The following is a 57,671-nucleotide window of genomic DNA, read 5'->3' as shown; positions in this document are numbered from 1 at the left end:
CCGTACAGGAAAGCTCGCTGATCGCCGAGAAGATCGACAACCCGTTCTCAGGCATGGAAGAACACTGCAAGGTATTCGATGTATTCACCCGCCTGTTCGCCATGCTTGAAGCCAACATGCGCCTGGACCTTGGCACTATCACCGCAGACCAACTGTTCGTTGCCTTCGAAAAGCCGCAGGAAAATGTCAGGCAGGCCTAAGACCTTAGGGCGCAATGCTCGGGGCCTTCATCAGCGCAGCAGCTGGGCGCTTATCGCTCCCGCGCTCGATTGATATACACCACAGCACTGGATTTCATGAGGACCTGATTGACATCAGGATCCTCATAAAACCAATCAACGACAGCAACTCCTCAAGCCTTGGATGCAGGGGTCTGTTCCGCCAGTGCCACGGCACGGAACATTGCGCGACGCTTGTTCAGCGTCTCTTCCCACTCCAGGGTCGGCACCGAGTCGGCAACAATCCCGCCGCCGGCCTGTACATGCAGCTCGCCGTTCTTGATCACCGCCGTGCGAATGGCAATGGCGGTGTCCATGTTGCCGTTCCAGGCGAAGTAACCCACGGCGCCGCCATAGATCCCACGCTTGACCGGTTCCAGCTCGTCGATGATTTCCATCGCACGGATTTTCGGTGCGCCGGACAGAGTGCCCGCCGGCAGGATCGCCCGCAGCGCATCCATGGCCGTCAGCCCGGCCTTGAGCTGGCCGGTGACGTTGGAAACGATGTGCATCACGTTGGAATAGCGCTCGATGACCATCTTTTCGGTGAGTTTCACCGAACCGATTTCCGAGACCCGACCGGTGTCGTTGCGTCCCAGGTCGATCAGCATCAGGTGCTCGGCGATCTCCTTGGCGTCCGACAGCAGGTCCTGCTCCAGGGCCAGGTCGGCTTCCTCGGAGGCGCCCCGCGGGCGGGTGCCGGCGATCGGCCGCACAGTGATCAGGTTGTCTTCGACCCGCACCAGCACTTCCGGCGAGCTGCCCACTACGTGGAAATCACCGAAGTTGAAGAAGTACATGTAAGGGGTCGGGTTGAAGCAGCGCAGCGCCCGGTACAGGTCGATGGGCGCCGCCGAAAAATCGATGGACATGCGCTGGGACGGCACCACCTGCATGCAGTCACCGGCCAGGATGTATTCCTTGATGGTGTCCACGGCCCGCTCATAGTCAGCCTGGGTAAAGCTGGAGCGGAACAGCGGATCGGCGGCCAGCTGCTTGCTGAAATCCAGGCCCGGACGCGGAGTGATCGGCTGGCGCAGTTGCGCCAGCAATTCCTGCAAACGTGCCTGGCCGGCTTCGAAGGCGTTGTCCTGGCCAGGGTCGGCCAGCACGATGGCGTGCACCTTGCCCGCCAGGTTGTCGAACACCACTACCGCGTCGGAGACCATCAACAGGATATCCGGCACACCGATCGGATCCGGGTTCGGGCACGGGCCCAGGCGCGGCTCGACATAACGCACGCAGTCATAGCCGAAATAGCCCACCAGGCCACCGTTGAAACGCGGCAGGCCGGCAATGGTCGGGACGTTGTAGCGGGCTTTGAATTCCTCGACGAAGGCCAGCGGGTCGGCCACTTCGTGACTTTCGATCTCCACGCCATCATGGGTCACGCTGACCTGGAAGCCGTGCACCCGCAGCACAGTGCGGCACGGCAGGCCGATGATCGAGTAACGCCCCCACTTCTCACCGCCCTGCACCGACTCCAGCAGATAGGAGTTGGGCTGGTCGGCCAGTTTCAGGTAGATCGACAGCGGGGTGTCGAAGTCGGCAAGGGTTTCGCAGGCCAGCGGGATACGGTTGTAACCGGCTGCGGCCAAACGCAGGAATTCTTCGCGAATCATGGGGTGCCTCGTGGCTTGAGGGTCTAACAGTCAGGTATGCAAACGTGCCGGCGGGGCCGGCCAGACAAAAATCAGGCGCGCCAACGCCAGCGGGCCAGGGCCTTGATGACTTTCATCCAGAGTTTGCGAGTGACCACCACGATGGAGTTTCCAGAATGGGATGGAACAGCGTCGGGCAACGTTATCTCAGCGGCAGGTTCTAAGCAACCGGGGATCAGCGCCCGCAGGTTGTCGATCACCAGCGCCGGCGACTCCTCGGCAATCGGCCGGCCGTGGTTGTAGCCGTAGCTCAGGGCGACGCACTTGACCCCCGCCGCCTTGGCTGCCAGCACGTCACTGCGCGAATCGCCGACGAACAGTGATTGCGAGGCCGGCACGCTGGCCATCTTCATCACAAAGAACAGCGCCGCCGGGTCGGGTTTCTTCTGCGGCAGGGTATCGCCGCCGATGATCCAGCGGAAATACCGACCGATTTTCATCTGGTCCAGCAAGGGGGCCACGAAACGCTCGGGCTTGTTGGTAATCAGGGCCATTTCCACGCCCTGCTTGTGCAGCCACTTGAGAGTCTCGCGCGCACCGGGATAGACCACGGTCAACTCGTGGCTGTCCTCGTAGGCGGTATTGAACAGCTCCAGCGCATACTCGGCCTCGACATCGTCGACACCCTGGGCCTCCAGGCTGTTGGCCAGGGCCCGGCGCACCAGCATGGGCGCACCGTTGCCAACCCACTCACGCACCGCCTCGACACCGGCAGGCTTGCGCCCCAGCTTGAGCAGCATCTGATCCACGGCGGCCGCAAGGTCCGGTACCGAATCGACCAGGGTGCCATCCAGGTCGAACATCACCAGCCGTGGCAGGCGCCCCTGGAACAGCTGCTCAAAGGCGCTCATGGTCGCGCCAACGCCAGTTCGGCACGCATCTTCTCGATGACTTCCTGATAGTTCGGCGCATTGAAGATCGCCGAGCCTGCCACAAAGGTATCGGCGCCTGCGGCAGCGATTTCGCGGATGTTGCCCACGTTCACCCCACCGTCGATTTCCAGGCGGATATCCCGCCCGGAGGCATCGATCAAGGCACGAGCCTCACGCAGCTTGTCGAGGGTGCCCGGAATGAACTTCTGCCCGCCAAAGCCCGGGTTGACACTCATCAGCAGCACCATGTCGACCTTGTCCATCACGTACTTGAGCACGTCCAGCGGAGTTGCCGGGTTGAACACCAGGCCGGCCTTGCAACCGCCTTCGCGGATCATCTGCAGGGAACGGTCCACATGCAGCGTGGCTTCCGGGTGGAAGGTGATATAGGTGGCGCCCGCTTCGATGAAGTCACCGATGATGCGGTCCACCGGAGTGACCATCAGGTGTGCATCGATCGGCGCGGTGATCCCGTACTTGCGCAGCGCAGCGCAGACCATCGGGCCGATGGTCAGGTTCGGCACATAGTGGTTGTCCATGACATCGAAATGCACGATGTCGGCGCCGGCGGCCAGGACATTGTCCACTTCCTCGCCCAGACGGGCGAAGTCGGCGGAGAGAATCGACGGAGCAATAGCGAAGGGCTGCATGACGCACCTTTTTTGAGCAGAATCACGATGGCGCGCATTGTATACCTCATGCTTTGGAGCGCACACCGTAACCGCGATGATCAGTAGGCCGCGCGATAGATCTTCTCGATATCGGCGGGGCTCAGCCGGCGCGGGTTGTTGCGCATCAAGCGCTCGATACCCGCGGCCTCGACGGCCATGGCCGGGATCGCATCCTCGGGCACGCCGAAGCTGCGCAAGCCGCTGGGAATTTCCACCGCCGCACACAACGCTGCCATGGCCTCCACTGCCCGGTCGGCCGCCTCGCTGGCGCTCAGGTGCGCGGTCTGTACCCCCATGGCCTCGGCGATATCCTGCATACGCTCGACGCAGGCCATCTTGTTCCAGGTCATGACATAGGGCAGCAGCAAGGCATTGCTGACCCCGTGGGACATATGAAAGCGTCCGCCCAGGGGATAGGCCATCGCATGCACCGCACCGACCCCGGCATTGCCGAAGGCCATGCCGGCCATCAGGCTGGCGGTGGCCATGTCCTCCCGGGCCTGCAGGTGGGCCGGGTTGGCAAAGGCCTTGGGTAAAGCCTTGACGATCAGCTTGATGGCGCCGATGGCCAGGGAGTCGGTGATCGCGGAAGCATTGAGGGACAGGTAGGCCTCGATGGCATGCGCCAGGGCATCGACGCCGCTGGCCGCGGTGACATGCGGCGGACAGGTCAGGGTCATCTGCGGGCTGACCAGGGCCACGTCCGGCAGCAGGTAGTCGCTGATGATGCCTTTCTTCAATTGCGCGACCCGGTCCGAGAGGATCGCCACATTGGTCACTTCCGAACCAGTGCCTGCGGTGGTGGGAATGGCGATCAGCGGCGGCCCCTTGCGCGGCACCTGGTCGATGCCGAACAGGTCCTCCAGGGCGCCGTGATAGCCGGCATAGGCCCCGACACTCTTGGCGATATCGATGGCGCTGCCGCCGCCCAGGCCGATCAGCCCGTCATGCCCACCCTCGCGGTACACCTGCATGCAGTCCTCGACGATGGCGATTTCCGGATCGGGCTGCACCCGGTCGAAGACTTCGTAACTGCGCTCCCCCAGGTGGGCCAGCGCCAGCTCCACCGTGCCGGACCTGAGCAGGGCAGTATCGGTGACGATCAGCGGGTTATCGACATCCAGGCGGGTCAGCTCGGCAGCCAGTTGCTCGATGGCGGTGCTGCCGGTCAGCAATTTATGGGCGATCTTGAAAGAGGAAATACTCATGTGCGCAGCCTCTTATATAAAGGTGGGAGCCGGCACAAGCGTAGCTGGGGATTGCGCAACCGGGCTGTCGCGATGCCCGATCGGCATCACGACAGTGCTCACGTTACCCGCGAAAGCTCATGCCACCTCGCTTTCCACCGCCCGGGCGGGCTTGGCCTGGGGCCCTGGCTGGGCACCCGGGACGGGAGTTGCGTCCGCGGCGCCCAGGTCCTTGCTGAAAGTCCGGTCGTTCTCGCCCTTGAAGAAGTTCTTGCCGTAGATCAGCAGGCACAGCACCACGCCAATGGCAAAGCCCCAACTGGCGCCCTTGATCGCCAGCACTGCACCGATCACCCCTGCGATGCCCAGGTCACGCTGGCTACGGGCCTCGAGAATGCCCAGGCGCACGCTGACGTAGCCCTGGATCAGCAAGGTCAGCGCCAGCGCGACCCCGAGAATCGGCTGCACCAGGGTCACTACCGGCAACAGCAGCAAGCCGGTGTTGGTGCCCCAACGGAACGAGCCCATGCCGCCATAGATCGACTTCATGGCCTTGGGCCCGCCCTTGAAGCGCTCGATCACCACCACCAGCATCGCCGCCCATTTCGGCCCGCACATGGCAATGTCCGGACCGAAGATGCTCATGAACGCGTTGCGCCCGCCGAAGATCAGGTGCGAGCGGTCCGGGTCGTAGTCGACCTTTTCGTCGGTGCGGATCTGCTCGGCCTCGTCCAGCAGCACCTTGGCGCTGAGCACATCGCCAAAGACGATGATGTACACCGCGAGCATGGTCGGCAGCGCGCTGATGAACATCGACAGCGGCGGCATGCCCAGGCCGAACACCGTGTAGTTGTTCCACAGGCCGATGAAGTCCGGCTTGCTCAGGCCCCACTGGATGGTCGGCCACGGCGCTTCACCGAACAGCGGCGCCAGCACCACCGCCAGCAGGATGATCGGCAGGATGCCCAGCTTGGCGAAGTTCCACCAGAAGCGGTTACGCAGCTTGAGCTGGGCAAAATGCTGGGAAAAGATCAGGTAGAAGGCAATGCCGATGGCGATGGAAATGGTCCAGGGAAAGCTGTCGAACTTGCCGCCCACCTGGAACACCGCGGTCACCGCACTGAGCCCGGCGCCGACAATGATTCCCGACTTGATCGCCGAGGGCACGAAGCCCACCACCTTGCGCGCCATGCCGGTGGCCCCCAGGGCGATGGAGAACACCCCGAGCATCAGCTGGAAGGCAATCAGCGCGTGGACACGCTCCGGGCCCACGGGAAACTGCGCGCAATAGGCCATCAGCAGCGGCACTGCCGGGGTGATCCAGCCGGGCACCACGGGGTCGCCCAGCAGGTGGTGGGCCAGGTACAACAGGCCGTTGAGCATGACCACGGCCAGGGCCATCTCGAAGGGCATGCCGAGGAACTCGGTCATCAGTGGAATGGCCGCCAGGTCGACGGCGCACATCAGCAAGCCTTGCAGGTAGTCCGGCAGCTCGAATTTGTAGTGGATAAAGGGCAAACGCACCTTGAACGGGCCAAGGGCGATGTACGGCGTTTCGTGCCGAGTGTCGGAAGGCGTTGGCATCAACTGCACCTGTCTTATTGGTATTGGTGGCGGTGTAAAGCGGCCCGCGCCAGTTGGCACGGGCAAGGATCGATCAATAGGCAGCCCGGTAGATCTGCTCGATATCGCCGGGGCTCAGTTGGCGCGGGTTGTTGCGCATCAGCCGCTGGATACCCGCCGCTTCCACGGCCATGGCCGGGATCGCGTCCTCGGGCACACCGAAGCTGCGCATGCCCGCGGGGATGTCCACCGCAGCGCACAGCGCAGCCATGGCCTGGACCGCCTGCTCTGCGGCCTGGCCATCACTGAGCCCGGCGATCGGCAGGTCCATGGCCTGGGCGATATCGCGAAAGCGCTCGACACAGGCCATCTTGTTCCAGGCCATGACGTAGGGCAGTAGCAGCGCGTTGCTCACCCCGTGGGCGATATTGAAGCGCCCGCCCAAGGGATAGGCCAGGGCATGCACCGCACCGACTCCGGCATTGCCGAAGGCCATGCCGGCCATCAGGCTGGCGGTGGCCATGTCTTCCCGGGCCTGCAGGTTGGCCGGGTTGGCGTAGGCCTTGGGCAGCGCCCTGACGATCAGGCGGATCGCGCCCAGGGCCAGGGAGTCGGTGATCGGCGAACCGTTGAGCGACAGGTAGGACTCCACCGCATGCACCAGCGCGTCGACGCCACTGGCGGCGGTAACGCTGCGCGGGCAGGTCAGGGTCATCACCGGGCTCACCAGCGCTACGTCCGGCAGCAGGTAATCGCTGACGATGCCCTTTTTCAACTGGGCCACCTTGTCCGAGAGGATCGCCACGTTGGTCACCTCCGAACCGGTGCCCGCAGTGGTAGGAATGGCAATCAGCGGCGGCCCCTTGCGCTGCACCTGATCCACCCCGAACAGCTCTTCCAGCGCGCCTTCATGGCCGGCGAACGCGGCCACCGCCTTGGCGATATCAATGGCGCTGCCGCCGCCCAGGCCGATCAGGCCATCGTGGCCACCGGCCCGGTAAGCCTGGGTGCAGGCCTGGACTATGGCGATTTCCGGCTCCGGCTGGACCTCGTCGAAGATCCGGTAGGCGCGCCCGCCCAGGTGGGCCAGGGCCAGATCGACGGTGCCGGACTTGACCAGGATCGCATCGGTGACGATCAGCGGGTTGCTGATCTGCAGGCGCGCCAGTTCGGCGTCCAGCTGTTCGATGGCGCCCTGGCCGGTAATCAGTTTGTTGGCAATCTTGAACGCAGAGATACTCATCAGCTCGGCCTTGTTTAATTGTTGTGGCAAGAGCGCCGTCAGGCGGCCACTCTCGAATGGGCTCGCAGGCTGTAGAGCGAAAGCTGTGCCAAGATACGCAAAGCCTTGATCTACAAGGCTCTGGAAGGAAATCCAGGGGAATGACCGGGCCGTCGCGATTGAATTGCTGATCGCTGCAGGCAGCTCTGATCAGAATCCTAATCAGAGTGTTCCCAGCGCTTCATCTTCTGCACCACCGTGGCCTGGCTCACCCCCAGCGCCTTGGCGGCCAGGCGGGTGGTCTTGTGCAGTTGCAGGGCCGCGCGAATCGCCTGGCGCTCGGCGTTCTCCAGCACCTTGCGCAGCGGCAGGCGGCTGTCATCGGTGTTGCGGGCCTGTTGCTCGATCAGGTCCTCCGGCAGGTCCAGGGCCTCTATCACCTGGCCGGAGCAGGTCACCACCAGGCGCTCCACCACGTTGATCAGCTCGCGGATGTTCCCCGGCCAGGCATACTCGCCCAGCAGTTCCAGGGCCTCCAGGCTCCACTGCACCTCACGCTGATAGCGCTGGTTGAAGTGCTCCAGGTAGTACTCCAGCAAGGGGCCGATTTCCTCGCTGCGCTCGCGCAGGGCCGGGATCGCGATGGGCACCACATTCAGGCGGTAATACAGGTCGGCGCGGAACTTGCCCTCGGCCACCCGCTGCTTGAGGTCGTGATGGGTGGCGCTGATGATGCGCACATCCACCTCCTTGAGCTCCAGGCCGCCCACCGGAATGAAGCGGTTCTCTTCGATGACCTTGAGCAGCTTGACCTGCACCGCCAGGGGCAGATCGCCGATCTCGTCGAGAAACAGCGTACCGTTGTGTGCCAGTTCCAGCAGCCCGCGCTTGCCCTTGCTGCCGGCACCGGTGAAGGCACCCGGGGCATAGCCAAACAGCTCGGCCTCGATCAGGTTCTCCGGCAGCGCCCCGCAGTTGAGGGCCAGGAACGGTTCGCGGGCACGAGCACTGGCGTTGTGGATAAATTGCGCCACTAGGGTTTTACCCACACCCGTCTCCCCCTGCAACAGCACCTTCACGTCGCAGTCGGCCACTTGCCGGGCCTGGGCAAAGACCCGCCCGGAAACCTCCTGGTCGGCCATCAGCGGTGATTGCAACAGGTCGTCACGCTGGCCCGCATGCAGCCGCGCAGTGCTGGTGCGCAGCTGCTTGAGCTGCTGCAACTCGTCGCGCTCGCGCTTGATGCGCAGCAGCTCGGTCATGTCGCGCACGGTGCTGACCACATAGCGAATGCTCTGGTCGGCGGCGAGGATCGGCGTGGCACTGACCAGCAACTTCTTGCCGTGGCTGAGGCTCTGCATCACCGACACCGGCCGACCGTCCTGCAGTACCCGTAGTGAAGCGGACTGGGAAATCACCCCGCTCTTCACCAGCTCCTGCATCGGCCGCCCCAGCAGCTCGGCGCCGTTCAGGCCGGTGAGGCGCTCGTAGGCCTGGTTGACCTTGAGGGTCTGGCCCTGGCCATCGGTGATGTAGACGCCGTCATGCAGCGCATTGAGCAGCTCTTCGAAACTGGCATCGTTGAAGTTCACCCGCGACTCCACAGTAAGCATGGGAAGCGCGCAGTTTACGGGTGAACGACAAGCAGAGGGGACGGGGCGGCCCAGACCTTAGTACAAGGCCGCCCGAGGGGCTCAGGCCTGAGCCGTGCGCAGTTTCTCGCTGCGCCCGCGCAGCCATTCCAGGGTCAGCAGCAGGATCACCGAGAAGGCGATCAGCAACGTGGCCGCAGCGGCGATGGTCGGGCTGAGGTTCTCGCGGATGCCGCTGAACATCTGCCGCGGCAGGGTGGCCTGCTCCGGGCCGGCGAGGAACAGGGTCACTACCACTTCATCGAACGAGGTGGCGAAGGCGAACAGCGCGCCACTGATGACCCCGGGGGCGATCAACGGCAAGGTCACCCGGCGGAATGTGGTCAGCGGCGAGGCGCCCAGGCTGGCCGCGGCCCGCACCAGGTTGTGGTTGAAGCCCTGCAGGGTTGCCGACACGGTGATGATCACGAAAGGCACGCCGAGCACCGCGTGCACGATGATCAGCGAAAAGAAACTGTTGCCCATGCCCAGCGGGGCGAAGAACAGGTAGCTGGCCACACCGATGATCACTACCGGTACCACCATCGGCGAAATCACCAGGGCCATCACCAGCGCCTTGCCGGGGAAATCACCGCGGGTCAGGCCGATGGCCGCCAGGGTGCCGAAGACCATGGCCAGCAAGGTTGCGGCCGGCGCCACGATGACGCTGTTCTTCAGCGCGCGCATCCACTCGGCAGAGGCGAAGAAGTCCTGGTACCAGTGCAGCGAAAAGCCCTGCAGCGGGTACACCAGGAAACTGCCGGAGTTGAACGACAGCGGGATGATCACCAGCACCGGCAACACCAGGAACAACAGGATCAAGCCGCAGAGAATCCGCAAGCTGTAGAACCAGACCCGTTCGACGGGCGACATGTAGGGGCTCAGCATTTCGATTCTCTCCTTAGCTCAGGCGCAGGCGGCTTGCGCCCACCAGCCAGCTGTAAATCAGATAGAGCACGATGGTCGCCAGCAACAGCAGGCCGCCCAGGGCCGTGGCCATGCCCCAGTTGATGCTGGTGTTGGTATAGAAGGCGACGAAGTAGCTGACCATCTGGTCGTTCGGGCTGCCCAGCAATGCCGGGGTGATGTAGTAACCAATCGCCAGGATGAACACCAGCAGGCAACCAGCGCCGACCCCGGCGTAGGTCTGCGGGAAATACACCCGCCAGAAGCTGGCGAACGGATGGCAGCCCAGGGAGATCGCCGCACGCATGTAGGTCGGCGAGATGCCTTTCATCACGCTGTAGATCGGCAGGATCATGAACGGCAACAGGATGTGCACCATGGAGATGTAGACCCCGGTACGGTTGAACACCAGTTCCAGGGGCTTGTCGATCACCCCCATGGCCAGCAGCGCGCTGTTGATCAGGCCACCCGATTGCAGCAGCACGATCCACGCCGCCACTCGCACCAGGATCGAGGTCCAGAACGGCAGCAGCACCAGGATCATCAGCAGATTGCTTTTACGCGCCGGCAGGTTGGCCAGCAGGTAAGCCAGGGGATAGGCCAGCGCCAGGCAGATGGCGGTGATCACCAGGCCCATCCAGAAGGTGCGGGCGAAGATGTCCAGGTAGATGGACTGGTCCGGGGTGGCCGGCGCCAGTTCGCCCAGGTCGTCGATGCGATGGTCCACCGCCGCCAGCAGGTAGTACGGGGTCAGGCTGCTGGTGTTGCGGCGGATCGCCTGCCAGTAGGCCGGGTCGCCCCAGCGCTCATCCAGGCTTTCCATGGCTTCTTTATAGGATTCGGGCTCGGCCTTGAACGGCAGGGCGCGAGCGGTCTTGGTCAGCAGGCTGCGGTAGCCGGCCAACTCCATGTTCAGACGCTTGGACAGGTCGCCCAGGGTCTGATTCTTGCGGGCGTCCGCCAGGTCTTCGCTCAACGCCTTGTAGGCCCCTTCGGCGGGCAACCCACGACCATCCCAGGCACTCACGGCCGCCACAGTGCGCGGCATGCCGCCGACCACTTCCGGGTTGCCGACGCTCTTGTACAGCAGCGCCACGATCGGTACCAGGAACACCAGCAGCAGAAACAGCACCAGGGGCGCGATCAGCGCCTGGGCCTTCCAGCGGTTGACCCGCTCGGCACGGGCCAGCCGCTGCTTGAGGGTTGGGCCGGTGACCGCGTTCAGGGGAACGGTGATGGTCATGACAAACTCCGCGAATCGATCTTTCGAATACAAACCACCAGGCGGCAGGAGCGGGCTTGGCCGCGCATCGAAGGCTGTGCTTCACCATCAAGGTTGATGCTGATGACGCCTTCGCGAGCAAGCTCGCTCCTACAACGGCAGGGGGTGGTTACTTGGCTGCCCAGGCGTTGAAGCGCTGTTCCAGTTGCTCACCGTTGTCAGCCCAGAAGCTGACGTCGATCTGCACCTGGTTGGCGATGTTTTCCGGAGTGGTCGGCATGTCCTTGAGGATGTCCTTGGCCAGCAGCGGCACGGCCTGAGTGTTGGCCGGGCCGTAGGCGATATTCTCCGAATAGGTCTTCTGCTGCTGCGGTTGCACCGAGTAGGCGATGAACTTCTTCGCCGCTTCGGCGCGAGCCTTGTCCAGGCCTTTTGGAATGGCCCAGGCGTCGAAGTCGTAGATGCCGCCGTTCCACACCACTTTCAGGTTGCTTTCCTTCTGCACCGCGGCGATCCGGCCGTTGTAGGCCGAGCTCATGACCACGTCGCCGGAAGCCAGGTACTGCGGTGGCTGGGCGCCGGCTTCCCACCACTGAATGTAGGGCTTGAGCTCATCGAGTTTCTTGAAGGCACGGTCCTGGCCATCCTTGCCGGCCAGGACCTTGTACACGTCCTTGGGCGCGACGCCGTCGGCCATCAGGGCGAACTCCAGGGTGTACTTGGCGCCCTTGCGCAGGCCGCGCTTGCCCGGGAACTGTTTGACGTCCCAGAAATCAGCCCAACTGCTCGGAGCGGTTTTCAGCTTGTCGGCGTTGTAGGCCAGTACCGTGGACCAGACGAAAAAGCCCACGCCGCACGGCTGGATCGCGCCCTTGACGTAGTCTTCGCTGTTACCGAACAGCGCCGGGTCCAGTTGCTCGAACATGTCCTCGTCGCAACCGCGGGACAGTTCCGGGGACTCCACTTCTACCAGGTCCCAGGACACGCTCTTGGTGTCGACCATGGCCTTGATCTTGGCCATTTCGCCGTTGTATTCGCCGGCGATGATCTTGCCCTTGCCCGCCGCTTCCCAAGGGGCATAGAAGGCCTTGACCTGGGCCGCCTTGTTCGCCCCGCCAAAGGACACCACGGTCAGGTCCGGGCCCGCCGCCATGGCGTGCGCCGCACCCATCATGCCCAGTGCCAGGGCGGTGAATTTCAGGGATCTCAACATTTATTGTGTTCTCCACGTGCAGGTTGGTGTTGCAGGGGGCGATCAATTCGCCTCTAGAAGCGGGTCGAGCGCGCGAACGTGCTCGACTTGCCAGCCAAGCGGCACCACGTCACCCACTGCCAGCGCAGGATCGAGCTCGGCAATCGGCTGTTTCACGAAGAAGTCGCTCTTGCCGCAGACTTCCAGGCGCACCCGGACGTGGTCGCCCAGATAGATGAATTCCGCCACCCGGCCGGAGAAGCGGTTGACGCAGCTTTCGCTGGAACCGTTGAGGCTCACCCGCTCCGGGCGGATGGACAAGGTCACCGGGCCGCCGACCTGGCCGACATTCACCGCCAGCGCCTCGACCTTCTCGCCACGCCCCAGCTCCACCACGCAACGCTCGCCGTTGTGGCTGTGCAGGCGGCCGTTGAGGCGGTTGTTCTCGCCGATGAAGTTGGCGACGAAGGTGTTCTTCGGCTCTTCGTAGAGAGTGCGCGGCGGCGCGATCTGCTGGATCTCGCCCTGGTGGAACACCGCCACCCGGTCGGACATGGTCAGGGCTTCGCCCTGGTCGTGGGTCACATAGACCACGGTCACGCCCAGGCGCTGGTGCAGGTGCTTGATCTCCATCTGCATGTGTTCGCGCAGTTGCTTGTCGAGGGCACCAAGGGGTTCGTCCATCAGCACCAGCTGTGGCTCGAACACCAGGGCCCGGGCCAGGGCCACCCGCTGCTGCTGGCCACCGGACAGCTGGGCCGGGTAGCGCTGGGCGAAAGCGTCGAGCTGGACCATGCTCAGCACCCGCTTGACCCGCTCGCTGATGTCGGTCTTGCTCAAGCCGCGTACCGACAGCGGAAAGGCCAGGTTCTCGGCCACGGTCATGTGGGGGAACAGCGCGTAGTTCTGGAACACCATGCCGATGTCGCGCTTGTGCGGCGGCACATTGTTGATCGAGCGCCCGGCCAGCTGGATCTCGCCGGCGGTCGGGGTTTCGAAACCGGCCAGCATCATCAGGCTGGTGGTCTTGCCGGAACCGGACGGCCCCAGCAGGGTGAGGAACTCGCCTTTGCGAATTTCCAGGTTGAGGTCTTTGACGATCAGGTTCTCGCCGTCGTAGCTCTTCTGCACACCACGAAAGCTGACCAGAACATCGTTGGCCCCAGCACTTGAAACGACCTCGCTCATACCCGCACCTTTTGTTTTAGACGGCTGTGGAACAAGCCTAGAGGAGCCTGCAGAGCGCGCAAATCGGGGGCCAGGAGAGATTCGCCTCAGCCCTCTGGAAGGTTGCGTGTAGGGATTGCCCTACAAGAATGGCGCGATTGGATAAGGGCGGAGGCAAACGGCAGGCTGCAAGCGGCAAGAAACGGCGAAAGCCTGAAAGCGCGGAATGTCGCAAATGGATAAGTGCCCTCCCCCAAGGGGCGGGAGAGCACCGCAGAGGGTGTCAGAGCAGCTTGTGTTCCATGGCGTATTTCACCAGTTCGGCCAGGGAGGTGATGTTGAGTTTCTGCATCAGCCGCGCCTTGTGGGTACTGATGGTCTTGCTGCTCAGGGCCAGTTGCTGGGCAATGTCGTTGACATTGGCACCCTGGGCCAGGCGCTCGAAAACCGAGAATTCACGCTCGGAAAGCAGCGAATGCAAGGGCCGGGTATCGGTCAGGCCGACCTCGAAGACCATGCGGTCAGCCAGGTCCGGGTCGATATAGCGGCCGCCGGATGCCACCTTGCGAATGGCCGTCAGCAGCAGCGACGGATCACTGTCCTTGGTGGCGTAGCCGGCAGCGCCGATCTTCAGCGCCCGGGCGGCCATCTGCGCCTCGTCGTGCATCGACAGCACCAGGATCGCCGGCGGATTGCTCAGGGCACGGATCCGCGGAATGGCCTCCAGGCCGTTCACCCCGGGCATGGAGATATCCAGCAGCACCACTTCGCAGGGCACCTGACGCAGGGTCTCCAGCAACTGCTCGCCGTTGCTCGCCTCGCCCACCACGACCAGGTCCTTGGCCAGGCCAATCAGTTGCTTGATGCCTTCGCGAACGATGGTGTGGTCTTCGGCTACCAGTACACGGATCACGCGTGTCTCCTCGTTATTGTTCTTGGTCCAGGGGCACCCGGACACTCAGGGTGGTGCCTTCGCCCCGCTCACTGTGCAGCGACAGGCTCCCGCCCATGATCAGCACCCGCTCGCGCATGCCTACCAGGCCAAAGGACGTCGGACGTGCAGAAGCGGTGTCGAAGCCCAGGCCGTCATCGCTGATGCTCATGCACAGCTCGTGTGCTTCCAGGGTCAGGGTGAGTTCCACAGTATGCGCCTGGGCATGGCGCATGACATTGGTCAGGGCCTCCTGGAGGATACGGAACAGGCCGACGGCCTTGGCGTCGCTCAAGCGCGGCAAGTTGTCCGGCACCTGGACCAGGCAGGGGATCTGGGTGCGGGCCTCGAACCGGCGGGCCTGCCATTCGATGGCCGAGGCGATGCCCGCATCGAGGATCGGCGGCCGCAGTGCGGTAGCCACATCCCGCACCAGCTGGAACAGCTGGGCGATCAGGCGCTTCATGCTGTTGAGGCGTTCATGCAGGCCCGGGTCGAGCTGGGCATAGGCCAGCTCACACATGGACGTTTCCAGCTTGAGCACAGTCAGCATCTGCCCCAGTTCGTCATGGACTTCCCGGGCAATGCGGGCCTTTTCCTCTTCGCGCACGCTTTCCAGGTGCGCCGACAGCTCCCGCAACTGTTCACGGGAGCTGGCCAGTTCCAGCTCGATGCGCTTGCTTTCGCTGATGTCCCAGACAATGCCGTCCCAGACAAACGCGCCGTCATCCAGGCGCCGGGTGATGGCCTTGATCTCGGCCCAGCGCTGCTGGCCCTGGCGAGTGAGGATGCGACCCTGCCAGGACCAGTCGCTGTCGGTGTCCAAGGCCTGGTCCTGGGTCTGGTGATAGCTGGCCTTGTCGTCCGGGTGCACCAGGCTGCGCAGGCCCTTGTCCCGGTGGGCCAGCACTGCTGGCGAGTAGCCCACCAGGGTCTCGCTGCCTTCGCTGATATAGGCAAAGTCGATCTGCCCGGTGACCGGCGCCCGCTCCAGGCGGAACACCAGGCCCGGCACGTTGGCTGCAATCCCCTGCAGACGCGCCTCGCTTTCGCGCAGGGCCGCCAGCGCGCGACGGCGCTCGGTCACGTCATTGAGGTAAACCACCAGGTATTCGCTGTCGCGAAAGCGCAGGAAGCTCAGGGACACGTCCGTCGGCAGGATGCTGCCATCGGCACGCACACACTGGGTCTCGAAACTTTGCACGCCCTCCTCGCTGGCCCGGGCCCGCTTCCACAGGTTGAGCCAGCGATCCATATGCAGGTTGGGCTCGAAATCGATCAGCGGCCGGTCGATCACCCCGCCCGCCGGGTAACCGAGCATCTCTTCGGCTGCCCGGTTGGCGTAGCGCACATGGCTGTCCCAATTGACCCAGAGAATGCCCACGGTGCTCTGATCGATGGAGAACTGGGTCAGGCGCAGGGCTTCCTCGCTGGCGGCACGCAAGGCGATGTCCTCCCGCGCCGCCAGCAGGCGCTGCTCCAGGCTGCGCTGCTGGCGGCGCTGCCAGAAGACGATCGCCAGACTCGCCAGCAGCAGGATCACCAACAGCAGGCTGAGGTTCTGCCAGACCCCGGGGGACTCGCCAAGCCGCGGGTACTTGGGCTGCAGCCAGCGGCCATGGAGCTGCTCCAGCTCCTTGGCCGGGATCGCATGCAAGGCCGCTTCGACAATGCTCGCCAGTTCCGGCCAATCGCGGCGGGTGGCTACCCGCAGCAATTGCGGCAGGCCGATATCCCCCACCACGGCCAGCCCGGCGAACTCCGCCTCCCCCGAAAGGCGACTGAGCTGAGCCTCGTCCACCACCGCGTAGCGGGCCTGCTGGCTCAGCAGCAACTGCAGGGCCTGGCGCTCCAGCGGTACCCCTTGCAGGTTGAGGTTGGGGTAAGTCAGGCGCAGGTAATCGGCCACCGCACTGGGCATGCGCACGGCGACCCGAGCCTGGCTGTCGAGCTTTTCCAGCTCCACCGCACCTGCGCCCTTGCGCTCCCCTACCACCAGCTGCGGCACGCGCATATAGGGGTCGCTGAACAGCCACAGGCGCAGGCCGGCCGGGGTCTGGGTCAGGCCCGGGGCCATGTCCACCTCACCGTCGCGCAGGGCCCGCTCCAGCTGTGCCTGGTCAGGGAAGTTGCGCCAGCTGAGCTCGATGTTCAGCGCCTTGGCCAGGACTTGCATCAACTCGACGTTGGCCCCGGACAGCCGCTGCAGGCGCCGGTCGTACTGGGCGAACGGCGCCTGCAACACCAGCCCCACCCGCAACTCGGGGTGCTGCGCCAGCCACTGGCGCTGTTCCAGGCTCAAGGGCGCAGTCGGCACCTGGGGCGCCGGGGCCGCACGGCCTATCAAGGGAAGGCACAGACAGCCGATAAGCAGAAGGCAGCGAAAACGCATCATCTGAAGTCTCACACCCTGACAAATACTGACCAACCCATTAGGCTGCCGGAATTACTTCTGGCCTGGAATATCCGATGCCCCTTGTCCACCGCTCGGCACTGCCCGCATTGTGCCTGTCGCTGATCCTGCCCTGGACCTTTTCTGTGCAAGCTGCCGACCCGGCTCCAGAAACCAAGACTCCCGAGGAACAACCGGCGCAACGCCAACCCCTGCCTGAGCGTAGCCAGGAAGACGCCGCCGCCCTGGAGCGCCAGTTGCCCGCCCTGGAACAGCAGCAGTTGCAAGCCGGCGGCGATACCTTCCTGGCCCTGTGGAAGCCGGCCAACACTAGCGACCCCAAGGGCGTGGTGATTATCCTCCCGGGAGCGGGTGAAACCGCTGACTGGCCGCAAGCCATTGCACCTTTGCGCAACAAATTGCCGGACACCGAGTGGGCCAGCCTGAGCCTGACCCTGCCCGACATGCTCAGCGAGGCCGCGCAACCACGGGTGGTCGAAGCCGCACCGGCCCCTACGGACAAGGCCAACACCGCCAAGGATGCCAGCACCGAGGCCAAGCCGATCGAGCAGGTCGCTGGCGGCGAAGCCGACGTGGCCGACCGGGTAGTAGCAGAAAGCACGGAAGAGCAGGTCAAGGCGGATGCCGAGCGCATCTTCACCCGCGTCGATGCTGCCCTGGCCTTTGCCGAACAGCAGAACGCCCGCAGTATCGTGCTCCTGGGTCATGGTACGGGTGCCTACTGGGCCGCACGCTACCTCAGCGAGAAACAGCCGGCCCAGGTACAGAAGCTGGTGATGGTAGCAGCCCAGTCCCCGGCCAATGGCAAACCGCAACTGGTGGAGATCACGCCTACGTTGAAGCTGGCCACTGCCGACTTCTTCTACGTCGACAAGCCTCTGGCGCAAAAAGCCGCCCTGGAGCGACTGCAAGCGAGCAAGCGCCTGAAGCACTCGAACTTCAGCCAGATTCCCCTCAAGGCCCTACCCGGCAACAACACCGCCCAGCAAGAGCAGCTGTTTCGCCGGGTACGCGGTTGGTTGAACCCTCAGAACACCGATAGCTGAGCCCACAGGCCGCGACTGCCGCAGCGGCAATCGCGGCCTGCACCCTCAGCGGAATTCCCGGCGCTGGCGTATCAGGGTATAGGCGCTGTGCAGCTCCCGGGTCTTTTCCGTAGCCTCACGCACCTGTGCCTCGCTGGCGCCGTTGCCGGCGATCTTGTCCGGGTGATGGCGGCTGAGCAGGCGCCGATAGGCCCGCTTGATCTGCGCCGGCTCGCTGGTAGCTGCAACCCCCAACAGGCGCAGCGCCTCTTGATAAGTCAGGGCGCCTTCAACCAGTGACTTCCTCGCCGGACCGTAGTCCTGCGCCAACGCCTGCACCTGCTCACGGGTCCAGCCCAGCCATTTGCCCCAGAGCTGGATCAGTTCGCGCTCCGCCGGCCCGACCCGGCCGTCGGCCCAGACCATGCGCCAACAGGCCCGCAGCACGCCTTCGGCGGCATGGGGCTGGGCCGCGAGGCGACGCAGATAGCCGCGCAGACGGTCATTGCCCGACTTGCCGCGGTTGAATGCGGCAATTGCCCGGCGCTGGGACGCATCGTTCATCTCCAGCGAGCGCATTTCCTGGCGTGCCTGCTGGATATGCCCGTCCATCACCCGGCCATCACTCTTGGCCAGCCGCCCCAGCAGCACGAACAGCAATTCATCATTGCGCAACGCCGGGCGACCGCCCAGGCGTTCACGCACCTGCGCCCAGCTGTGCAGTTGCAGGCGCCGGTCCAGCGCCTGCCCCAGCAACGCACCGAGCATGGCCCCCGGAATACTGGCGATTGCAAATCCAGCTCCGGCTCCGATCAGAGTCCCTGGCCACCACATATCAGCGACTCGCTTGCAGCAAGTGTTCAACTTGGGCCAGACGCTCGACGGTGCCGACATCGACCCAGTGCCCCTGCATATGTTCGCCACTGACCTGGCCTTGGGCCATGGCTTCGCGCAATAGCGGCGCCAGCTTGAACGGACCGGCAACACAACCCTGGAATAACCGCGGATGCAGCACCGATATGCCGCTGAACGTGAGCGCCGCTGCGCCTGGCTGGCGGTCGTGCAACTGGCCGTTTACCAGGCAGAAGTCGCCACCACTGGGGTGGTGCGGCGGGTTGTCCACCATCACCAGATGAGCCAGCCCGGCCAGGGGCCGGCGCAGGGCGGCAAAATCGTAGTCGGTCCAGATATCGCCATTGACCACCAGGAACGGCGCGTCCCCCAACAAGGGCAATGCCTGGAAAATCCCGCCGCCGGTTTCCAGCGGCTGGCCTTCGGCCGAATACTGAATGTTCAGGCCCCAGCGCTGACCATCGCCGAGGGCATCCTCGATCTGCTGGCCGAGCCAGGCATGGTTGATGACGATGTCGCGAAAACCTGCCGCCGCCAGGGCCCGCAGGTGGTACTCGATCAGCGGCATGCCCGCTACAGGCAGCAAGGGTTTGGGAGTGGTCAGGGTCAGGGGGCGCATGCGCTCGCCCTTGCCGGCTGCCAGGATCATCGCCTTCATGCATGGGCTCCCGCCGGCTGGCGCAGGCTGAGCAGCAGTTGCGACAGCTCTGCAAGCTCGGGGCGTCGGGACGTGACCGCCTCTATATAAGCAAAGAAGCGCGGCACGTCGGCCAGGTAGCGTGGTTTGCCATCGCGGTGGCAAATCCGCGAGAAGATACCGATCACCTTGAGGTGACGCTGCACGCCCATCAGGTCGCTGGCCCGCAGAAACTCGTCAAAGTCGTCCTGCACCGGGATACCCCGCGCCCGCGCCTGGTGCCAGTACTGGCTCAGCCAGCCTTGTACCCGGGACTCCGGCCAGCTGAGGAAGGCATCCTTGAACAGACAGGTCACGTCATAGGTCACCGGGCCGTAGACCGCATCCTGGAAGTCCAGCACGCCGGGGTTCGGTTCGCTGTGCATCAGGTTGCGTGGCATATAGTCGCGGTGCACCAGCACCTTGGGTTGCGCCAGGGCGCTGTCGATCAGCAGGTCGCTGGCACGCTGCCATTGCTCGCGCTGCTGCGGACTCAGGCTGATGCCCAGCTCACGGCCGATGTACCACTCGGGGAACAGCTCCAGTTCACGGCGCAGCAGGGCCACGTCGTAACTGGGCAGGGGCGCGTCCATCGGCAACTGCTGGAAGGCCAGCAAAGCCTGGAATGCATCCTCGAACAGTGCGTCGGCATTATGTTCGTTGATCACGTCCAGGTAGGTCTGATTGCCCAGGTCATTGAGCAACAGGAAGCCGCGAGGCAAATCTTCTGCATAAATTTTCGGCACGTTGATGCCGCAAGTCGCCAGTAAACGGGCGATATCCACGAAGGGTTTGCAGTTTTCCTGGGGGGGCGGAGCGTCCATCACCACGAAGCTGCGACCCGCGCCCTGCCAACGGAAATAACGACGGAAACTCGCGTCGCTGCTGGCTGCGGTCAATGTTGCCGGGGGCACTTCACCCCAGCCCTGTGCTGCATAAACAATCGCCAACTGCTCATCGAGCCAAACTTTCAGGTGTTGCAAGCGTACATCTTGGTCAGGCATTACAAGGGTCTCCGACGGCGCTAGCCGTCAAGCGGGTCATGCTTTATTATCCAGCATCTTTTTCAGACCATCGAGAGGCGTGCGGCCCACACCGCGGGCAGATGGCACGCAGGAAGCCCGGACTAATAAGATGGCATTGAAATCCCCCGCGTTTCGTAAAAAATTTCCGTTGCTGGTTACCGGCAGTTTGCTGGCCCTGCAACCTCTAGCCACTTCCTTCGTGGTCGCCGCGGAACAGTATGACTGCTCAGTCTCTGCTTCGGGTGGCTGGGCCTGTGCGCCGAAAACCAGCGCCGCCCAACTGCCGCCGCGCCCGGTCCACGACGCCAACTCGGTCAGCTCCAGCGTTGCTACGGCAGCCGATGCTACGGGCGAAGAAGCCAGCGGCGACAAGTCGAAGCTGGTGACCGAGGCCAAGGGCCGTGGCCTGAAGTCCCGCAGTGCGGACTACAGCCACCTCGACTGGGTACCGCGTGAGAAGCTCACCGCCGCTCAATTGGCCGAGACCGGTCCTTACTGCTCTGGTTCCTATATCGAACCGATTCGTCCTGGCATGAATGACAAGACGAATAAAAGTGACGCTCCGACCTTTATCGGCGCCAAGGCTTCCCGCTATCAGCAGGAAGAACAGGTGGCGACCCTGGCCGGTGACGTGGTCATGCGCCAGGGCAGCATGCAGGTCGAGGCCGACGAGGCCAACCTGTACCAGGCCGAGAACCGCGGCGAACTGAGCGGCAACGTACGCGTACGCGACAATGGCGCGCTGCTGGTGGGCGACCACGCCGACGTCCAGTTGGACACCGGTGAAGCCAAGGTCGACAACGCCGAGTACGTACTGCACAAATCCCGCGTCCGTGGTAATGCGCTGTACGCCAAGCGTGCGGAAAACGCCATCATCCGCCTCAAGGATGGTACGTACACCACGTGCGAACCGAACAGCAACGCCTGGCAGCTCAAGGGCAACAACATCACCTTGAACCCGGCCACCGGCTTCGGTACCGCGACCAACGTGACCCTTCGGGTCAAAGATATTCCGGTGCTCTACACCCCATATATCTACTTCCCGATCGACGATCGTCGCCAGTCCGGCTTCCTGCCACCGAGCATCGGCACCAGCAGCGACACCGGCTTCATGCTGGTGACCCCCTACTACTTCAACCTGGCGCCCAACTACGACGCCACGTTGTACCCACGCTACATGGCCAAGCGCGGCCTGTTGATGGAAGGCGAGTTCCGCTACCTGACCAAGAGCAGCGAAGGTCAGTTCGGCGCCGCGTACCTCAACGACGACGACACCGATCGCAAGAAGCAGACCGACTACGAAAAAACCCGCTACATGCTCAACTGGCAGCACAAGGGCGGGCTTGATTCGCGTCTGATGACCGAAGTCGACTACACCAAGATCAGCGATCCGTACTACTTCCAGGATCTGCAGACCGACCAGATCGGCGTGAAGTCCACCGATTACGTCAACCAGCAAGGCGCCGTGACCTACCGTGGCGACGACTACACCGCACGCCTGAACGTACAGGCGTACGAACTGGCCAGCGTGTCCAACATCACTCCGTACAACAAGCTGCCGCAAATCACTTTCAACGGCGCGCTGCCGTACCATCCGCAAGGCCTGGATTTCACCTATGAAACCGAGCTGGTGCGCTTTGAGCGGGATCTGCTGAACGGAAACTATACCGACAAAGATGGCGGCCCCATCAACCCTGACGGGACATTCGGCACTCCCCGCCTGGACACCAACGTCGCGGGCCTGGCCCGTTCGAATGGTGATCGCCTGAATCTCAAGCCTGGTGTCAGCCTACCGCTGAACTGGAGCTACGGTTACCTGACGCCGTCCTTGAAGTACATGTACACCCAATACAACCTTGATCTGGACGGCAAAGGTAAATCAGATCTGCTCACCAATCGTAATAACTCGGCTGCTCTGGGCGAGTCGTACAAGAGCTCGCAGAATCGTGGTGTGCCAATCGCCAGCGTCGACGGTGGCCTGTACTTCGACCGCGACACCCAATGGTTTGGCAAGAACTATCGTCAAACCCTGGAACCACGCGCGTTCTACCTCTACGTTCCTGAAGAGGATCAGAAAGACATCCCGGTATTCGATACTGGCGAGCCCACGTTTAACTACGCGTCATTGTTCCGGGACAACCGCTTCTCGGGTTCCGACCGTGTCGGCGACGAAAACAAACTGTCCCTGGGTGTAACCAGTCGCTGGATCGAAGACAACGGCTTCCAGCGCCAGCGCGTAAGCGTCGGGCAGGCCATGTACTTCAAGGACCGCACCGTTCAATTGCCCGGTATCGACTACCGTACCCGCGCCGACGCCACCTCCAACGTCTCGCCTTACGCCCTCGAGTACGAATACCGTTTCAACCGCGACTGGCGCGCCAACGCCGAGTACAACTGGGATCCGGATAGCCACAGCCCGCGTTCCGGCAGTGCGATGTTCCACTATCAGCCTGAAGACAACCCGAACAAGGTGGTCAACGCCGGCTATCGCTATCGTAACGACCAGATTCGCTACGACCAGAACAGCGGTACCTGGAAAATGGGTGGCGACTACGGCACTCCGGGCACTCCGGGCTACGTGAAGGACTACTACAAGATCCAGCAGCATGACTTCTCGGTGATCTGGCCGATCGTGCCGCAATGGAACGCCATCAGCCGTTGGCAGTACGACTACAACCGTAACCGCACGCTCGAGGCCTTCGGTGGTTTCGAATACGACAACTGCTGCTGGAAACTGCGCCTGATCAGCCGTTACTGGGTCAAGTATGACGAGTTCAGTCAGAACGCTCCGGAGAACGAAAAAGGCGACCGCGGCATCTTCCTCCAAATTGTTCTGAAGGGTCTCGGTGGCGTCATGGGCACCAAAGTAGAGAGCTTCCTCGACAAAGGCATCCAAGGTTATCGTGAACGTGAAGACCAAGCTTTCTGATTGTCTGCGCCCGCTGATGCTGGGCGCGCTGTTCCTGAGTACTGCGGCCAGCGCCGCAGTACAGTCCATCGACAAGGTCGTGGCCATCGTCGACAACGACGTGGTCATGCAGAGCCAGTTGGACCAACGGGTTCACGAAGTCCAGCAAACCATCGCCAAGCGTGGCGGTGGTGTACCGCCTACCAGCGTCCTGGAGCAACAGGTTCTGGAACGCCTGATCGTTGAAAACCTGCAACTGCAGATTGGCGAACGCTCCGGCATCCGCATCACCGATGAAGAACTGAACCAGGCGATCGGCACCATTGCCCAGCGCAACAGCATGAGCATCGAGCAATTCCGTGCCGCCCTGGCCCACGATGGTCTCTCTTATGAGGACGCCCGTGACCAGGTTCGCCGCGAGATGATCATCAGCCGCGTGCGCCAGCGCCGTGTGGCCGAACGCATTCAGGTATCGGAACAGGAAGTGAAGAACTTCCTGGCCTCGGACCTGGGCAAGATGCAGCTCTCCGAAGAACTGCACCTGGCCAACATCCTGATCCCGACCCCGGAAAGCGCCAACTCCGAAGCCATTCAGAGTGCTGCCCGCCAGGCCATGGAGGTGTACCAGCAGCTCAAGCAGGGTGCAGACTTCGCCCAGCTGGCAATCGCCCGCTCCGGCAGCGACAACGCTCTGGAAGGCGGCGACATGGGCTGGCGCAAAGCGGCTCAACTGCCCCCTCCATTCGATCGTGAACTGAGCGCCATGGCCGTGGGCGACATTACCCAACCGGCTCGTACCCCAGGCGGCTTCATCATCCTCAAGCTGCTGGACAAGCGTGGCGGCGGCAATCAGGTGCGTGACGAAGTGCACGTGCGTCACATCCTGATCAAGCCAAGCGAAATTCGCAGCGAAGAAGAGACCAAGCGCCTGGCGCAGAAACTCTACGATCGCATCGAGGCCGGCGAAGACTTCGCCGAACTGGCGAAAAGCTACTCGGAAGACCCAGGCTCCGCCCTCAACGGCGGCGACCTCAACTGGATCGACCCGAACGCCCTGGTGCCGGAGTTCCGCGAAGTGATGGCCAAGACCCCACAAGGTCAACTGTCCAAGCCCTTCAAGAGCCCTTACGGCTGGCACGTACTGGAAGTCCTTGGCCGTCGCGCCACCGACAGCACCAGCCAGGCCCGCGAACAGCAAGCCATGACCGTCCTGCGTAACCGCAAGTACGACGAAGAGCTGCAGACCTGGTTGCGGCAGATCCGTGACGAGGCCTACGTCGAAATCAAGCTGCCCGGCGCTGAACAGGCCGCACAGTGAAACCCAGACGTTTCGCTCTGACACCCGGCGAACCGGCGGGTATAGGTCCTGACCTGTGCCTGCTGCTCGCTTCGCAACCCCAGCCTCACCCCCTGATTGCCATTACCAGCCGCGACCTGCTCCTCGAGCGGGCCGCGCAGCTGGGCGTGGCCGTCGATCTGCTGCCGGTAACCCTGGAGCAACTGCCGACTGAACCCGCCCCGGCGAACAGCCTGTATGTCTGGGACACGCCCCTGGCCAAACCAGTGATCAGCGGCCAGCTGGACCAGGCCAATGCGGCTTTTGTCCTGCAAACCCTGACCCGCGCCGGCCAGGGCTGCCTGGACGGGCACTTTGCCGGCATGATCACCGCCCCCGTGCACAAAGGCGTGATCAACGACTCCGGGATCGCCTTTTCCGGCCATACCGAATTCCTCGCCGACCTGACCAACACCGAGCAAGTGGTGATGATGCTGGCCACCCACGGCCTGCGCGTGGCGCTGGTAACCACCCACCTGCCCTTGCGGGAAATCGCCGACGCCATCACTGTCGAGCGCCTGGAGCGGGTCACGCGGATCCTGCATGCCGACCTGCAGCACAAGTTCGGCATCGCCCGGCCACGCATCCTGGTCTGCGGGCTCAACCCCCACGCCGGTGAAGGCGGTCACCTGGGCCGCGAAGAAATCGACATCATCGAACCTACCCTAGAGCGCCTGCGCACCGAAGGCATGGACCTGCGTGGTCCGTTGCCTGCCGACACTCTGTTTACCCCCAAATATCTGGAGCACTGCGACGCAGTGCTGGCGATGTACCACGACCAAGGCTTGCCTGTGCTGAAATACAAAGGCTTCGGTGCGGCCGTCAACGTGACGCTCGGCTTGCCGATCATCCGCACCTCCGTCGACCACGGCACCGCCCTGGACCTGGCCGGCAGCGGCAAGATCGACACTGGCAGCCTGCAGGTCGCCCTGGAAACCGCCTACCAGATGGCCGAGAACCGTATATGACCGAGCAATACCAACACCGGGCGCGCAAGCGCTTCGGCCAGAACTTCCTGCATGACGCTGGCGTCATCGACCGCATCCTGCGGTCCATCCACGCCAAGCCCGAGGACCGCATGCTGGAAATCGGCCCGGGCCAGGGCGCCCTGACCGAGGGCCTGCTGGGCAGCGGCGCCCAGCTGGACGTGGTGGAACTGGACAAGGACCTGATCCCGATCCTCAACCAGCAATTCGCCGGCAAGAGCAACTTCAACCTGCACCAGGGCGACGCCCTGAAGTTCGACTTCAACACCCTGGGCGCAGCGCCAGGCAGCCTGCGGGTGGTCGGCAACCTGCCCTACAACATCTCTACTCCGCTGATCTTCCACCTGCTGCAGAACGCCGGACTGATCCGCGACATGCACTTCATGCTGCAAAAGGAAGTGGTCGAACGCCTGGCTGCCGGCCCTGGCGGTGGTGATTGGGGCCGTCTTTCGATCATGGTCCAGTATCACTGCCGTGTGGAGCACCTGTTCAACGTCGGCCCGGGCGCCTTCAATCCGCCGCCAAAAGTCGACTCGGCCATCGTGCGCCTGGTGCCCCACGCCGTACTGCCCCACCCGGCCAAGGATCATCGCCTGCTCGAGCGCATCGTCCGCGAAGCCTTCAACCAGCGCCGCAAGACCCTGCGCAACACCCTCAAGGCACTGCTCAGCAGCGCCGAGATCGAGGCCGCCGGCGTCGACGGCAGCCTGCGTCCCGAGCAACTGGACCTGGCCGCCTTCGTGCGCCTGGCCGATCAGCTGGCGAACCAGCCCAAGCCCGCCACCGACTGAAACGCCCTCGGCTGATATCGGGTAGGACGCCAGACAGGATGTCTGGTCTACTACCCGATACTTGACCTAGACTGACCTCCATCAGTCCTGTCCCGCGTCCCGCTTTGCTTTAAAGGCCTCTTGCATGTCCGATCCTCGTTACCAGGTCGACGTCAGCGTCGTCACTCGCTTTCTGGCAGACCAATCGCAACCCGAGCAGAACCGCTTCGCTTTCGCCTACACCATCACCGTGCAGAACAATGGCTCGCTTCCAGCCAAGCTGCTGTCCCGGCACTGGGTGATCACCGATGGCGACGGGCATATCGAAGAGGTCCGTGGTGCCGGCGTGGTGGGCCAGCAACCGCTGATCGCCGCAGGCAAAAGCCACACCTACAGCAGCGGCACGGTAATGACCACCCGGGTTGGCAACATGCAGGGCAGCTATCAGATGCTCGCCGAGGATGGCAAACAGTTCGACGCCGTCATTGCGCCCTTCCGCCTGGCAGTGCCCGGAGCCTTGCACTGATGGCGACCTACGCCGTCGGCGACCTGCAAGGCTGCCTGGAACCTCTGCAATGCCTGCTTGAACAAGTAGCCTTCGATCCCGCCCGGGATCGCCTGTGGCTGGTGGGCGACCTGGTCAACCGTGGCCCGCAGTCGCTGGAAACCCTGCGCTACCTGTATTCGATCCGCGACTCGCTGGTCTGCGTGCTGGGCAATCACGACCTGCACCTGCTGGCCGTCTGGCGCAACGTCGAGCGCCTGAAGAAATCCGACACTCTGCGCGAGATCCTGGAGGCTCCCGATTGCGAGGAGCTCTTGCAGTGGCTGCGCCAGCAGAAGCTGATGCATTACGACGAAGCCCGCAACATCGCCATGGTCCACGCCGGCATAGCCCCCCAGTGGTCGCTGAAGAAAGCCCAGAAATGTGCCGCCGAAGTCGAAGAAGCGTTGCGCGACGACAACCTCCTCGACCCCTTCCTGGACGGCATGTATGGCAATGATCCAGCGAAATGGGACAGTGATCTCAAAGGCGTGACCCGCCTGCGGGTCATCACCAACTACTTCACCCGCATGCGCTTCTGTACCAGCGACGGCAAGCTGGACCTCAAGAGCAAGGAGGGCCTGGACACCGCGCCTCCGGGCTACGCCCCCTGGTTCAGCCACAAGGAGCGCAAGACCCGGGACCTGAAGATCATCTTCGGCCACTGGGCAGCCCTGGAAGGCCATTGCAACGAGCCCGGCATCTTCGCCCTGGACAGCGGCTGCGTCTGGGGCGGGGCCATGACCCTGCTGAATGTCGATAGCGGCGTACGCCTGACCTGCGACTGCGATGCCCAGGGCCGCACCGCCGCTCTTTCCCCCGAACCCCTGCCGGCACCGGCAAAGCGCTAGCCGGCGCTGATTATCAAGCTCCAGGAGCCCGCCATGAGCGAATTCAAACGCATCCCCCCAGAACAGGCCCAGGCACTGCGCGAGCAAGGTGCGGTGGTGGTGGATATCCGCGATCCGCAAACCTACGCGCTGAACCACATCAGTGGCTCGCAACACCTGGACAATCACTCCATTTCCGACTTCATCCGCGCTGCTGACCTCGACGCTCCGCTAGTGGTGGTTTGCTACCACGGAAACTCGAGCCAGAGCGCGGCGGCCTACCTGGTCAGCCAGGGCTTTTCCGACGTCTACAGCCTGGATGGCGGCTTCGAACTGTGGCGCAGCACTTATCCAGCGGAAACCGCTCAGGGCAACCCTGAATAATTTTTTTCCGACGCTCTAGCCCGCGTACGACGCGGGCTGACGCAGTACCAGACGAACGGTAGCGGGCAACTAATTCCCCATCTCGCCTTGACCTCCCGGATTCCGAACTATCCTTAGCCTCAGGCCATCCAAATCAGGGGAGAGCCGGTACACCGGCGAGCGGGTCATCGGTACTAGCTTTCAAGGTCGATAGCTTTGAAAGTGTTCTGGGGGGTAAACAGCAGCTGGAAACTCAGCTGCATGCCAGCACTTGACTGACTGATCCGACGCCGGCTCCACGTATCGAGCGAGGTGACGTCATGAGTATTTTTAGCCACTTCCAACAACGCTTCGAATCCACACGCCAGGAAGAGTTTTCGCTGCAGGAATACCTGGAGCTGTGCAAGAAGGATCGAAGCGCCTACGCCTCGGCCGCCGAGCGCCTGCTGCTGGCCATCGGCGAGCCCGAATTGCTGGATACCTCGACCAATTCGAGGCTGTCGCGAATCTTCTCCAACAAAGTGATTCGCCGCTATCCGGCGTTCGAAGACTTCCATGGCATGGAAGAATGCATCGATCAGATCGTCTCCTACTTCCGTCATGCCGCTCAGGGCCTGGAAGAAAAGAAACAGATCCTCTATCTGCTGGGGCCGGTGGGCGGTGGTAAATCCTCCCTCGCCGAGAAACTCAAGCAACTGATCGAGAAAGTGCCCTTCTACGCCATCAAGGGCTCTCCGGTCTTCGAATCACCGCTGGGCCTGTTCAACGCCACGGAAGATGGCGCGATTCTCGAAGAAGACTTCGGCATTCCCCGGCGTTATCTCAACACCATCATGTCGCCCTGGGCCACCAAGCGCCTGTCGGAGTTCGGCGGCGACATCAGCCAGTTCCGGGTGGTGAAACTCTATCCGTCGATCCTCAACCAGATTGCCGTGGCCAAGACCGAGCCTGGGGATGAGAACAACCAGGACATCTCGGCCCTCGTGGGCAAGGTGGATATCCGCAAGCTGGAAGAATTCCCCCAGAACGACGCCGACGCCTACAGCTACTCCGGGGCGTTGTGCCGGGCCAACCAGGGCCTGATGGAATTCGTCGAAATGTTCAAGGCACCGATCAAGGTGCTGCACCCATTGCTGACCGCGACCCAGGAAGGCAACTACAACAGCACCGAGGGCCTGGGGGCGATTCCGTTTACCGGCATTCTGCTGGCCCACTCCAACGAGTCGGAATGGCACACCTTCCGCAACAACAAGAACAACGAAGCCTTCATCGACCGGATCTATATCGTCAAGGTGCCGTACTGCCTGCGGGTCACCGATGAGGTGAAGATCTACGACAAGCTGCTGTTCAACAGCTCCCTGGCCAAGGCCCACTGCGCCCCCGACACCCTGAAGATGCTGGCGCAGTTCACCGTGCTTTCGCGCCTCAAGGAACCGGAGAACTCCAACATCTACTCGAAGATGCGGGTGTATGACGGCGAAAACCTCAAGGACACCGATCCCAAGGCCAAGTCGATCCAGGAATACCGTGACAGCGCTGGCGTCGATGAGGGGATGAACGGGTTGTCGACTCGCTTTGCCTTCAAGATCCTGTCGAAGGTCTTCAACTTCGACCCTCACGAAGTGGCGGCGAACCCGGTGCACCTGCTGTACGTGCTGGAACAGCAGATCGAGCAAGAGCAGTTCCAGGCAGAAACCCGCGAGCGCTACCTGCGCTTCCTCAAGGAATACCTGGCACCGCGCTACATCGAATTCATCGGCAAGGAGATCCAGACCGCCTACCTCGAGTCCTACAGCGAGTACGGCCAGAACATCTTCGACCGCTATGTGCTCTATGCGGACTTCTGGATCCAGGATCAGGAATACCGCGATCCGGAGACCGGCGAAATCCTCAATCGCGTGGCCCTCAACGAGGAACTGGAAAAGATCGAAAAACCGGCCGGGATCAGCAACCCGAAGGATTTCCGCAACGAAATCGTCAATTTCGTCCTGCGCGCCCGGGCCAACAACAACGGCAAGAACCCCACCTGGCTCAGCTACGAGAAGCTGCGGGTGGTCATCGAGAAGAAAATGTTCTCCAACACCGAGGACCTGTTGCCGGTCATCAGCTTCAACGCCAAGGCGAGCAAGGAGGATCAGCAGAAGCACAACGACTTCGTCACACGAATGGTCGAGCGCGGCTACACCGACAAACAGGTACGGCTGCTATCCGAATGGTATCTGCGGGTCAGAAAGTCGCAGTAAAGCAGCTGCAAGCTTCTAGCCCCAAGCTGCGGGCACCTTGCCGTAGAGCCCTTGCGGGCTCTGCTGCAACGCTGCCTACCGCTTGAAGCTTATGTCTTGAAGCTCCCCGGAGGGGCCCATGAGCTATGTGATCGACCGACGTCTCAATGGCAAGAACAAGAGCACGGTAAACCGCCAGCGGTTTCTGAGGCGCTACCGTGACCACATTAAAAAGGCCGTCGAAGAGGCGGTTAGCCGGCGCTCCATCACCGATATGGAGCATGGCGAGCAAATCAGCATTCCCGGGCGGGATATCGACGAGCCGGTGCTGCACCACGGCCGTGGCGGCAAGCAGACCGTGGTTCACCCAGGCAACAAGGAATTCACTGCCGGCGAGCACATTGCCAGGCCTCAAGGCGGCGGTGGGGGCGGTGGCGGCCGGGGCAAGGCCGGCAACTCCGGCGAAGGCATGGACGAGTTCGTGTTCCAGATCACCCAGGAGGAATTCCTCGAATTCATGTTCGAGGACCTGGAACTGCCCAACCTGGTGAAACGCAACCTGACCGGAACCGACACCTTCAAGACCGTACGAGCCGGGATCAGCAACGAAGGCAACCCGGCCCGGATCAATATCATCCGTACCTTGCGGTCGGCCCACGCGCGGCGCATTGCCTTGTCCGGCAGCAGCCGGGCCAAGCTGCGCGAAGCCAAGGAAGAACTGGCGCGCCTGAAGCGGGAAGAACCGGACAATTTCGGCGATATCCAGGAGCTTGAGGCGGAAATCGAGCGCCTGAGTGCCCGGATTCACCGCGTGCCCTTCCTCGACACCTTCGACCTCAAGTACAACCTGCTGGTGAAACAGCCCAACCCCAGCTCCAAGGCGGTGATGTTCTGCCTGATGGACGTTTCCGGCTCCATGACCCAGGCCACCAAGGACATCGCCAAGCGTTTCTTCATCCTTCTGTACCTGTTCCTCAAGCGCAACTACGACAAGATCGACGTCGTGTTCATCCGCCACCACACCAGCGCCCGGGAAGTGGACGAAGAGGAGTTCTTCTATTCACGGGAAACCGGCGGCACCATCGTCTCCAGCGCCCTGAAGCTGATGCAGGAGATCATGGCCGAACGCTACCCGAGCAACGAGTGGAACATCTACGCCGCCCAGGCCTCCGATGGCGACAACTGGAACGACGACTCGCCGATCTGCCGCGACATCCTGATCAACCAGATCATGCCGTTCGTGCAGTACTACACCTACGTGGAAATCACCCCGCGCGAGCACCAGGCCCTGTGGTTCGAGTACGAACGCATCGCCGAGGCCTTTTCCGATACATTCGCCCAGCAGCAACTGGTTTCGGCCGGAGACATCTATCCGGTCTTCCGTGAACTCTTCCAGCGCAGGTTAGTGACATGACCGCCAGAGAGCAGAAGCGCCAACCCATCTCCACCGGCTCGGAATGGACCTTCGAGCTGATCCAGGCCTACGACCGTGAAATCAGCCGTATCGCGGCCCGCTATGCCCTGGACACCTATCCCAACCAGATCGAAGTGATCACCGCCGAGCAGATGATGGACGCCTATGCCTCGGTGGGCATGCCCCTGGGCTATCACCACTGGTCCTACGGCAAGCACTTCCTCAGCACCGAAAAATCCTACAGCCGGGGCCAGATGGGCCTGGCCTACGAAATCGTCATCAACTCCGACCCTTGCATTGCCTATCTGATGGAAGAGAACACCATCTGCATGCAGGCGCTGGTGGTGGCTCACGCCTGCTACGGCCACAACAGCTTCTTCAAGGGCAATTACCTGTTCCGCACCTGGACCGATGCCAGCTCGATCATCGACTACCTGGTGTTCGCCAAGCAGTACATCATGCAATGCGAGGAGCGCCATGGCATCGATGCCGTGGAAGATCTGCTGGACTCCTGCCATGCCTTGATGAACTACGGTGTCGACCGCTACAAGCGGCCCTACCCGATTTCCGCCGAAGAAGAACGGCGCCGGCAGAAAGACCGGGAGGAACACCTGCAGAAACAGATCAACGACCTGTGGCGCACCATTCCCAAGGGCGCGGACAAGTACAGCGACAAGGACAATGCGCGCTTCCCCGCCGAACCTCAGGAAAACATCCTCTATTTCATCGAAAAACACGCGCCACTGCTGGAGCCCTGGCAACGCGAGATCGTGCGCATCGTGCGCAAGATCGCCCAGTACTTCTACCCGCAACGCCAGACCCAGGTGATGAACGAAGGCTGGGCTACCTTCTGGCACTACACCTTGATGAACGATCTGTACGACGAAGGCCTGGTCACCGATGGCTTCATGATGGAATTCCTCACCTCCCATACCAGCGTGGTATTCCAGCCAGGCTTCGACAGCCCCTACTACAACGGCATCAACCCCTATGCCTTGGGCTTTGCCATGTACCGCGATATCCGACGCATCTGCGAGGAGCCCACGGAAGAGGACCGGCGCTGGTTCCCGGAACTGGCCGGCACCGACTGGCTGTCGAGCATCAAGTTCGCCATGAGCAGCTTCAAGGACGAGAGCTTCATCCTGCAGTACCTGTCGCCCAAGGTCATCCGCGATCTCAAGCTGTTCAGCATCATGGACGACGACCAGAAGGACGACCTGCTGGTACCGGCAATCCATGATGAAAGCGGCTATCGGATCATCCGTGAAACCCTGGCCGCGCAATACAACCTGGGCAACCGAGAACCCAACGTGCAGATCTGGAGCATCGACCGCCGGGGCGACCGCTCCTTGACCCTGCGTCATCAGCAACACGACCGTAAACCCCTGGGGGATTCCACCGACGAAGTGCTCAAGCACCTGCACCGCCTCTGGGGCTTCGACATTCACCTGGAAACCCTGCAGGGCGACCAGGTGATGAAAACCCACCACGTACCGCCAAAGAGCGATCACAACGAAAACGACTACGGTCGCCTGGACCTGGCGGTTATCCACCTTTAAGCCCGATAACAAGCCTCCGGATGCGCGATACAAGGGTTATCCTGTCGCGCTAACGGAGGTTTTTTTATGCGGATTTACAAAGTCGGCGGCGCCGTGCGCGACCGCCTACTCGGCAGGCCGGTTACCGATATCGACTGGGTGGTAGTGGGTGCCAGCGCAGAGGAGATGCTCGCCAAGGGCTTTCGCCCCGTGGGCGCGGACTTCCCGGTGTTCCTGCACCCCAAGAGCGGCGAGGAATATGCCCTGGCCCGCACCGAGCGCAAGAGTGGGCGGGGTTATAGCGGTTTCACCTTCCATGCCAGCCCGGAAGTCACTCTGGAAGAGGACCTGATCCGTCGCGACCTGACCATCAACGCCATGGCCGAAGATGAACAGGGCCGCCTCACCGATCCCTACAACGGCCAGAAGGACCTTGAAGAGCGGCTATTGCGCCACGTTTCCCCGGCATTCGCCGAAGATCCCCTGCGAGTACTGCGGGTCGCCCGCTTCGCTGCCCGCTACGCCGGGCTGGGTTTTCGCGTGGCGCCAGAGACACTCGAGCTGATGCGCGAACTCAGTGAATCCGGCGAGCTTCAGGCCCTGACGGCCGAACGCAGCTGGAAAGAGATATCCCGCGCCCTGATGGAGGATCAGCCCCAAGTCTTTATCCAGGTATTGCGCGACTGCGGCGCGCTGGCGGTGCTGATGCCCGAAATCGACGCACTGTTCGGCGTACCTCAACCCGCGGTCCACCACCCGGAGATAGACACCGGCGCGCACACCCTCAGCGTTCTGCTGCAAGCCGCGTTGCATCAGCAACCCCTCAGCGTGCGCTGGGCCTGCCTGCTCCACGACCTGGGCAAAGGCCTGACACCCGAGGAGGAGTGGCCACGGCACATTGGCCATGAGCGCACAGGCCTGGAACTGATCAAGGCGGTCAATGAACGCTTCAAGGCGCCCCGGGAATGCCAGGAGCTGGCACTGCTGGTGGGCCAGTACCATACCCACGGCCACAAGGCGCTGGAACTCAAGGCCTCGACACTCCTGGAACTATTGCAAAATTTCGACGTGTTCCGACGCCCACAGCGTTTCGAAGAGTTCATAGCGGCATGCGAAATGGATGCTCGCGGCCGTCTTGGGCTGGAGTCGCGGCCTTATCCGCAGGCCGACTACCTGCGAGGAGCCGCCGAGGCGGCGCGCAAGGTGGCGGTTCAACCCTTGCTGGAACAGGGGTTCAAGGGGCCGCAACTGGGCGAGGCACTAAGGCTGGAACGACTGAAGGCCATCAAGGCCTACAAGGAACAGCACACGCCCTGAGTGAGTCGCGGACCGCCCCGCCGGGTCCGCGATTAGCCGAGGGTAGCTACAGGTCTGGAGGGGTCAGTTGCATGCCCCGCCATTCGAAGGCGACCGGGGCCAGCACCTGATCGATCTGCGCCTCGGCCCAGAGCGCCCCGAGGCTCTTGCCCGCCAGCGGATGCACCCGCTCGGGCGCCATCAGCGACAGCGGCCAGAGCACGAAGGCGTTCTTCAGAATCTCTGCCCGGGGCAGGATCAGGCCATCGAAATTGCCGGTCAGTTCACCGTAGAGCAATACATCGATATCCAGCGGCAGGCCTTTACGATCAGGGGCATAACGGCCGTTATCGGCCTCGATGAACTTCAGGCGCCGGTCCAGCTCGATCAGAGGCAAGTCGGTAAAAGCCGTCACCACCAGGTTGAAGAACGGGCCGCTCTTGACTCCCACCGGCTGGCTTTCGAACACCGGCGAGCAACGCATATCCACCAGAAAACCGGCCAGGGCATCGAGCCCGGCCCGCAGATGAACTTCACGCTCGATATTGCTACCGAGCCCCAGATACACCCGAGTCAGCGACATCCGCGCTCGATCTCCACACCCACACCCGAGGCAGCCGGGACGGCGCCAGGCTTGGTCAGTTTCAAGCGCAACCAAGGGATGTGAAATTCATTCATCAGAACCTCGGCAAGGCGCTCGGCAAAGGTTTCCACCAACTGGTACTGGGCATGCTCGGCAAACGCCTGGATCCGGGTGGAGACACTGGCATAGTCCAATGCCAGCGTCAGATCATCTCCAGCAGCTGCCGGGCGATTGTCCCAGGCAAAGCTCAGATCAAGACGCAGGCACTGTCGGATGCCGCGCTCCCAGTCGTAGGCACCAATCACGGTGTCCACTTCCAGCCCTTCGATAAACACTCTGTCCAAGCACTCTTCTCCGCAGCACGACAAGGGCGCAATGCGCCGTTAGAATCAGGGCTTCCTCGCCCGGAATAGTTAGCATGTTTTGGTTACTGGCGATTTTCGCCTACCTGCTCGGCTCTCTGTCCTTCGCCATTTTGCTCAGCCGCCTTACGGGTAATCCCGACCCGCGAATGAGTGGCTCGGGTAATGCCGGCGCCACCAACATGCTGCGCCTGGCCGGCAAGAAACTCGCAGTCCTGACCCTGCTGGGAGACCTGTGCAAAGGCCTGGTGCCTGTGCTGATCGCCCACCTCGCGGGCTTGTCCCTGCAACAACAGGCCTGGGTGGGGCTCTATGCCGTCCTCGGCCATCTGTTTCCACTGTACTTCCGCTTCCGCGGCGGCAAGGGTGTCGCCACCGCCGCCGGCATGCTGCTGGGGCTCTACCCCCCGGCCGCGCTGCTGGCCATCGCCGCCTGGGCGCTGACCTTCTATCTCACTCGTACCAGTTCACTGGCCGCACTGATCGCCACCCCCCTGACCTTGCCACTGCTGGCCTGGCAGGAACCGGAGGCGCTATTGCCGATGAGCGTGCTGACACTGCTGATCGTCTGGCGCCACCGCGGCAATTTACGCGACCTGTTTGCCGGGCGCGAACGGCATTTTTGAATCCCTCAGATGAAAAGGCCTCAGCCCGAGCCTCCCCGCATGAAATCAGAGAGCTGACAACTGCTCCATCGGCCAACGCGCCTGTACGCTGATCGCCAGGCTTTCCTGCTGCCCGGCCTGCAAGCGCTGGCAACCGGCAAAGGCGATCATCGCTCCGTTGTCGGTGCAGAACTCGGGACGGGCGTAGAACACATTGCCCTTCATTTCAGCCAACATCTTTTCCAGCAAAGCGCGCAATGCCTTGTTGGCACTTACACCTCCCGCAATAACCAGACGTTTGAGACCGGTCTGCTTCAAGGCACGCTTGCATTTGATGGTCAGAGTCTCCACCACCGCCTGCTGGAACGCGAGGGAGATGTCGCAACGGGTTTGCTCGCCGTCGTCTCCAGCGCTGACGCACTGCTGCCAGGTGTTCAAAGCGAAGGTTTTCAAGCCGCTGAAGCTGAAATCCAGCCCCGGGCGGTCGGTCATCGGCCGCGGAAAGACAAAGCGCCCCGCTACGCCCTGAGTCGCCAGGCGCGCAATCTCGGGGCCGCCCGGATAATTCAGGCCGATCATCTTCGCCGTCTTGTCGAATGCCTCGCCTGCGGCGTCATCCAGGGTCTCGCCCAACAACTCGTATTGGCCGATACCATCGACCCGAACCAACTGGGTATGACCACCGGACACCAACAAAGCGACGAACGGGAATTGCGGAGGTTGCTCCTCCAGCATCGGCGCCAGCAGGTGGCCCTCCATATGGTGCACGCCCAGGGCTGGAATGCCCCAGGCAAAGGCCAGCGCCTGGGCGCAGGAAGCCCCCACCAGCAAGGCACCGACAAGGCCGGGGCCAGCGGTGTAGGCAATCGCGTCGATCTCGGTAGGCACGCAGTCGGCCTCGGCCAGCACCTGGCGGATCAAGGGCAGCATGCGCTTGACGTGATCCCGGGAGGCCAGCTCCGGCACCACGCCACCGTAGGCGCGATGCAGGTCGATCTGGCTGAACAGCGCGTCGGCCAGCAGGCCCCGCTCACTGTCGTATAACGCGACGCCGGTTTCGTCGCAGGACGTTTCTAATCCCAGTACTAGCATGGGTTTGCGCCTTGTAGAGGCTGAATTCGAAGGCGCGCATAATAGTCGCCACTCCCGCGCCCGACCAGCGGTTTTCGATCAGAGGCTTTGCATTCCGAGCGTTGAGGGGTTAACATCCGCAACCCTTAAAAACCGACGACCTCAGCCGCGATTTTTGCGACGAGAACGTTGACCCCGGTAATGAATGAAGGTAGCTCTGGATGCCAGCCGTCAAAGTTAAAGAGAACGAACCCTTCGACGTAGCTCTGCGTCGTTTCAAGCGCTCCTGCGAAAAAGCCGGTGTTCTGGCTGAAGTTCGTAGCCGCGAATTTTACGAGAAGCCGACTTCTGAGCGTAAGCGCAAAGCAGCTGCTGCTGTTAAGCGTCATGCCAAGAAAGTTCAGCGCGAACAGCGCCGCGCCGTACGTCTGTACTAATACACAGACGTTCGTTGCAAGCTTCTGCCAAGCCCGGCCCTCAGCCGGGCTAATGGCATTTGCGGAATACGCTTGATGCTTCACCGTCGAAGCCGCCCATGCGACCCAGACGATTCTGCTTCACCACGTCAGACCTGGCTTCTTGCCAGCGGTGCACGTCTTTTCTGACGAGCCTTCCAAGGCTACTGACGAGCACACCCTTATCTGATTCCTACAGACGATCAGCCCAAGGCGCCCTTCTCCAGCGCCCGCTTAATGAGCTATCCGAGGCCAGCCCAAAGCCACTGTCGGACTCAGCGCAACACCTTCAAATAGTCGAATACTGATTGAAACTAACGTCAGTGGACGTTCGGCAGATACACTTCCCGACTGCGATCACGCCGAAAACCAGGGTCGAGCCGCGTAACCTCACGCTTGGCCGCCACCTGAACTTTCGACAGTGTCGCCAGGGCTATCTTTGCGCGCAGTGATGACGAGAACGCCATGGCCGGGCTTATTCCCCAGAGCTTTATTGACGACCTTCTGAACCGCACCGACATCGTCGATGTCGTCAGTTCGCGCCTGCAAATCAAGAAAGCCGGCAAGAACTACACCGCCTGCTGCCCCTTCCACAAGGAAAAGACCCCCTCCTTCAGCGTCAGCCCCGACAAGCAGTTCTACTACTGCTTCGGCTGCGGCGCAGGCGGGAACGCCCTCGGCTTCATCATGGACCACGACAACCTGGACTTTCCCCAGGCCGTCGAGGAACTAGCGAAGGCGGCTGGCATGGAAATCCCCCGCGAAGAGAGCAGCCGCGGCCAGCGCAAGCCTCGGCAACCCACCGACTCACCGCTGTATCCGCTGCTCACCGCCGCCGCCGACTACTACCGCCAGGCCCTGAAAAGCCATCCAGCGCGCAAGGCTGCGGTCGACTACCTGAAGGGGCGCGGCCTTACCGGCGAGATCGCCCGGGACTTCGGCCTGGGCTTCGCTCCGCCTGGCTGGGACAACCTGTTCAAACACCTGAGCAGCGACACCCTGCAGCAGAAAGCCATGATCGATGCCGGCCTGCTGATCGAGAACGCCGAGACCGGCAAGCGCTATGACCGCTTTCGCGACCGGGTAATGTTCCCGATCCGCGACACCCGCGGTCGAATCATCGCCTTCGGTGGCCGGGTTCTGGGGGACGACAAGCCCAAATACCTGAACTCTCCGGAGACCCCGGTCTTTCACAAGGGCCAGGAACTCTACGGCCTGTTTGAAGCCCGCAAGAACAACCGCAACCTCGACGAAATCATCGTTGTCGAGGGCTACATGGACGTCATCGCCCTGGCCCAGCAAGGCCTGCGCAACGCTGTGGCCACCCTGGGTACCGCCACCAGCGAAGAACACCTCAAGCGCCTGTTCCGCATCGTACCCAACGTACTGTTCTGCTTCGACGGTGACCAGGCTGGGCGCAAGGCCGCCTGGCGCGCCCTGGAGGCGACCCTGACCTGCTTGCAGGACGGGCGCCGCGCGCGCTTTCTGTTCCTTCCCGAAGGCGAAGATCCGGATACCCTGGTCCGCTCCGAAGGCACCGATGCCTTCCGCGCTCGAATCAACCAGCACGCACAGCCGCTGGCCGATTACTTTTTCCAGCAACTGATCGATGAAGCCGACCCGCGCTCACTGGAAGGCAAGGCCCATCTGGCGACCCTGGCCGCGCCCCTGATCGAGAAAATCCCCGGGGCCAACCTGCGTACCCTGATGCGCCAGCGCCTGAGCGAAATCACCGGCCTGACCAACGAAACGGTCAACCAACTGGCCCACAGCGCACCGCCCGAAGCGCCACCCGCCTACGACGCAGGCATCGATTACGACGCGATGCCGGATTATGCCGACTACCATGAGCCGCATCAGGAGGCGTACGCCCCACAACAAGAGTGGACGCCAAAGAAAAATGCCGGCGGCAAGAAGTGGGAAAACAAACCCTGGGACAAGAACGGCAAGGGCAAGCGCCAGGGCGATCGCGACCAGCCACGCGGCCCGCGCATTCCCGCTGCAGTGGAACCGCCGACCCTTTCAGCCTTGCGCACTTTGCTGCATCACCCGCAACTGGCAGAAAAAGTTGAAGATGCCGGGCATTTTGCCGATGACGACAACACCAATACCCAGTTGCTGGTGGCTCTGATCGAAGCCGTGCAGAAAAATCCTAAGCTACGCTCTATTCATCAATTGATGGCGCGCTGGCACGGCACCCAGCAAGGGCATCTGCTCACCGCACTGGCGGAAAAAGAATGGCTGATCGACGGAGATAACCTTGAACAACAGTTTTTCGACACCATTAATAGTTTGTCAGCTCGCCAACGCGAGCGTGTTTTAGAGCAACTTCTCAGGAAATCGCGTCAAAGCGAGCTCAGCAGCGAAGAGAAAAAACAGCTGGTTGAGCTTCTAAAACGCAATGTTCCCGCATCAAACCCGACCTCAACTGGCGCGTGAGGTCATAGCTCGGGTATAATCCTCGGCTTGTTTTTTGCCCGCCAAGACCTTCAGTGGATAGGGTGTTATGTCCGGAAAAGCGCAACAGCAGTCTCGCCTCAAAGAGTTGATCAGCCGTGGACGTGAGCAGGGTTACCTGACTTACGCGGAGGTCAACGACCACCTGCCGGAGGATATTTCAGATCCGGAACAGGTGGAAGACATCATCCGCATGATCAACGACATGGGGATCAACGTATTCGAGAGTGCTCCGGATGCGGATGCCCTTTTGTTGGCCGAAGCCGATACCGACGAAGCAGCAGCTGAAGAAGCCGCCGCAGCGTTGGCGGCTGTGGAAACCGACATTGGTCGCACTACCGACCCAGTGCGCATGTACATGCGCGAAATGGGCACGGTAGAGCTGCTCACACGTGAAGGCGAAATCGAAATCGCCAAGCGTATCGAAGAGGGTATCCGTGAAGTGATGGGCGCAATCGCGCACTTCCCTGGCACGGTTGATCACATCCTCTCCGAGTACACTCGCGTCACCACCGAAGGTGGACGCCTGTCCGACGTTCTCAGCGGGTACATCGACCCGGATGACGGCATTACGCCGCCTGCCGCCGAAGTGCCACCGCCTGTCGACACCAAGACCGCGAAAGCGGATGACGACAGCGAAGACGAAGAAGCGGAAGCGACCGAAGACGAAGAAGAAGCCGAAAGCGGTCCGGATCCGGTCATCGCCGCACAGCGCTTTGGCGCCGTCGCCGACCAGATGGAAGTCACCCGCAAGGCGCTGAAGAAACACGGCCGCGAGAACAAGCAAGCCATCGCCGAAATGCTGGCCCTGGCTGAACTGTTCATGCCGATCAAACTGGTTCCGAAGCAATTCGAAGGCCTGGTTGAACGTGTACGCAGTGCCCTGGATCGCCTGCGCCAGCAGGAACGCGCCATCATGCAGCTCTGCGTGCGTGATGCCCGCATGCCACGTGCCGACTTCCTGCGCCAGTTCCCGGGCAACGAAGTGGATGAAAGCTGGACCGACGCCCTGGCCAAAGGCAAGAGCAAGTACGCCGAAGCCATCGCCCGCCTGCAGCCGGACATCATCCGTTGCCAGCAGAAACTGACCGCTCTTGAAGTCGAAACCGGCTTGAAGATCGCCGAGATCAAGGACATCAACCGTCGCATGTCGATCGGTGAGGCCAAGGCCCGCCGCGCGAAGAAAGAGATGGTTGAAGCCAACCTGCGTCTGGTGATCTCCATTGCCAAGAAGTACACCAACCGTGGCCTGCAGTTCCTCGACCTGATCCAGGAAGGCAACATCGGCTTGATGAAGGCGGTGGACAAGTTCGAATACCGTCGCGGCTACAAGTTCTCGACTTATGCCACCTGGTGGATCCGTCAGGCGATCACTCGCTCGATCGCCGACCAGGCCCGCACCATCCGTATTCCGGTGCACATGATCGAGACGATCAACAAGCTCAACCGTATTTCCCGGCAGATGCTGCAGGAAATGGGTCGCGAACCGACTCCGGAAGAGCTGGGCGAACGCATGGAAATGCCTGAGGACAAGATCCGCAAGGTATTGAAGATCGCCAAAGAGCCGATCTCCATGGAAACCCCGATCGGTGATGACGAAGACTCCCATCTGGGCGACTTCATCGAAGACTCGACCATGCAGTCGCCAATCGATGTCGCCACGGTTGAGAGCCTGAAGGAAGCAACTCGCGAAGTACTCTCCGGCCTCACTGCCCGTGAAGCCAAGGTACTGCGCATGCGCTTCGGCATCGACATGAATACCGACCATACCCTCGAGGAAGTCGGTAAGCAGTTCGATGTGACCCGTGAGCGGATCCGCCAGATCGAAGCCAAGGCGCTGCGCAAGCTGCGCCACCCGACGCGAAGCGAGCATCTGCGCTCCTTCCTCGACGAGTAAGCCCAAGACCCCCAGCCCAGCTGGGGGTTTTGCTTTTTGCAGCCCGTCCTTCTTTCCTTCCCCGCCCCATAGCCGGTCTACACTCGAAACATTCCCCGTGCCATAACGAGACGGTTATGCCCAGACTGTCGGCCATGCTCCTGCTGGCGCTGCTCACCTGGACCGCAACGGCTGGCGCGCTGACTCTCACCGACGAAGAACGTAGCTGGCTCAAGACTCACCCGGAACTGCGCCTGGGTGTGGACGCTTCATGGCCGCCTTTCGAGTATCGGGATGAAGAAGGCCGCTACCAGGGCCTGGCCGCGGACTACATCCACCTGATCCAGGAACGCCTGTCCGTAAACCTCAAGCCTGTCGAGCCCGCCAGCTGGACCGCGGTGCTAGAGGACGCCAAGCAGGGCAAGCTGGACCTGCTGCCCGGGATCATGTCGACCCCCGAACGCCAGAGCTACATGGCCTTCACCCGGCCTTACCTGGACTTCCCCATCGTCATCCTCGCCCATGAAGGCGGCGCGCAACCCCACAACCTCAAGGAACTGTACGGCCTCAAGATAGCGGTGGTGGAAAACTACGCCCCTCACGAACTGTTGCGCACCCACCACCCGGACCTGAACCTGGTGGCCATGCCCAATGTCAGCTCGGCGCTGCAGGCCCTGGCCACCGACGAAGTGGACGCCGTGGTCGGCGACCTCGCCTCCAGTGTCTGGAGCCTGCGTCAGCTCAAGCTCGACGGTCTCTACGTCAGCGGCGAAACCCCCTATCGCTATCAGTTGGCGATGGGCGTCCCGCGGGAAAACAAGGTCCTGGTAAGCATTCTCGACAAGGTGCTCGCCGACCTCAGCCCCGAGGAAATCAGCACCATCCAGCAACACTGGGTGGGCAGCGTGCTCGACCACAGGACCTTCTGGTCGGATGTCCTGATGTATGGCCTGCCTGGTCTTCTGCTGCTGGTGACCGTGCTGGCGGTGGTGATCCGTATCAACCGCCGCTTGAGCTCGGAAATTTCCCGGCGGGTCGCCCTGGAACAGGAACTGCGCAGCAGCGAATACCACTACCGCAGCCTGGTGGAAAGCCTGTCCGCGATTGCCTGGGAAGCGCGCATCAGCGACTTTACCTACAGCTATGTCTCGCCCCATGCCGAAGCCCTGCTGGGCTATCCCCTGGCCCATTGGCTGATACCCGGTTTCTGGCGCAACATCATCCACCCCGCGGACCTGACCCGGGCCCAGGCCTTCTGCGACCACGAAGTGCAGGCCGGGCGGGATCACAGCCTCGATTACCGGGTGATCGCCGCCGACGGTCGCTGCCTCTGGGTGCGCGACATCGTCAGCCTGATCGAGCATGGCCACGAACCGGTGATGCGCGGGCTGATGATCGACATCAGCGAGACCAAGCACACCGAAGAGGCCCTGCGCCTGTCCGAACAGAAGTTCGCCTCGGTGTTCCAGCAATGTCCGGACATCCTGGTGATTGCCCGGCTGTCCGACGGCTGCCTGCTGGAAGTCAACAAGGCCTTCGAGGAGCAGATCGGCCTGAGCGCGCAAAGCGTGGTTGGCCAGACCGCCACCGAGCTCAATATCTGGGGCATCCCCGGGGTCGGGCCGGGGCTGCTGCAACGCTTGCAGGCCGGCAGCATCCGCAATCTGGAAATGCCCTTTCGCCGGCATAACGGCCAGTTGTTCACCGGCCTGATCTCCGCCGAGCCCTTCGACCTCGACACCACGCCGGCGCTGGTGGTAGTGGTACGCGACATCAGCCAACTCAAGGAGACCCAGCAACAACTGCAGACCTCCGAGGAGAAGTTCGCCAAGGCCTTCCATGCCTCCCCCGATGGCCTGCTGCTGACCCGTCAGCGCGACGGGCTACTGATCGAGGTCAACGAAGGCTTCAGTCGCATCACCGGCTTCAACAGCGCCATGTCGCTGGACCGCTCGACCCTGGACCTGGGCATCTGGGTCAATCTCAATGAGCGCAAGCAGATGCTCGACCTGCTGCAGCGCGATGGTTTTGTCCGCGACTTCAACTGCCATATCCGGCGCAACGATGGCCAGATCCGCCTCTGCGAGCTGTCGAGCCGGCCACTGCCCATCGGCGGTGACGACTGCATGCTGACCATCGCCCGGGACATCACAGACCGACGCCTGATGCAGGAGAAGCTGCAACAGGCGGCGACCGTATTCGAAAGCACGGCCGAAGGCGTGATGATCACCGATACCCAGCAGCGCATCAGCGCAGTCAATCGCGCCTTCAGCGAAATCACCGGCTACAGCGAACGCGAAGCCCTGGGCCACACTCCGCGCCTGCTTGCCTCGGGCCTGCATGACAGCGCCTTCTACGCCGCGATGTGGCATCAGTTGACCCTGGAGGGCCACTGGCAGGGTGAGATCTCCAACAGGCGCAAGAACGGTGAGCTTTATCCCAACTGGCTGACCATCAATGCGGTGCGCAACCGGGAAAACCAGATCACCCATTTCGTCGCGGTGTTCGCCGATATTTCCAGCCTCAAGCACGCCCAGGCGCGGCTCGACTACCAGGCTCACCACGACCCCCTGACCGGCCTGCCGAATCGCACCCTGTTCGAAAGCCGGCTGCTCAGTGCCCTCAATAGCCAACAGGACAACGGCAGCCAGGGCGCGGTGCTGTTCCTCGACCTGGACCGCTTCAAGCACATCAACGACAGCCTCGGCCACCCGGTGGGCGACCTGCTGCTCAAGGGCATCGCCGTGCGCCTGAAGGAACAGCTGAGGGATATCGACACCGTGGCCCGCCTGGGTGGCGACGAATTCATCATCCTGCTGCCGGGCCTGCACCAGGCCAGCGATGCCGATCACATCGCCACCAAGCTGCTGAACTGCTTTACCGCCCCCTTCCAGGCCGGCGAACACGAGTTTTTCATCAGCGCCAGCATCGGCACCAGCCTGTACCCCAAGGACGGCTGCGATGTCGCCACCCTGATCAAGAACGCCGACGCCGCCATGTATCGCTCCAAGGCCAAGGGCCGCAACCGCGTGGAGCGCTACACCCGCGACCTGACCGCCCAGGCCAGCGAACGGGTAGCCCTGGAGCACGAGCTGCGGCGAGCCATAGAGCGCAACGAGCTGTCACTGTATTTCCAACCCAAGATCAGCCTCAGCAACCACGAGCTGGTGGGCGCCGAAGCCCTGATCCGCTGGCATCACCCCACTTTCGGCGATGTGCCCCCAGAGCACTTCATTCCCCTGGCCGAAGAAAATGGCATGATCCTGCTGATCGGCGACTGGGTACTGGAACAGGCCTGCCTGCAACTCAACAACTGGAACCGGCGCTTTGAGGATTTCGGCCCGCTGTCGGTGAACCTCGCCGGCGCCCAGTTGCGCCAGCCCAACCTGCTGGGGCGTATCGAGCAACTGCTGCGCGACTATGAACTGCAGCCCGGAATGCTACAGCTGGAGATCACCGAGAATTTCATCATGAGCCAGGCCGAAGAAGCCCTGGAAGTGCTGCATCAGCTCAAGCGCCTGGGCGTGCAACTGGCCATCGACGACTTCGGCACCGGCTACTCGTCCCTCAGCTACCTCAAGCGCCTGCCCCTGGACTTTCTCAAGATCGACCAGTCCTTTGTCCGCGGGCTGCCGGACGACCCCCACGACGTGGCGATTGTCCGCGCCATCATCGCCCTGGGGCGCAGCATGCAGTTCACGGTGATTGCCGAAGGCGTGGAAAACCAGGAGCAGCAGACCTTCCTAACCCTGGAAGGCTGCGAACAGATCCAGGGTTATATCGTCAGCCTGCCCCTTGAAGCCGAGGAGTTCTGTACGACCTTCCTGCGGATCCGAGTTTCCGATTTTTCGGATAGCACAGCCGAGAAACCATCGCTATAATCCGGCGCCTACTGAGGGCCTATAGCTCAGTTGGTTAGAGCAGAGGACTCATAATCCTTTGGTCCACGGTTCAAGTCCGTGTGGGCCCACCAAACAAGAAAGCCGCGCAATGCGCGGCTTTCGCTTTTCTGAATCGTTCAAGAAATAGCCCCTCCTTTCCTGTTCCGCCCATACAAGCTCAGTTAACGCTGGACAGGGCCGGGATGGCCCCTAGAAGCCTCTTCTGCCCTCATCGCCGACCACCGATACAGACAGTCAACTTCTACTGCCATAGCGCAACTTCATCAGTTGAGCGGAGAGTTAAACCTCCGCTAGAGGCGTGCGGCGGATACTGGTCTGACGCGAATTGGCGGCGATCCTGACCGGCCCGCCGCTCCTGAACCTGAAGCACGTCGTTCTGTGGAACGTCCAGATCCTGCCGCATGGTCAGAGCCTGCCCCCCCCGAGCGAAAAAGTGATCAGGTGTGGCAGCACAGCAAGGCTTTCCAGCAACGCTTAGATGCCGACGGCAACTGGCTACGTCAGACCGTTGGGACGATCCAGAGCAAAGCAACTGAGCACACAGTGGAGGACTAGGCCATGGGCGCGCTCAATATGCTCTCAGGCGGGCCGGCCAGCCTGAATGCCATGAGCCACCTACACCAGACCACAGGCCTGCGATCTGAACCTGCTGACGGGGCAAAAGCAAAACACCATGGTCGGTGGCGACATAGAGCAGCGCCTGCAAGCGCCGAACAGTTGGATCCGATCTAAGGACGTAAATCTATTCAAGATTGTTTGCAATACGCTCACCCGACTGGCAGGCATGAACACTCAACTCGCCGCGCATATTCATTAGCAAGCCCCGCCGCCGGGCAATGCTAATGCACTCAAATATACTCCTGCGAATCCAAGCTTTAAAAAATCAACTGGTAACGAAACAATCAACATCACTCTATCGATTACCTACAAGATAGAACCTCAATAGATGTATCAATCAGCTAGAATCTTACAATCGAACAATCAAATATCAACGCGAAAACTCCATCATGTACATCCATACAGCGACTACATCACCTTCATAATTAAAGCGAACTTATTATCAGCGTAAGCACAACCTGAATTCTTCCTGCTTCAATATTTTTAAAGTCGCGCCCTAACTTAGCCAAAAAGTGGTGCGTTATTCTTTCTCCGCTCAGGTTATAATCACCGTCCCTCATCAAATAAGATTTATTTAAATCAATCATTTTGCCCTTAGCATTTGCCACCGTGATCAATATGCCTTTGGCGCACCCCTCGCATCGGTCATTTTCCAGCCTTCCATCTGCTCGTATATTTTTCGACTGAAAATGGAAGCTGGCAACATCGTTGAACTCTTCGGCTGCGCTTTGGCTGCCACAACTCCCAAGCGTAAGATCAAATTTTTTTTCTACCATGCCGCCATCTACAAGGTGATAGGGGTTCACTCCTTCGAAGTCGACTGTTTTGTTAGCGTCAACCATTCGGCAGTCTGCTACCAGCAGTTTGGCGGTTGAATAAAATATATATTCCCCCCAAGTATCGCTAACGGTTATACCTTTCCAGTATGAGTAGATATAGCTACTTGGAGGTAGTCGCAGCTCATGCAACCCAGGGCCGAGGGAGGTTCTCGGCTTGGTTTTAATGAACTCCACTGCTTGATCCAATGAGACCGCGTACTGCCCACCTTTTCTTGGCTGAACCATGAAAACTTCGTCCCAATGGTCACATGGTATGGCTCTACCATAAGCCGATCTATATCGCACTCCAACTCCATCAATCGGCGTGCTGCAAATGACACCAGGCTCGCCTGTGCCAGGAACAATTTGTAGGCTAAAACCCAATTTTCCGTAAGGTTCCTCTTCAGCGCTACATTTCAGGGTACCCACCAGCGCTGCAGTTCCGAGAACACCTCCAACTTCTACCTCAGAAAAAGGACGCAGGTATCCAAGTTTGAAAGATATAGAGTTACTACCGAGCTTTGCTCCGGAATTACAATAATTATTTCGATAATCTGCACTTACAAAACCGGAATAGATCACACAAACAAAAAATATTACAAGATAGTCCCGAAAGAAACTGTAACCGCCTGAATAGCTAATCATGACTTTATCGCCTTAGTCGCTTGGAAAGCTCACCTCTTTAAATTCTATTTCACTCAAACCAGCCACGATCTAAGGCGATTCTTAAAAAGCACGTCTAAAGACAGATTTGCGGAGGCAGGACATACCTCGGGCAAGTTAAATTCTCACTGACTGATACGGCACCCTGAAAAAAAATGGAGCGCCCAAAAATTCGTATCTACCGACAAGATCGCAGTTACTTAATGACGGAGAGGTAGTAATGGGCGATAAACCTCCAGCTGCAAGCCTCCGCCCTCCGATGGAGACTTTTTAAAGCAGCCACCGGTGATAATCCCTATACGTATAAATTAGTAACCACACATAAATCGGATATAGAAAGCACTCCCCCACCCGCCGACGAGTTCTGCATCCACTTTTTTGCCCATCTCAAGATGGCGGCGCATACCGACTGCAGAGGCGGCGGGGCGTATGTCGCGAAACCCACCAAACACAAAATCCATGCAATGCGCAGCTCTGTGTTATTGCTTGAAAAGCAAGCCTCATCAAGTCTTGGTCCGATAGCGCTCTTTCAACATGGGGCGAATCTTCAGGCGATCTTCCGGCGCCCACTCCCACACGGTTTCCAGTTCTTCAGTGACGGTTTGCACACTGATTCCCGGAAGCAGGACGACGAAGGTATTCCTTTGCAGGCAGTGCAATTCTGCACGGCCTGCGCCAGGTGCATCCCCCTCTCTCTCCTGAAGGCTTTCATAGAAGGCCAGGGCCTCGACCACCGTGTGGAAATGCTCGACCGCATCCTGAAAGCCTGAAAGAGACAGCCTGTACGTCATGCCGACATCCTTATTCATTCCCACTATTTCGGGATCTGGAAAAGGCGGCTTTTTAGCAAAATACCCACAAACAGTATCTAAGACAGTTCTTATTTACACTCCCCTGCAGTCAACCACCAACGCCCTCCCGGAACATGCCCCGCCTTCCCCAAATCGCAAGGGGCTGAAACCCGTTGCCTGCGCCCATGAAAAAGCCGCGCATTGCGCGGCTTTTTCATGGTGCTGCCAGGCTGCGCTTATTTCTTGGGCAACGCGTAAGCAATCACGTAGTCGCCACGATCCGTCGACTGCCGCGCACCGCCAGCGGTGAGCAGGATGTACTGGCGACCTGTCTTGGGCGACACGTAGGTCATGGGGCCCGACTGGCTGCCCACGGGCAGGCGCGCCTTCCAGATCTCATTGCCATTGCCGGTATCGAAGGCCCGCAGGTAGAAATCCTGGGTACCGGCGAAGAACAGCAGGCCGGATTGGGTAGCCAGGGACGCGCCCAGGGTCGGCATGCCAATCGGGATCGGCAGGTGCATGCGGATCCCCAGCGGGCCGGTGTCCTGCACGGTACCCACCGGCACTTGCCACACCAGCTTGCGGGTCTTCAGGTCGATGGCCGACATGGTGCCGAACGGCGGCTTCTGGCAGGGAATGCCCGCCGCCGAGAGGAAGCGCTGGCGCATGGCGCCGAACGGCGTGCCTTCCTGAGGCACCACGCCCATCTCGATGCCACTGGCACCGGCGGCGATCTGGTCCCGGGGAATCATGTAGTTGGCCAGGCCCAGGCGCATGTCGTTGACGAACATGTAATTGCTGGTGGGGTCCACCGACACGCTGCCCCAGTTCATACCGCCCAGGGAGCCGGGAAACTGCAACGCATGATCCAGGCCCGGCGGGGTGTACACACCCTCATGGCGCATACCCTTGAACTGGATACGGCACATCAGCTGGTCGAAGGGAGTCGCGCCCCACATGTCGGACTCGGTCAGGGTCTGGTTGCCGATCGACGGCATTTCCACCGAGAACGGCTGGGTCGGCGAATACCGCTCGCCCGGCACATTGCCCTGGGGCACGGGGCGCTCTTCCACCCGGGCAATCGGCTTGCCGGTCTCACGGTTGAGCAGGAATATCTCGCCCTGCTTGGTGACCTGGGCCAGCGCCGGTTGCACACCGCCCTTGTCGTCCGGAATGTCGTACAGCAGCGGCTGTGCCGGCAGGTCGAAGTCCCAGAGGTCGTGATGGGTGGTCTGGAAGTGCCAGCGAACCTGGCCGGTCTTCACGTCGATGGCGACGATGGAGGAGTTCCACTTGTCGTCGAACTCGGTGCGCTGGCCGCCGAAGAAATCCGGGGTGGCGTTGCCAGTGGGCAGGTACACCAGGCCCAGCTTGGCGTCATAGGACATTGCCGACCAGACGTTGGGCGTGCCACGGGTGTAGGTTTCACCCGCCGGCGGGCGCTTGGTGGTGGCCGGGTTGCCCGGGTCCCAGGCCCACATCAGCTCGCCGCTGCGCACATCGAAAGCCCGAACCACGCCCGGCGGTTCGCCGGTGGAGAAGTTGTCCGCCACCCGGCCGCCGACGATCACCACGGTGCCCGCCACCAACGGTGTCGAAGTCTGCTGGTAGTAGCCCGGCTTGATCTCGCCCATGTCGGTTTTCAGATCGACCGTGCCCTGGTTGCCAAAGTCTTCACAGGGCTTGCCGGTTTCAGCGTTGATCGCGATCAGGCGCGCATCACCGGTCGGCAGGAACAGGCGCTTGGTGCAGGCCGCCGGAGCAGCAGGCGCCGAAGCATCGGCTACCGGGGTGGCAGAGGCGTCGAAATAACCCAGGCCGCGGCAGCGCTGCCAGTTTGGCGCGTAGCCCTGAGGGTCGAACTTCCAGCGCTCGGCGCCGGTGTCGGCGTCCAGGGCGAACACCTTGCCGTAGGCGGTGCAGGTGTAGACGGTATCGCCGATCTGCAGGGGTGTGTTCTGGTCTTCGGCACCAGCGCCGTTGCTTTCGGGCAGGTCACCGGTGCGGAAGGTCCAGGCCACCTGCAACTGGTCGATGTTGCCCTTGTTGATCTGGTCCAGTGCGGCGAAGCGGTTGCCCGCAGTGGTATTGCCCCAGTGGGCCCAGTCTTTCTGTTCCGTCCCGGGAGCCACCGGCTGGACCGCTGGCACCTTGTCCGCCTTGACCACATGGGTCGGCACGAACATGTAGGCCAGGGTCGCGACCACACCTATCCCCAACAGCCCAGCCAGGCCATAGGCACCGCGCCCGGCATGGGCTCCGGAGGCACGCACCAGGGTCGGGTAGATCAGCGCCACCACGAGGCCGATCACGGCGAAGGTCAGTACCCGCGAGACCAGCGGCCAGTATTCCAGGCCCGCATCCCAGACCGCCCAGATCGCCGTCAGCACCAGGGCCACCCCATACAGCCAGGCACCACGCGGGTTGCGCCGCGCGATCAACAGCCCGGACACCAGCATCGCCAGGCCCATCAACAGGAAATAGGCACTGCCGCCCAGGCTCAGGAGGTAACCCCCGCCTGCGGCCAGGCCCAGCCCGATCAGGGCAATCAGGATACCCAGCCCCCCGAGCAACCATTTGCTGCCGGCGGCAGCCCCCGTGTTTTTCATCTTAAAAACTCTCCCATCTTCAAAACCTGACGGCGAGAATGTACTAACCAGTTACTTATGACAATCTGTCGCAGGTCATTTGTTTCAAAAAAATTCCCGACTTGCAGAGCGTAGCTGTCGCTTGCGCCATGTTCTCCGGGAGCTGCGGCGGGTGTTCACGGGAGCCTGTAACATGTGCGCTCCCCCGATAGCCGTGCTGGAGCCCACCTTGTCCGATAGCCGCCCTCCCGTTCTTGACGAAGTCGACCGTCAATTGATCGCAGCCTTGCAGATCAACGCCCGCGAAAGCGTGGCGATGCTGGCCCGGCAGTTGGGTATCGCCCGCACCACCGTGACCTCGCGCCTGGCCCGCCTGGAAAAGACCCGGGTCATTACCGGATATGGCGTGCGCCTGGGGCAGCGGGTAGTCGATGGCGGCTTGCAGGCGTATGTCGGCATCAAGGTCCAGCCGCGCTCTGGCAAGGAAGTGCTGCGGCGCCTGAGCGGCATGGCGCAGGTCCAGCAACTGTGTGCGGTCAGCGGCGAATTCGACTATGTGGCCTGGCTGCGCACCGACTCACCGGAACAGCTGGACCAGTTGCTGGACCAGATCGGCAGCGTTGACGGCGTGGAGAAAACCACCACCTCGATCATCCTCAGCAGCAAGATCGATCGCGGGCACGCGCTGTAAGGCGCGCCCTGGCAATCAGTCAATCTGACGTACAAATTCGTCATAACGATAAATAACCGAGCATAACGACGACAGTTTGCGTCTTATTTACGTGTTTCACCCTCTCTAGAATGGCTGCCATCTTTTCCTATACTCAGCACTCTGCTGAGCCGCCCGCCAAGGTCAGCCATGAACAAGAACAATCGCCATCCTGCAGACGGTAAGAAGCCGATCACCATTTTCGGGCCGGACTTCCCTTTCGCCTTCGACGACTGGATCGAGCATCCTGCCGGCCTGGGCAGCATTCCCCAGGCACGGCACGGCACCGAAGTGGCGATTGTCGGCGCCGGTATCGCCGGCCTGGTGGCGGCCTACGAGCTGATGAAGCTGGGCCTCAAGCCAGTGGTCTATGAAGCCTCGAAAATGGGCGGCCGCCTGCGCTCCCAGGCCTTTGAGGGAGCCGAGGGGATCATCGCCGAGCTGGGTGGCATGCGCTTTCCGGTGTCGTCCACCGCCTTCTACCATTACGTCGACAAGCTCGGCCTTGAAACCAAGCCCTTTCCCAACCCGCTGACCCCGGCCTCGGGCAGTACCGTCATCGACCTCGAAGGCCAGACCCACTACGCCCAGAAACTCGCCGACCTGCCGGCGCTGTTCCAGGAAGTCGCCGATGCCTGGGCCGATGCCCTGGAAGATGGTTCGCGCTTCAGCGAAATCCAGCAGGCAATCCGTGACCGCGACGTGCCGCGCCTCAAGGAACTGTGGAACACCCTGGTGCCGCTGTGGGACGACCGCACCTTCTACGACTTCGTCGCCACCTCCAAGGCCTTCGCCAAGCTGTCGTTCCATCACCGTGAGGTGTTCGGCCAGGTGGGCTTCGGCACCGGCGGCTGGGATTCGGACTTCCCCAACTCGATGCTGGAAATCTTCCGCGTGGTCATGACCAACTGCGACGACCACCAGCACCTGGTCGTGGGCGGCGTCGAGCAGGTGCCCCTGGGCATCTGGCGCCACGTGCCGGAGCGTTGTGCCCACTGGCCGGCCGGTACCAGCCTCAGCTCGCTGCACCACGGCGCGCCGCGTACCGGGGTCAAGCGCATTGCCCGGGCTGCCGATGGCCGTTTCAGCGTCACCGACAACTGGGGCGACACCCGCGAATACGCCGCGGTGCTGACCACCTGCCAGAGCTGGCTGCTGACCACCCAGATCGAATGCGAGGAATCGCTGTTCTCGCAAAAGATGTGGATGGCCCTGGACCGCACCCGCTACATGCAGTCGTCGAAGACCTTCGTCATGGTCGACCGGCCGTTCTGGAAGGACAAGGATCCGGAAACCGGTCGCGACCTGATGAGCATGACCCTCACCGACCGCCTGACCCGCGGCACCTACCTGTTCGACAACGGCGACGACAAGCCGGGGGTGATCTGCCTGTCCTACTCGTGGATGAGCGATGCCCTGAAGATGCTCCCACAGCCGGTGGAAAAACGCGTGAAGCTGGCCCTGGATGCGCTGAAGAAGATCTACCCCAAGGTGGATATCGCCAGCCGTATCATCGGCGACCCAATCACCGTCTCCTGGGAGGCCGACCCGCATTTCCTCGGCGCCTTCAAGGGCGCGCTGCCGGGCCACTACCGCTACAACCAGCGGATGTACGCGCACTTCATGCAGGACGACATGCCCGCCGAGCAGCGCGGTATCTTCATCGCTGGTGACGATGTCTCCTGGACTCCGGCCTGGGTCGAGGGTGCGGTGCAGACCTCGCTGAACGCGGTGTGGGGGATCATGAAGCACTTCGGTGGCGCTACCCACGCCGAGAACCCGGGCCCGGGGGATGTGTTCCACGAGATCGGGCCGATTGCCCTGGCCGACTGAAACCGGCGGCCGGGCAGGCGCTCGTCCCCGCAGGCTTGCCCTGCCGGGATGTCGTACGAACCTGCGACAGCGGCTACAGTGGCCGGTCTGTCAGTGAGTGGAGTGAAGACCATGCGCGTCGCCCTGTATCAGTGCCCGCCACGGCCGCTGGATGTGGCCGGCAACCTGCAACGCCTGCATCAGGTGGCCATGGAGGCCACCGATGCCGATCTGTTGGTGCTGCCGGAGATGTTTCTCAGCGGCTACAACATCGGCCTGGAAGCGGTGGGCGCTCTGGCCGAGGCCCAGGACGGCCCTTCGGCCCAGCGCATCGCCGCCATCGCCCAGGCCGCCGGCACGGCGATCCTCTATGGCTACCCGGAGCGCAGTGTCGACGGCCAGATCTACAACGCCGTGCAGTTGATCGACGCCCAGGGGCAGCGCCTGTGCAACTACCGCAAGACCCATCTGTTCGGTGACCTCGACCATTCGATGTTCAGCGCCGGCGAAGATGACTTTCCGCTGGTGGAACTGGACGGCTGGAAACTCGGCTTTCTGATCTGCTACGACATCGAGTTCCCGGAGAATGCACGACGCCTGGCCCTGGCAGGCGCGGAGCTGATTCTGGTGCCGACCGCCAACATGATCCCCTACGACTTCGTCGCCGACGTGACGATCCGTGCCCGGGCCTTCGAGAACCAGTGCTACGTGGCCTATGCCAACTACTGTGGCCATGAAGAACAGATCCGCTATTGCGGCCAGAGCAGCATCGCCGCCCCCGACGGCAGCCGGATTGCCCTGGCCGGTCTCGACGAAGCCCTGATCATCGGCACCCTGGACCGCCAACTGATGGGCGAATCCCGGGCACTCAACCGCTACCTGTCCGATCGCCGCCCCGAGCTTTACGACGACCTGAGCAAGCGCTGATCCGGGGATATCCGCTAGCATGAGCGCTTCTCTGTTCTGGAAGTGCTCATGCCCGCGCCGAATCACCCTCTGCCCCCACTGGAAACCCTGGCCAACGGCCTGCGGGTTTCCCTGCGTCATGCTCCCCATTTGAAACGCTGCGCCGCGACATTGCGCGTCGCCGCCGGCAGCCACGATGTACCGCTGGCCTGGCCGGGCCTGGCGCACTTTCTGGAACACCTGCTGTTTCTCGGGACCGAGCGCTTTCCTGTCGAACAGGGGCTGATGGCCTATGTACGGGCCCAGGGCGGGCAACTGAACGCGCGAACCTGCGAACGTGCCACCGAGTTCTTTTTCGAGCTGCCGGCCAGCGCCTTTGCCGGTGGCCTGGAACGTCTGTGCGAGATGCTCGCTCAACCGCGCATGAGCCTGGAGGACCAACACCGGGAGCGGGAAGTCCTGCACGCGGAGTTCATCGCCTGGTCCCGGGATGCGACAGCGCAGCGTCAGTTCGCACTGTTTGACGGTCTTCATGCCGCGCACCCGCTAAGGGCCTTCCATGCCGGCAACCGCTACAGCCTGAACCTGCCCAATAACGCCTTCCAGCAGGCCTTGCAGCAGTTCCATCGCGAGTATTACCAGGCCGGGCAAATGGTCTTGAGCCTCGCCGGCCCGCAGCCACTGGAGGAGCTCCGAGCCCTGGCGGAACGCTACGGCAGTTGCCTGCCGAGCGGTCAACACCTTGAGCAGACAGCGCCTCCCGCCCTAATGGCCACGGGCAACCAGACTTACCAACAACTCAGCGGCCAGCGGCTGGACTTGCTGTTTGCTCTAGAGCGGCTGCCCGCGGGCGCTACTGCCGCTGTGGATTTTCTCTGCACCTGGCTGCAATCGGCCAAGCCCGGCGGGTTGCTGGCGGAACTCCAGCAGCGCCAACTGGCTCACAGCCTCAAGGCAACGCTCCTGTATGAGTTCGCCGGCCAGGCCCTGCTGCACCTGGAGTTCGATCTGACCAGCGTGGCGGCATCAGCCCCGGTTCAGGTACGCGAGCTGCTGACAGAGTGGCTGGGGTTCTTTAGTGCCCAGGCCGACTGGGCACCGTTGCGCGAAGAATATGCCTTGCTGCAACAGCGCCAGATCGAAGTTGCCAGCGCCCTGGAACTGTCCCGACGCGACAGCCGCCAAGCTGCCGATAGGCTGGATGAGTCGGGGCTGGCCGCCCTCAAGCAGGTGCTCAAGCAGTTGCAACCCCAGGCTGTGGAGCACTTCAGCCACGACTGGCGCCTGCCTCCTGCCAACCCCTTTCTGCGCAGCACGATCGAGGCACCACGGGCCGGGTTGATTCGTGGGCAGACCAGCGCTCATCGCGGGCTGCGCACCTTTGCCCAGGATCGCTCCCGGGGCCGCAAGGAAAGGTCGGCCCTGAGCTTCAGCCAGGCGCTGCCAGCAGATCCTTCTGGTAGCGCCCTGACTCTGCGCTGGCAACTGGCCTCGCCTGCCCCGATAGGCTTGCATGCCCGGTTGCTGCGCAGCCTGTCGACATTGCGCGACGATGCCCGCCAGGCCGGCGTAGAGCTGATTTTCACCTCTTGTGGCAAAGACTGGCTGCTGAAACTGCACGGTTTGCCGTCCCCCATGCCCGCAGTGCTACTGCAAGCATTGAAAGCCCTGGGACGACCTGCCGAGTCGTTCTGGCAGGAGCAGGCAAGCGTCAATGCTGAAGCGCCCCTGCTGCCGATCCGCCAATTGCTCAAGGCATTCAGCGAACAGCCACAGCCCGACAGCCAGGCCCAGCCCGACCCAGCGGCCTTGCAAGCACTCTGGGCCAGCGCTCGCTGGGACGGACTGGGCCTGGCGCTGCCAGCCGCCGTCCAGGAAGCCTTGAGCCGAACCCTGCAACAGATGCCCGGCACAGCGGACGCCACCCTCTGCCGGCCGGTGCCAGCAGGCACCGGCCAGCAGTGGCAGAACCTGCCCGGGAGTGCCGGTGAGCATGCCCTGCTGCTGTTCTATCCCGTGCCCAGCGCCAGCCTTGCCGATGAAGCCGCATGGCGCCTGCTCGGCCAGCTCTGCCAGACCCCGTTCTATCAGCGCCTGCGGGTGGAGCTGCAACTGGGTTATGGCGTCTTCAGTGCCGTTCGCCAGCGCAACGGCCGGACGGGTCTGTTGTTCGCCGTGCAATCCCCCGGCGCGACAGTCACCGAGATACTTCAGCACATCGCACAATTCCTTGAGCACCTGCCCGAACAACTCCAGGCACTCGACGAGCCCAGCTGGAATGATCAGCGACAGGCCCTGGCTCAACAGTTGCAGCCCGCGACCCTGCCCCTGGACCAGGCCATGGATTTGTTGTGGCAGGCAAAACTGGCCGGCCACTCGTCGGATTACCTGCCGCAGTTGCAAGGCTGCATAGAGGCCCTGACGCCCGCCATCGTGATCCAGGCCGCCCGCCAACTCAGAGAGGCTGCCGGCGGCTGCAGCGCGCTGGCCAACAGGTCGTGCCCGGGTGCACCCTGGCAAGTGGCAGAATGATCATTACCAGCGCTGCAATGAGCTTTCTTCAGAATTGCGGGCAACCTTCAGCGGGAATTTAGTAAGATAGCCTCCTAAGCATCTGAACATCTCCCGCCGGAGGTGGACTATATGTATAGGCAACACCCGTCCCACCCACCTCAAAGGAGCAATTTTATGACCTGGTCCAAACCTGCTTACACCGACCTGCGTATCGGCTTCGAAGTCACCATGTACTTCGCCAGCCGCTAATTTCTGCCTCTGGCCAGAAACGCAGCGCAACGCCTCGGCCCGTCCGGG

The 57,671-nt window shown here is 61.9% G+C and carries 45 protein-coding genes and 1 tRNA gene (1 of these 46 running past the window's edge); 24 read left to right on the top strand and 22 right to left on the bottom strand.

Annotation, left to right across the window (positions count from 1 at the left end):
* On the top strand, positions 1–200 hold the final stretch of the coding sequence (locus AC07R1_RS14195; protein WP_011063806.1) for an Rrf2 family transcriptional regulator. 241 nt of this gene lie to the left of the window's left edge; 200 of the gene's 441 nt are visible here — the last part of the coding sequence; the start codon falls outside the window, past its left edge; the stop codon is at positions 198–200.
* Between the two features lie 152 nt (positions 201–352).
* On the opposite strand, the gene trpE is transcribed toward AC07R1_RS14195, so the two are convergent.
* The 13 genes from trpE to AC07R1_RS14130 all read right to left on the bottom strand — a co-directional run bounded on the left by trpE (position 353) and on the right by AC07R1_RS14130 (position 16,838).
* Positions 353–1,840, bottom strand: coding sequence for an anthranilate synthase component I (trpE, locus tag AC07R1_RS14190; RefSeq protein WP_011063807.1), 1,488 nt, complete (start codon positions 1,838–1,840; stop codon positions 353–355).
* Between the two features lie 71 nt (positions 1,841–1,911).
* On the bottom strand, positions 1,912–2,730 hold the full coding sequence (locus tag AC07R1_RS14185; protein WP_011063808.1) for a phosphoglycolate phosphatase: 819 nt from the start codon (positions 2,728–2,730) through the stop codon (positions 1,912–1,914).
* Positions 2,727–3,401, bottom strand: a complete 675-nt coding sequence (rpe, locus tag AC07R1_RS14180) for a ribulose-phosphate 3-epimerase (protein WP_011063809.1) — start codon at positions 3,399–3,401, stop codon at positions 2,727–2,729. Before rpe ends, AC07R1_RS14185 begins: the two co-directional genes overlap by 4 nt.
* Before the next feature lie 80 nt (positions 3,402–3,481).
* Positions 3,482–4,630 (bottom strand): iron-containing alcohol dehydrogenase, encoded by a 1,149-nt coding sequence (locus tag AC07R1_RS14175; protein ID WP_495110625.1) that lies wholly within the window; start codon positions 4,628–4,630, stop codon positions 3,482–3,484.
* 117 nt (positions 4,631–4,747) lie between these two features.
* Positions 4,748–6,193 (bottom strand): membrane protein, encoded by a 1,446-nt coding sequence (locus AC07R1_RS14170; RefSeq protein ID WP_011063811.1) that lies wholly within the window; start codon positions 6,191–6,193, stop codon positions 4,748–4,750.
* A gap of 73 nt (positions 6,194–6,266) precedes the next feature.
* Positions 6,267–7,415: an iron-containing alcohol dehydrogenase gene (locus tag AC07R1_RS14165; protein ID WP_373940150.1), complete on the bottom strand. Its 1,149-nt coding sequence runs from the start codon at positions 7,413–7,415 to the stop codon at positions 6,267–6,269.
* Between the two features lie 197 nt (positions 7,416–7,612).
* On the bottom strand, positions 7,613–8,986 hold the full coding sequence (locus tag AC07R1_RS14160) for a sigma-54 interaction domain-containing protein (protein ID WP_053160230.1): 1,374 nt from the start codon (positions 8,984–8,986) through the stop codon (positions 7,613–7,615).
* A gap of 102 nt (positions 8,987–9,088) precedes the next feature.
* Positions 9,089–9,913 carry an ABC transporter permease gene (locus AC07R1_RS14155; protein WP_011063814.1) on the bottom strand — a complete coding sequence of 275 codons (825 nt, stop codon included), beginning with the start codon at positions 9,911–9,913 and terminating at the stop codon, positions 9,089–9,091.
* Positions 9,914–9,926: 13 nt separating this feature from the next.
* Positions 9,927–11,174 (bottom strand): ABC transporter permease, encoded by a 1,248-nt coding sequence (locus AC07R1_RS14150; RefSeq protein WP_011063815.1) that lies wholly within the window; start codon positions 11,172–11,174, stop codon positions 9,927–9,929.
* A gap of 148 nt (positions 11,175–11,322) precedes the next feature.
* Positions 11,323–12,366 (bottom strand): ABC transporter substrate-binding protein, encoded by a 1,044-nt coding sequence (locus AC07R1_RS14145; protein ID WP_011063816.1) that lies wholly within the window; start codon positions 12,364–12,366, stop codon positions 11,323–11,325.
* A gap of 42 nt (positions 12,367–12,408) precedes the next feature.
* Positions 12,409–13,533, bottom strand: a complete 1,125-nt coding sequence (locus tag AC07R1_RS14140) for an ABC transporter ATP-binding protein (protein WP_015637246.1) — start codon at positions 13,531–13,533, stop codon at positions 12,409–12,411.
* A 262-nt stretch (positions 13,534–13,795) separates the two neighbouring features.
* Positions 13,796–14,425 carry a response regulator gene (locus tag AC07R1_RS14135; protein ID WP_011063818.1) on the bottom strand — a complete coding sequence of 210 codons (630 nt, stop codon included), beginning with the start codon at positions 14,423–14,425 and terminating at the stop codon, positions 13,796–13,798.
* A gap of 13 nt (positions 14,426–14,438) precedes the next feature.
* Positions 14,439–16,838, bottom strand: a complete 2,400-nt coding sequence (locus AC07R1_RS14130; protein WP_495110624.1) for a PAS domain-containing sensor histidine kinase — start codon at positions 16,836–16,838, stop codon at positions 14,439–14,441.
* Positions 16,839–16,912: 74 nt separating this feature from the next.
* Between AC07R1_RS14130 and AC07R1_RS14125 the strand changes: the two genes are divergently transcribed.
* A complete protein-coding gene (locus AC07R1_RS14125) occupies positions 16,913–17,902 on the top strand; it encodes an alpha/beta hydrolase family protein (RefSeq protein WP_065365139.1) in 990 nt (329 codons plus the stop codon).
* Positions 17,903–17,947: 45 nt separating this feature from the next.
* On the opposite strand, the gene AC07R1_RS14120 is transcribed toward AC07R1_RS14125, so the two are convergent.
* The 3 genes from AC07R1_RS14120 to AC07R1_RS14110 are packed head-to-tail and all read right to left on the bottom strand — an operon-like array spanning position 17,948 to position 20,413.
* A complete protein-coding gene (locus AC07R1_RS14120; RefSeq protein ID WP_495110623.1) occupies positions 17,948–18,715 on the bottom strand; it encodes a TerB family tellurite resistance protein in 768 nt (255 codons plus the stop codon).
* A 1-nt stretch (position 18,716) separates the two neighbouring features.
* Positions 18,717–19,391: an N-acetylmuramate alpha-1-phosphate uridylyltransferase MurU gene (murU, locus tag AC07R1_RS14115; RefSeq protein ID WP_065365138.1), complete on the bottom strand. Its 675-nt coding sequence runs from the start codon at positions 19,389–19,391 to the stop codon at positions 18,717–18,719.
* Positions 19,388–20,413 (bottom strand): aminoglycoside phosphotransferase family protein, encoded by a 1,026-nt coding sequence (locus AC07R1_RS14110; RefSeq protein WP_011063823.1) that lies wholly within the window; start codon positions 20,411–20,413, stop codon positions 19,388–19,390. The genes murU and AC07R1_RS14110 overlap by 4 nt, the downstream gene beginning before the upstream one ends.
* A 130-nt stretch (positions 20,414–20,543) precedes the next feature.
* On the opposite strand from AC07R1_RS14110, the gene AC07R1_RS14105 reads away from it, so the two are divergent.
* From AC07R1_RS14105 to AC07R1_RS14055, 11 genes are all read left to right on the top strand, one after another.
* A complete protein-coding gene (locus tag AC07R1_RS14105; RefSeq protein WP_495110622.1) occupies positions 20,544–23,363 on the top strand; it encodes an LPS-assembly protein LptD in 2,820 nt (939 codons plus the stop codon).
* Positions 23,344–24,660, top strand: coding sequence for a peptidylprolyl isomerase SurA (gene surA / locus AC07R1_RS14100; protein WP_036997049.1), 1,317 nt, complete (start codon positions 23,344–23,346; stop codon positions 24,658–24,660). The genes AC07R1_RS14105 and surA overlap by 20 nt, the downstream gene beginning before the upstream one ends.
* The gene (gene pdxA, locus AC07R1_RS14095; RefSeq protein ID WP_220223361.1) at positions 24,657–25,646 is read left to right on the top strand and encodes a 4-hydroxythreonine-4-phosphate dehydrogenase PdxA; all 990 of its coding nucleotides are present in this window, start codon (positions 24,657–24,659) and stop codon (positions 25,644–25,646) included. Before surA ends, pdxA begins: the two co-directional genes overlap by 4 nt.
* Positions 25,643–26,455: a 16S rRNA (adenine(1518)-N(6)/adenine(1519)-N(6))-dimethyltransferase RsmA gene (gene rsmA, locus AC07R1_RS14090; protein WP_065365135.1), complete on the top strand. Its 813-nt coding sequence runs from the start codon at positions 25,643–25,645 to the stop codon at positions 26,453–26,455. Before pdxA ends, rsmA begins: the two co-directional genes overlap by 4 nt.
* Before the next feature lie 124 nt (positions 26,456–26,579).
* Complete coding sequence (gene apaG, locus AC07R1_RS14085) at positions 26,580–26,960, top strand: Co2+/Mg2+ efflux facilitator ApaG/CorD (RefSeq protein WP_401401817.1); 381 nt, start codon at positions 26,580–26,582, stop codon at positions 26,958–26,960.
* The gene (locus AC07R1_RS14080) at positions 26,960–27,829 is read left to right on the top strand and encodes a symmetrical bis(5'-nucleosyl)-tetraphosphatase (protein WP_401401815.1); all 870 of its coding nucleotides are present in this window, start codon (positions 26,960–26,962) and stop codon (positions 27,827–27,829) included. The genes apaG and AC07R1_RS14080 overlap by 1 nt, the downstream gene beginning before the upstream one ends.
* Before the next feature lie 33 nt (positions 27,830–27,862).
* Positions 27,863–28,192: a thiosulfate sulfurtransferase GlpE gene (glpE, locus tag AC07R1_RS14075; RefSeq protein ID WP_011063830.1), complete on the top strand. Its 330-nt coding sequence runs from the start codon at positions 27,863–27,865 to the stop codon at positions 28,190–28,192.
* 299 nt (positions 28,193–28,491) lie between these two features.
* Positions 28,492–30,414 (top strand): PrkA family serine protein kinase, encoded by a 1,923-nt coding sequence (locus AC07R1_RS14070; protein WP_011063831.1) that lies wholly within the window; start codon positions 28,492–28,494, stop codon positions 30,412–30,414.
* A 118-nt stretch (positions 30,415–30,532) separates the two neighbouring features.
* Positions 30,533–31,807, top strand: a complete 1,275-nt coding sequence (locus AC07R1_RS14065) for a YeaH/YhbH family protein (protein ID WP_011063832.1) — start codon at positions 30,533–30,535, stop codon at positions 31,805–31,807.
* A complete protein-coding gene (locus AC07R1_RS14060) occupies positions 31,804–33,366 on the top strand; it encodes a SpoVR family protein (protein ID WP_011063833.1) in 1,563 nt (520 codons plus the stop codon). Before AC07R1_RS14065 ends, AC07R1_RS14060 begins: the two co-directional genes overlap by 4 nt.
* A gap of 66 nt (positions 33,367–33,432) precedes the next feature.
* Positions 33,433–34,662, top strand: a complete 1,230-nt coding sequence (locus tag AC07R1_RS14055; protein WP_495110621.1) for a multifunctional CCA addition/repair protein — start codon at positions 33,433–33,435, stop codon at positions 34,660–34,662.
* Positions 34,663–34,708: 46 nt separating this feature from the next.
* Here AC07R1_RS14055 and folK read toward each other — a convergent pair whose 3' ends face one another.
* Complete coding sequence (folK, locus tag AC07R1_RS14050; protein ID WP_495110620.1) at positions 34,709–35,224, bottom strand: 2-amino-4-hydroxy-6-hydroxymethyldihydropteridine diphosphokinase; 516 nt, start codon at positions 35,222–35,224, stop codon at positions 34,709–34,711.
* The gene (folB, locus tag AC07R1_RS14045; RefSeq protein WP_011063836.1) at positions 35,215–35,568 is read right to left on the bottom strand and encodes a dihydroneopterin aldolase; all 354 of its coding nucleotides are present in this window, start codon (positions 35,566–35,568) and stop codon (positions 35,215–35,217) included. The genes folK and folB overlap by 10 nt, the downstream gene beginning before the upstream one ends.
* Positions 35,569–35,642: 74 nt before the next feature.
* Between folB and plsY the strand changes: the two genes are divergently transcribed.
* Positions 35,643–36,212 carry a glycerol-3-phosphate 1-O-acyltransferase PlsY gene (gene plsY, locus AC07R1_RS14040; protein ID WP_019094979.1) on the top strand — a complete coding sequence of 190 codons (570 nt, stop codon included), beginning with the start codon at positions 35,643–35,645 and terminating at the stop codon, positions 36,210–36,212.
* Between the two features lie 45 nt (positions 36,213–36,257).
* Here plsY and tsaD read toward each other — a convergent pair whose 3' ends face one another.
* Positions 36,258–37,283 carry a tRNA (adenosine(37)-N6)-threonylcarbamoyltransferase complex transferase subunit TsaD gene (gene tsaD, locus AC07R1_RS14035; RefSeq protein WP_495110619.1) on the bottom strand — a complete coding sequence of 342 codons (1,026 nt, stop codon included), beginning with the start codon at positions 37,281–37,283 and terminating at the stop codon, positions 36,258–36,260.
* A 200-nt stretch (positions 37,284–37,483) separates the two neighbouring features.
* Between tsaD and rpsU the strand changes: the two genes are divergently transcribed.
* From rpsU to AC07R1_RS14010, 5 genes are all read left to right on the top strand, one after another.
* The gene (rpsU, locus tag AC07R1_RS14030; protein ID WP_002551877.1) at positions 37,484–37,699 is read left to right on the top strand and encodes a 30S ribosomal protein S21; all 216 of its coding nucleotides are present in this window, start codon (positions 37,484–37,486) and stop codon (positions 37,697–37,699) included.
* Between the two features lie 483 nt (positions 37,700–38,182).
* Positions 38,183–40,156 (top strand): DNA primase, encoded by a 1,974-nt coding sequence (gene dnaG / locus AC07R1_RS14025; RefSeq protein WP_019094980.1) that lies wholly within the window; start codon positions 38,183–38,185, stop codon positions 40,154–40,156.
* Positions 40,157–40,223: 67 nt separating this feature from the next.
* Positions 40,224–42,071 (top strand): RNA polymerase sigma factor RpoD, encoded by a 1,848-nt coding sequence (gene rpoD / locus AC07R1_RS14020; protein ID WP_011063840.1) that lies wholly within the window; start codon positions 40,224–40,226, stop codon positions 42,069–42,071.
* 116 nt (positions 42,072–42,187) lie between these two features.
* A complete protein-coding gene (locus AC07R1_RS14015; protein WP_495110618.1) occupies positions 42,188–45,931 on the top strand; it encodes an EAL domain-containing protein in 3,744 nt (1,247 codons plus the stop codon).
* Positions 45,932–45,946: 15 nt separating this feature from the next.
* Positions 45,947–46,023 (top strand) — tRNA-Ile (locus AC07R1_RS14010).
* A gap of 972 nt (positions 46,024–46,995) precedes the next feature.
* On the opposite strand, the gene AC07R1_RS14005 is transcribed toward AC07R1_RS14010, so the two are convergent.
* The 3 genes from AC07R1_RS14005 to AC07R1_RS13995 all read right to left on the bottom strand — a co-directional run bounded on the left by AC07R1_RS14005 (position 46,996) and on the right by AC07R1_RS13995 (position 51,454).
* Positions 46,996–48,033 carry a hypothetical protein gene (locus tag AC07R1_RS14005; protein ID WP_011063842.1) on the bottom strand — a complete coding sequence of 346 codons (1,038 nt, stop codon included), beginning with the start codon at positions 48,031–48,033 and terminating at the stop codon, positions 46,996–46,998.
* A 521-nt stretch (positions 48,034–48,554) separates the two neighbouring features.
* Positions 48,555–48,860 carry a hypothetical protein gene (locus tag AC07R1_RS14000; protein WP_170866334.1) on the bottom strand — a complete coding sequence of 102 codons (306 nt, stop codon included), beginning with the start codon at positions 48,858–48,860 and terminating at the stop codon, positions 48,555–48,557.
* A gap of 218 nt (positions 48,861–49,078) precedes the next feature.
* Positions 49,079–51,454 (bottom strand): glucose/quinate/shikimate family membrane-bound PQQ-dependent dehydrogenase, encoded by a 2,376-nt coding sequence (locus AC07R1_RS13995; protein ID WP_019094517.1) that lies wholly within the window; start codon positions 51,452–51,454, stop codon positions 49,079–49,081.
* 208 nt (positions 51,455–51,662) lie between these two features.
* Here AC07R1_RS13995 and AC07R1_RS13990 point away from each other — a divergent pair, with 208 nt between their 5' ends.
* The 5 genes from AC07R1_RS13990 to pqqA all read left to right on the top strand — a co-directional run bounded on the left by AC07R1_RS13990 (position 51,663) and on the right by pqqA (position 57,623).
* Positions 51,663–52,124: an Lrp/AsnC family transcriptional regulator gene (locus AC07R1_RS13990; RefSeq protein WP_011063845.1), complete on the top strand. Its 462-nt coding sequence runs from the start codon at positions 51,663–51,665 to the stop codon at positions 52,122–52,124.
* A 168-nt stretch (positions 52,125–52,292) separates the two neighbouring features.
* Complete coding sequence (locus AC07R1_RS13985) at positions 52,293–53,975, top strand: flavin monoamine oxidase family protein (RefSeq protein ID WP_011063846.1); 1,683 nt, start codon at positions 52,293–52,295, stop codon at positions 53,973–53,975.
* Positions 53,976–54,086: 111 nt separating this feature from the next.
* Positions 54,087–54,881: a carbon-nitrogen hydrolase family protein gene (locus AC07R1_RS13980; protein WP_011063847.1), complete on the top strand. Its 795-nt coding sequence runs from the start codon at positions 54,087–54,089 to the stop codon at positions 54,879–54,881.
* Between the two features lie 48 nt (positions 54,882–54,929).
* Complete coding sequence (gene pqqF, locus AC07R1_RS13975) at positions 54,930–57,392, top strand: pyrroloquinoline quinone biosynthesis protein PqqF (RefSeq protein ID WP_495110617.1); 2,463 nt, start codon at positions 54,930–54,932, stop codon at positions 57,390–57,392.
* A 156-nt stretch (positions 57,393–57,548) separates the two neighbouring features.
* Positions 57,549–57,623 carry a pyrroloquinoline quinone precursor peptide PqqA gene (pqqA, locus tag AC07R1_RS13970; RefSeq protein ID WP_003194766.1) on the top strand — a complete coding sequence of 25 codons (75 nt, stop codon included), beginning with the start codon at positions 57,549–57,551 and terminating at the stop codon, positions 57,621–57,623.
* Positions 57,624–57,671 lie beyond the last annotated feature (48 nt).

The sequence above is a fragment of the Pseudomonas sp. GW821-FHT07F01 genome, assembly GCF_059418825.1.
The sequence above is the reverse complement of the archived record's forward strand: the minus strand, read 5'-3'. Positions and strand labels throughout refer to the sequence as shown.

Bases quoted from the DNA above. Each gene is read 5' to 3' on its own strand.
- trpE (WP_011063807.1), bottom strand. From the start codon at position 1,840: ATGATTCGCGAAGAATTCCTGCGTTTGGCCGCAGCCGGTTACAACCGT.
- AC07R1_RS13980 (WP_011063847.1), top strand. From the start codon at position 54,087: ATGCGCGTCGCCCTGTATCAGTGCCCGCCACGGCCGCTGGATGTGGCC.
- AC07R1_RS14005 (WP_011063842.1), bottom strand. From the start codon at position 48,033: ATGATTAGCTATTCAGGCGGTTACAGTTTCTTTCGGGACTATCTTGTA.
- dnaG (WP_019094980.1), top strand. From the start codon at position 38,183: ATGGCCGGGCTTATTCCCCAGAGCTTTATTGACGACCTTCTGAACCGC.
- AC07R1_RS14120 (WP_495110623.1), bottom strand. From the start codon at position 18,715: ATGTGGTGGCCAGGGACTCTGATCGGAGCCGGAGCTGGATTTGCAATC.
- AC07R1_RS14000 (WP_170866334.1), bottom strand. From the start codon at position 48,860: ATGAATAAGGATGTCGGCATGACGTACAGGCTGTCTCTTTCAGGCTTT.
- rpsU (WP_002551877.1), top strand. From the start codon at position 37,484: ATGCCAGCCGTCAAAGTTAAAGAGAACGAACCCTTCGACGTAGCTCTG.
- AC07R1_RS14130 (WP_495110624.1), bottom strand. From the start codon at position 16,838: ATGATGCGTTTTCGCTGCCTTCTGCTTATCGGCTGTCTGTGCCTTCCC.
- AC07R1_RS14185 (WP_011063808.1), bottom strand. From the start codon at position 2,730: ATGAGCGCCTTTGAGCAGCTGTTCCAGGGGCGCCTGCCACGGCTGGTG.
- rsmA (WP_065365135.1), top strand. From the start codon at position 25,643: ATGACCGAGCAATACCAACACCGGGCGCGCAAGCGCTTCGGCCAGAAC.
- rpoD (WP_011063840.1), top strand. From the start codon at position 40,224: ATGTCCGGAAAAGCGCAACAGCAGTCTCGCCTCAAAGAGTTGATCAGC.
- AC07R1_RS13985 (WP_011063846.1), top strand. From the start codon at position 52,293: ATGAACAAGAACAATCGCCATCCTGCAGACGGTAAGAAGCCGATCACC.
- apaG (WP_401401817.1), top strand. From the start codon at position 26,580: ATGTCCGATCCTCGTTACCAGGTCGACGTCAGCGTCGTCACTCGCTTT.
- folK (WP_495110620.1), bottom strand. From the start codon at position 35,224: ATGTCGCTGACTCGGGTGTATCTGGGGCTCGGTAGCAATATCGAGCGT.
- AC07R1_RS14080 (WP_401401815.1), top strand. From the start codon at position 26,960: ATGGCGACCTACGCCGTCGGCGACCTGCAAGGCTGCCTGGAACCTCTG.
- AC07R1_RS14145 (WP_011063816.1), bottom strand. From the start codon at position 12,366: ATGTTGAGATCCCTGAAATTCACCGCCCTGGCACTGGGCATGATGGGT.
- AC07R1_RS14015 (WP_495110618.1), top strand. From the start codon at position 42,188: ATGCCCAGACTGTCGGCCATGCTCCTGCTGGCGCTGCTCACCTGGACC.
- tsaD (WP_495110619.1), bottom strand. From the start codon at position 37,283: ATGCTAGTACTGGGATTAGAAACGTCCTGCGACGAAACCGGCGTCGCG.
- plsY (WP_019094979.1), top strand. From the start codon at position 35,643: ATGTTTTGGTTACTGGCGATTTTCGCCTACCTGCTCGGCTCTCTGTCC.
- AC07R1_RS14070 (WP_011063831.1), top strand. From the start codon at position 28,492: ATGAGTATTTTTAGCCACTTCCAACAACGCTTCGAATCCACACGCCAG.
- AC07R1_RS14140 (WP_015637246.1), bottom strand. From the start codon at position 13,533: ATGAGCGAGGTCGTTTCAAGTGCTGGGGCCAACGATGTTCTGGTCAGC.
- AC07R1_RS14150 (WP_011063815.1), bottom strand. From the start codon at position 11,174: ATGACCATCACCGTTCCCCTGAACGCGGTCACCGGCCCAACCCTCAAG.
- AC07R1_RS14155 (WP_011063814.1), bottom strand. From the start codon at position 9,913: ATGCTGAGCCCCTACATGTCGCCCGTCGAACGGGTCTGGTTCTACAGC.
- pqqF (WP_495110617.1), top strand. From the start codon at position 54,930: ATGCCCGCGCCGAATCACCCTCTGCCCCCACTGGAAACCCTGGCCAAC.
- AC07R1_RS14125 (WP_065365139.1), top strand. From the start codon at position 16,913: ATGCCCCTTGTCCACCGCTCGGCACTGCCCGCATTGTGCCTGTCGCTG.
- AC07R1_RS14065 (WP_011063832.1), top strand. From the start codon at position 30,533: ATGAGCTATGTGATCGACCGACGTCTCAATGGCAAGAACAAGAGCACG.
- AC07R1_RS14055 (WP_495110621.1), top strand. From the start codon at position 33,433: ATGCGGATTTACAAAGTCGGCGGCGCCGTGCGCGACCGCCTACTCGGC.
- rpe (WP_011063809.1), bottom strand. From the start codon at position 3,401: ATGCAGCCCTTCGCTATTGCTCCGTCGATTCTCTCCGCCGACTTCGCC.
- AC07R1_RS14175 (WP_495110625.1), bottom strand. From the start codon at position 4,630: ATGAGTATTTCCTCTTTCAAGATCGCCCATAAATTGCTGACCGGCAGC.
- AC07R1_RS14165 (WP_373940150.1), bottom strand. From the start codon at position 7,415: ATGAGTATCTCTGCGTTCAAGATTGCCAACAAACTGATTACCGGCCAG.
- glpE (WP_011063830.1), top strand. From the start codon at position 27,863: ATGAGCGAATTCAAACGCATCCCCCCAGAACAGGCCCAGGCACTGCGC.
- AC07R1_RS14110 (WP_011063823.1), bottom strand. From the start codon at position 20,413: ATGCCTGACCAAGATGTACGCTTGCAACACCTGAAAGTTTGGCTCGAT.
- AC07R1_RS14060 (WP_011063833.1), top strand. From the start codon at position 31,804: ATGACCGCCAGAGAGCAGAAGCGCCAACCCATCTCCACCGGCTCGGAA.
- AC07R1_RS14170 (WP_011063811.1), bottom strand. From the start codon at position 6,193: ATGCCAACGCCTTCCGACACTCGGCACGAAACGCCGTACATCGCCCTT.
- murU (WP_065365138.1), bottom strand. From the start codon at position 19,391: ATGAAGGCGATGATCCTGGCAGCCGGCAAGGGCGAGCGCATGCGCCCC.
- AC07R1_RS14105 (WP_495110622.1), top strand. From the start codon at position 20,544: ATGGCATTGAAATCCCCCGCGTTTCGTAAAAAATTTCCGTTGCTGGTT.
- AC07R1_RS13995 (WP_019094517.1), bottom strand. From the start codon at position 51,454: ATGAAAAACACGGGGGCTGCCGCCGGCAGCAAATGGTTGCTCGGGGGG.